At 45.4% G+C, this 57,671-nt stretch carries 40 protein-coding genes (1 of these 40 only partly in view); 18 read left to right on the top strand and 22 right to left on the bottom strand.

Features of this window, described 5'->3' with window-relative positions; genetic code table 11:
• Positions 1 to 170: 170 nt before the first annotated feature.
• The 4 genes from pdhR to lpdA all read left to right on the top strand — a co-directional run bounded on the left by pdhR (position 171) and on the right by lpdA (position 7,271).
• Positions 171 to 932 (top strand): pyruvate dehydrogenase complex transcriptional repressor PdhR, encoded by a 762-nt coding sequence (pdhR, locus tag AB4558_RS07210; protein ID WP_017059443.1) that lies wholly within the window; start codon positions 171 to 173, stop codon positions 930 to 932.
• A gap of 62 nt (positions 933 to 994) precedes the next feature.
• Positions 995 to 3,658 (top strand): pyruvate dehydrogenase (acetyl-transferring), homodimeric type, encoded by a 2,664-nt coding sequence (gene aceE / locus AB4558_RS07205; RefSeq protein WP_017059442.1) that lies wholly within the window; start codon positions 995 to 997, stop codon positions 3,656 to 3,658.
• A 26-nt stretch (positions 3,659 to 3,684) separates the two neighbouring features.
• Positions 3,685 to 5,598 carry a pyruvate dehydrogenase complex dihydrolipoyllysine-residue acetyltransferase gene (aceF, locus tag AB4558_RS07200; protein WP_372083291.1) on the top strand — a complete coding sequence of 638 codons (1,914 nt, stop codon included), beginning with the start codon at positions 3,685 to 3,687 and terminating at the stop codon, positions 5,596 to 5,598.
• A 242-nt stretch (positions 5,599 to 5,840) separates the two neighbouring features.
• Positions 5,841 to 7,271, top strand: coding sequence for a dihydrolipoyl dehydrogenase (gene lpdA / locus AB4558_RS07195; protein WP_017059440.1), 1,431 nt, complete (start codon positions 5,841 to 5,843; stop codon positions 7,269 to 7,271).
• A 203-nt stretch (positions 7,272 to 7,474) separates the two neighbouring features.
• Here lpdA and AB4558_RS07190 read toward each other — a convergent pair whose 3' ends face one another.
• Entirely contained in the window at positions 7,475 to 8,080 is a 606-nt protein-coding gene (locus AB4558_RS07190) for a LuxR/HapR/OpaR family quorum-sensing transcriptional regulator (RefSeq protein ID WP_019824386.1), read from the bottom strand.
• A gap of 337 nt (positions 8,081 to 8,417) precedes the next feature.
• Here AB4558_RS07190 and hpt point away from each other — a divergent pair, with 337 nt between their 5' ends.
• The gene (gene hpt / locus AB4558_RS07185) at positions 8,418 to 8,948 is read left to right on the top strand and encodes a hypoxanthine phosphoribosyltransferase (RefSeq protein ID WP_017059438.1); all 531 of its coding nucleotides are present in this window, start codon (positions 8,418 to 8,420) and stop codon (positions 8,946 to 8,948) included.
• Positions 8,949 to 9,022: 74 nt separating this feature from the next.
• Here the strand turns inward: hpt and can are convergent, their stop codons facing one another.
• Positions 9,023 to 9,691 carry a carbonate dehydratase gene (can, locus tag AB4558_RS07180; RefSeq protein WP_017063246.1) on the bottom strand — a complete coding sequence of 223 codons (669 nt, stop codon included), beginning with the start codon at positions 9,689 to 9,691 and terminating at the stop codon, positions 9,023 to 9,025.
• A 286-nt stretch (positions 9,692 to 9,977) separates the two neighbouring features.
• Here can and AB4558_RS07175 point away from each other — a divergent pair, with 286 nt between their 5' ends.
• The 3 genes from AB4558_RS07175 to AB4558_RS07165 all read left to right on the top strand — a co-directional run bounded on the left by AB4558_RS07175 (position 9,978) and on the right by AB4558_RS07165 (position 13,635).
• Positions 9,978 to 11,609 (top strand): SulP family inorganic anion transporter, encoded by a 1,632-nt coding sequence (locus tag AB4558_RS07175; RefSeq protein WP_017063247.1) that lies wholly within the window; start codon positions 9,978 to 9,980, stop codon positions 11,607 to 11,609.
• A gap of 336 nt (positions 11,610 to 11,945) precedes the next feature.
• Positions 11,946 to 12,863 (top strand): ABC transporter ATP-binding protein, encoded by a 918-nt coding sequence (locus AB4558_RS07170; protein WP_017059435.1) that lies wholly within the window; start codon positions 11,946 to 11,948, stop codon positions 12,861 to 12,863.
• Position 12,864: 1 nt separating this feature from the next.
• Positions 12,865 to 13,635: an ABC transporter permease gene (locus AB4558_RS07165; protein WP_010435987.1), complete on the top strand. Its 771-nt coding sequence runs from the start codon at positions 12,865 to 12,867 to the stop codon at positions 13,633 to 13,635.
• An 86-nt stretch (positions 13,636 to 13,721) separates the two neighbouring features.
• Here AB4558_RS07165 and panC read toward each other — a convergent pair whose 3' ends face one another.
• The 7 genes from panC to sfsA all read right to left on the bottom strand — a co-directional run bounded on the left by panC (position 13,722) and on the right by sfsA (position 19,860).
• Positions 13,722 to 14,612: a pantoate--beta-alanine ligase gene (gene panC / locus AB4558_RS07160; RefSeq protein WP_017059434.1), complete on the bottom strand. Its 891-nt coding sequence runs from the start codon at positions 14,610 to 14,612 to the stop codon at positions 13,722 to 13,724.
• Between the two features lie 8 nt (positions 14,613 to 14,620).
• A complete protein-coding gene (gene panB, locus AB4558_RS07155; protein WP_017059433.1) occupies positions 14,621 to 15,415 on the bottom strand; it encodes a 3-methyl-2-oxobutanoate hydroxymethyltransferase in 795 nt (264 codons plus the stop codon).
• Positions 15,416 to 15,437: 22 nt separating this feature from the next.
• A complete protein-coding gene (gene folK / locus AB4558_RS07150) occupies positions 15,438 to 15,923 on the bottom strand; it encodes a 2-amino-4-hydroxy-6-hydroxymethyldihydropteridine diphosphokinase (RefSeq protein WP_004735459.1) in 486 nt (161 codons plus the stop codon).
• On the bottom strand, positions 15,920 to 17,275 hold the full coding sequence (gene pcnB / locus AB4558_RS07145; RefSeq protein ID WP_017059432.1) for a polynucleotide adenylyltransferase PcnB: 1,356 nt from the start codon (positions 17,273 to 17,275) through the stop codon (positions 15,920 to 15,922). The genes folK and pcnB overlap by 4 nt, the downstream gene beginning before the upstream one ends.
• A gap of 183 nt (positions 17,276 to 17,458) precedes the next feature.
• Positions 17,459 to 18,334, bottom strand: coding sequence for a tRNA glutamyl-Q(34) synthetase GluQRS (gene gluQRS / locus AB4558_RS07140; RefSeq protein ID WP_372072864.1), 876 nt, complete (start codon positions 18,332 to 18,334; stop codon positions 17,459 to 17,461).
• Positions 18,335 to 18,552: 218 nt separating this feature from the next.
• On the bottom strand, positions 18,553 to 18,999 hold the full coding sequence (dksA, locus tag AB4558_RS07135) for an RNA polymerase-binding protein DksA (RefSeq protein ID WP_017059430.1): 447 nt from the start codon (positions 18,997 to 18,999) through the stop codon (positions 18,553 to 18,555).
• 117 nt (positions 19,000 to 19,116) lie between these two features.
• Positions 19,117 to 19,860, bottom strand: coding sequence for a DNA/RNA nuclease SfsA (sfsA, locus tag AB4558_RS07130; RefSeq protein ID WP_372072866.1), 744 nt, complete (start codon positions 19,858 to 19,860; stop codon positions 19,117 to 19,119).
• Between the two features lie 34 nt (positions 19,861 to 19,894).
• Between sfsA and hrpB the strand changes: the two genes are divergently transcribed.
• The 10 genes from hrpB (at position 19,895) to AB4558_RS07080 (ending at position 36,733) form a co-directional block, all read left to right on the top strand.
• On the top strand, positions 19,895 to 22,393 hold the full coding sequence (gene hrpB, locus AB4558_RS07125) for an ATP-dependent helicase HrpB (protein ID WP_372072868.1): 2,499 nt from the start codon (positions 19,895 to 19,897) through the stop codon (positions 22,391 to 22,393).
• Positions 22,393 to 24,792 carry a penicillin-binding protein 1B gene (gene mrcB, locus AB4558_RS07120; RefSeq protein WP_372158440.1) on the top strand — a complete coding sequence of 800 codons (2,400 nt, stop codon included), beginning with the start codon at positions 22,393 to 22,395 and terminating at the stop codon, positions 24,790 to 24,792. Before hrpB ends, mrcB begins: the two co-directional genes overlap by 1 nt.
• 38 nt (positions 24,793 to 24,830) lie before the next feature.
• Positions 24,831 to 27,164: a patatin-like phospholipase family protein gene (locus tag AB4558_RS07115; protein WP_372158435.1), complete on the top strand. Its 2,334-nt coding sequence runs from the start codon at positions 24,831 to 24,833 to the stop codon at positions 27,162 to 27,164.
• Positions 27,165 to 27,436: 272 nt separating this feature from the next.
• Complete coding sequence (acnB, locus tag AB4558_RS07110; RefSeq protein ID WP_017072021.1) at positions 27,437 to 30,025, top strand: bifunctional aconitate hydratase 2/2-methylisocitrate dehydratase; 2,589 nt, start codon at positions 27,437 to 27,439, stop codon at positions 30,023 to 30,025.
• A 298-nt stretch (positions 30,026 to 30,323) separates the two neighbouring features.
• Positions 30,324 to 30,692 carry a YacL family protein gene (locus tag AB4558_RS07105; protein WP_019824378.1) on the top strand — a complete coding sequence of 123 codons (369 nt, stop codon included), beginning with the start codon at positions 30,324 to 30,326 and terminating at the stop codon, positions 30,690 to 30,692.
• A 238-nt stretch (positions 30,693 to 30,930) separates the two neighbouring features.
• Positions 30,931 to 31,269, top strand: a complete 339-nt coding sequence (glnK, locus tag AB4558_RS07100) for a P-II family nitrogen regulator (RefSeq protein ID WP_004738200.1) — start codon at positions 30,931 to 30,933, stop codon at positions 31,267 to 31,269.
• A 27-nt stretch (positions 31,270 to 31,296) separates the two neighbouring features.
• Positions 31,297 to 32,526 (top strand): ammonium transporter, encoded by a 1,230-nt coding sequence (locus AB4558_RS07095; RefSeq protein WP_372103185.1) that lies wholly within the window; start codon positions 31,297 to 31,299, stop codon positions 32,524 to 32,526.
• A gap of 295 nt (positions 32,527 to 32,821) precedes the next feature.
• Positions 32,822 to 33,835: a Fe(3+) ABC transporter substrate-binding protein gene (locus tag AB4558_RS07090; RefSeq protein WP_372158432.1), complete on the top strand. Its 1,014-nt coding sequence runs from the start codon at positions 32,822 to 32,824 to the stop codon at positions 33,833 to 33,835.
• 244 nt (positions 33,836 to 34,079) lie between these two features.
• Positions 34,080 to 35,705 carry an ABC transporter permease gene (locus AB4558_RS07085; RefSeq protein WP_372158429.1) on the top strand — a complete coding sequence of 542 codons (1,626 nt, stop codon included), beginning with the start codon at positions 34,080 to 34,082 and terminating at the stop codon, positions 35,703 to 35,705.
• Positions 35,705 to 36,733: an ABC transporter ATP-binding protein gene (locus AB4558_RS07080; RefSeq protein ID WP_017059417.1), complete on the top strand. Its 1,029-nt coding sequence runs from the start codon at positions 35,705 to 35,707 to the stop codon at positions 36,731 to 36,733. The genes AB4558_RS07085 and AB4558_RS07080 overlap by 1 nt, the downstream gene beginning before the upstream one ends.
• A 152-nt stretch (positions 36,734 to 36,885) precedes the next feature.
• On the opposite strand, the gene AB4558_RS07075 is transcribed toward AB4558_RS07080, so the two are convergent.
• The 13 genes from AB4558_RS07075 to AB4558_RS07015 all read right to left on the bottom strand — a co-directional run.
• Positions 36,886 to 38,298, bottom strand: coding sequence for a phosphoglucomutase/phosphomannomutase family protein (locus tag AB4558_RS07075; RefSeq protein ID WP_372158425.1), 1,413 nt, complete (start codon positions 38,296 to 38,298; stop codon positions 36,886 to 36,888).
• Positions 38,299 to 38,372: 74 nt separating this feature from the next.
• Positions 38,373 to 40,778, bottom strand: coding sequence for a GH36-type glycosyl hydrolase domain-containing protein (locus AB4558_RS07070; RefSeq protein WP_017066806.1), 2,406 nt, complete (start codon positions 40,776 to 40,778; stop codon positions 38,373 to 38,375).
• Between the two features lie 127 nt (positions 40,779 to 40,905).
• Complete coding sequence (locus tag AB4558_RS07065; protein WP_372158423.1) at positions 40,906 to 42,852, bottom strand: beta-N-acetylhexosaminidase; 1,947 nt, start codon at positions 42,850 to 42,852, stop codon at positions 40,906 to 40,908.
• Between the two features lie 12 nt (positions 42,853 to 42,864).
• Positions 42,865 to 43,749, bottom strand: a complete 885-nt coding sequence (locus AB4558_RS07060; RefSeq protein WP_017066804.1) for an N-acetylglucosamine kinase — start codon at positions 43,747 to 43,749, stop codon at positions 42,865 to 42,867.
• A gap of 2 nt (positions 43,750 to 43,751) precedes the next feature.
• Entirely contained in the window at positions 43,752 to 45,473 is a 1,722-nt protein-coding gene (locus tag AB4558_RS07055; RefSeq protein ID WP_372158421.1) for a glycoside hydrolase family 9 protein, read from the bottom strand.
• Between the two features lie 98 nt (positions 45,474 to 45,571).
• Complete coding sequence (locus tag AB4558_RS07050) at positions 45,572 to 46,567, bottom strand: ABC transporter ATP-binding protein (protein WP_017059411.1); 996 nt, start codon at positions 46,565 to 46,567, stop codon at positions 45,572 to 45,574.
• An 87-nt stretch (positions 46,568 to 46,654) separates the two neighbouring features.
• Positions 46,655 to 47,638 (bottom strand): ABC transporter ATP-binding protein, encoded by a 984-nt coding sequence (locus AB4558_RS07045; protein ID WP_017059410.1) that lies wholly within the window; start codon positions 47,636 to 47,638, stop codon positions 46,655 to 46,657.
• A 2-nt stretch (positions 47,639 to 47,640) separates the two neighbouring features.
• Positions 47,641 to 48,666 (bottom strand): ABC transporter permease, encoded by a 1,026-nt coding sequence (locus AB4558_RS07040; RefSeq protein ID WP_017056648.1) that lies wholly within the window; start codon positions 48,664 to 48,666, stop codon positions 47,641 to 47,643.
• A gap of 2 nt (positions 48,667 to 48,668) precedes the next feature.
• The gene (locus AB4558_RS07035) at positions 48,669 to 49,655 is read right to left on the bottom strand and encodes an ABC transporter permease (protein ID WP_017059409.1); all 987 of its coding nucleotides are present in this window, start codon (positions 49,653 to 49,655) and stop codon (positions 48,669 to 48,671) included.
• Between the two features lie 169 nt (positions 49,656 to 49,824).
• The gene (locus AB4558_RS07030) at positions 49,825 to 51,507 is read right to left on the bottom strand and encodes an ABC transporter substrate-binding protein (protein ID WP_017056650.1); all 1,683 of its coding nucleotides are present in this window, start codon (positions 51,505 to 51,507) and stop codon (positions 49,825 to 49,827) included.
• A 711-nt stretch (positions 51,508 to 52,218) separates the two neighbouring features.
• Positions 52,219 to 55,608, bottom strand: a complete 3,390-nt coding sequence (locus AB4558_RS07025) for a response regulator (RefSeq protein WP_055319598.1) — start codon at positions 55,606 to 55,608, stop codon at positions 52,219 to 52,221.
• Positions 55,609 to 55,824: 216 nt separating this feature from the next.
• On the bottom strand, positions 55,825 to 56,847 hold the full coding sequence (gene rsmC / locus AB4558_RS07020) for a 16S rRNA (guanine(1207)-N(2))-methyltransferase RsmC (RefSeq protein ID WP_102433056.1): 1,023 nt from the start codon (positions 56,845 to 56,847) through the stop codon (positions 55,825 to 55,827).
• A gap of 110 nt (positions 56,848 to 56,957) precedes the next feature.
• Positions 56,958 to 57,671, bottom strand: partial view of an AI-2E family transporter gene (locus AB4558_RS07015; RefSeq protein ID WP_052878843.1) — the 3' portion only. 372 nt of this gene lie beyond the right edge of the window; only the last 714 of its 1,086 coding nucleotides appear in the window; the start codon falls outside the window, past its right edge; it ends in the stop codon at positions 56,958 to 56,960.

Here is a 57,671-nt window from a genome sequence, read left to right as displayed (position 1 = left end):
ATTTGGTTGCTGTTTTAAATTTCATTTGTTAAATCATGGTTAATTCACGCTGTATTCTATGATGCAGGTCAATTTTAGGCTGGACAGTGGCGTTTTAATTATGTTAATTTCTGCCCAACTTAAAATTGGTATTACCAATTGTCAGCGAAGAAAAAGAAGAACAACAAACTATGGCTTATCAAAGGATTCGTCAGCCAAAACTCTCCGATGTTATCGAACAAGAGTTAGAAAGGTTGATAGTGGAAGGAACACTGGCTCCAGGGCAGCAGCTGCCGCCTGAGCGCGAACTGGCGAAACAGTTCGATGTGTCTCGTCCTTCGATCCGAGAAGCGATACAACGTTTAGAAGCAAAACGCTTGCTTACTCGCCGTCAAGGTGGAGGTACGTTTGTTAGCGAAAATATCTGGAAAAGCTTTTCAGATCCTTTGCTTAATTTGTTGTCGTCCCATTCTGAAACCCAACTAGACTTGTTGGAATCGCGTCATGCGATGGAAGGGATTTCGGCTTACTTCGCGGCATTGCGTGGAACCGATGAAGACTTTGCTCGTATTCAAGCCTGCCAAGAAAAAATTCACGGCGCGCAAGAAAAGGGTGATATTGAAGCCGAATCTGCAGCGGTGATGGCTTTTCTTATTGCTTTAACAGAGGCAGCGCACAATGTGGTGTTATTGCACATTGTTCGTAGCTTGGCTCCGTTACTCGAACAAAACGTCTTAGAGAATTTAAAGCTGTTGCATCGTCGTAAAGACGTTGTGGAGAAAGTGAGTATACATCGAGCTAACATTGTGGATGCGATCGTTTCAGGGCAGCCAGAACAGGCACGTGAAATGTCACACTCTCATTTAGCTTACATCGAAGAAACATTGCTGGATTTGACGAAGGAAGAGTCGCGCCGCGAACGTTCTCTACGTCGAATTCAACAGGGTAAATAGCCGTAATACTTCGGCTTTTTACGTGTTTAGTAGAATCCAACTAACAAAAAGGATAGATCGCCATGTCTGACATGAAGCATGACGTTGATGCTCTGGAAACTCAAGATTGGTTAGAAGCTCTTGAGTCAGTAGTACGTGAAGAAGGTGTAGAACGTGCACAGTTTTTACTAGAACAAGTTCTAGATAAAGCACGTTTAGATGGTGTTGATATGGCTACAGGCATCAACACAAACTACATCAACACAATTCCAGCAGCACAAGAGCCAGCTTACCCTGGTGACGTAACTCTTGAGCGTCGTATTCGTTCGATTATTCGCTGGAACGCAATCATGATCGTATTGCGTGCTTCTAAGAAAGACCTAGACCTTGGTGGTCACATGGCTTCTTACCAGTCAGCAGCAGCGTTCTACGAAGTATGTTTCAACCACTTCTTCCGTGCTCCAAACGAGACAGACGGTGGCGATCTAGTTTACTACCAAGGTCACATCTCTCCAGGTATCTACTCTCGTGCATTCGTTGAAGGTCGTCTAACTGAAGAACAGCTAGATAACTTCCGTCAAGAAGTTGATGGTAAAGGTATCCCTTCTTACCCGCACCCGAAACTGATGCCTGAGTTCTGGCAGTTCCCGACAGTATCTATGGGTCTTGGCCCTATCTCTGCTATCTACCAAGCGCGCTTCCTTAAGTACCTTGACGGCCGTGGCCTGAAAGAAACTTCAGCGCAACGCGTATACGCGTTCCTAGGTGACGGTGAGATGGATGAGCCAGAATCACGTGGTGCTATCTCTTTCGCTGCGCGTGAGAAGCTAGACAACCTATGTTTCCTAATCAACTGTAACCTACAGCGTCTAGACGGCCCTGTAATGGGTAACGGTAGCATCATCCAAGAACTTGAAGGCCTATTCAAAGGTGCAGGTTGGAACGTTGTTAAAGTTATCTGGGGTAGCAACTGGGATTCTCTACTAGCTAAAGACACTACTGGTAAGCTTCTTCAACTAATGAACGAAACTATCGATGGTGACTACCAAACATTCAAATCTAAAGATGGCGCATACGTACGTGAGCACTTCTTTGGTAAGTACCCAGAAACAGCTGCACTAGTTGCAGACATGACTGATGACGAAATTTTCGCTCTTAAGCGTGGTGGTCACGATTCTTCTAAACTGTTTGCTGCATTCAACAATGCTAAAGAGACAAACGGTAAGCCAACTGTAATCCTAGCTAAGACTGTTAAAGGTTACGGCATGGGTGATGCAGCTGAAGGTAAGAACATTGCACACGGTGTTAAGAAAATGGACATGACTCATGTTCAACACCTACGTGATCGCCTAGGCCTAGAAGACATCCTTTCAGATGAGAAGATCGCTGAACTTCCTTACCTGAAATTGGAAGAAGGTACGCCTGAGTACGAATACATGCACGCTCGTCGTAACGCTCTACACGGTTACACACCTGCACGTCTTCCTAAGTTTACTCAAGAGTTCAAGGTTCCTGAGCTAGACGCATTCGCACCTCTACTAGGTGAACAGAAGCGTGATATCTCTACAACTATGGCTTATGTACGTACGCTAAACATCCTTCTTAAAGATAAGAACATTGGTAAGAACATCGTTCCTATCATCTGTGATGAAGCTCGTACATTCGGTATGGAAGGTCTATTCCGTCAGGTTGGTATCTACAACCCACACGGTCAAGAATACACACCTGAAGATAAAGGCATCGTTTCTTACTACAAAGAAGCAACGTCTGGTCAAGTTCTTCAAGAAGGTATCAACGAACTAGGTTCTATGGCTTCATGGGTTGCTGCTGCAACTTCATACAGCACAAACGATCTACCGATGATCCCGTTCTACATCTACTACTCAATGTTCGGTTTCCAACGTATTGGTGACATGGCATGGCTAGCAGGCGACCAACAAGCTCGTGGCTTCCTACTAGGTGCTACTGCAGGTCGTACAACACTGAACGGTGAAGGTCTACAGCACGAAGATGGTCACTCGCACATCCAAGCGAACACTATCCCGAACTGTATCTCTTACGACCCAACGTTCGCTTACGAGCTAGCGGTAATCATGCAAGACGGTATCCGTCGCATGTACGGTCCTGAGCAAGAGAACGTTTACTACTACCTAACAGTAATGAACGAGAACTACGCAATGCCAGCAATGCCAGAAGGCGCTGAAGAAGGCATCCGTAAGGGTATCTACAAGCTTGAATCTCACGCTGGTGCTAAGGGCAAAGTTCAACTAATGAGCTCTGGTACTATCATGAACGAAGCGCGTAAAGCGGCTGAAATTCTAAGCGAAGAGTACGGCGTAGCATCTGACGTATTCTCTGTAACGTCGTTCAACGAACTAACTCGTGACGGCCAAGCGGTAGAGCGTGACAACATGCTTCACCCAGAAGCTGAAGAGAAAGTACCGTACATCACGACTGTTCTTGGTAAAGAACCTGCAATCGCAGTGACTGACTACATGAAGAACTACGCTGAGCAAGTACGTGCGTACATGCCAACTGAGTCTTACAAAGTACTTGGTACAGATGGTTTCGGCCGCTCTGACAGCCGTGCAAACCTACGTCGTCACTTCGAAGTTAACGCTGGCTACATCGTAGTTGCAGCTCTAACTGAACTGGCTAAACGTGGTGACATCGAGAAATCAGTAGTTGTTGAAGCAATTGCTAAGTTCGATATCGACACTGAAAAAACTAACCCGCAATACGCATAAGACTGGCATTAAGGTAGGTAAATACAATGACAATCGAAATTAATGTACCAGACATCGGTGCTGACGAGGTTGAAGTAACTGAGATTCTTGTAAACGTTGGTGACAAGGTTGAAGAAGAGCAGTCACTGATCACTGTTGAAGGCGACAAAGCTTCAATGGAAGTTCCAGCGTCTCAAGCGGGTATCGTTAAAGAAATCAAAGTAGCTGAAGGCGATTCAGTTTCTACTGGTTCTCTTATCATGATCTTTGAAGAGGCAGGCTCTCCTGCGGAAGGTGCTGCTGCAGCACCGGCTGCGCCAGCAGTTGAAGCGGCGGCACCAGTTGCTGCAGCTCCTGCAGCGGCGGCTGAGCTTAAAGAAGTTCACGTACCAGACATCGGCGGTGATGAAGTTGAAGTAACTGAAATCATGGTTGCTATCGGTGACGCAGTAGAAGAAGAGCAATCTCTTCTTACTGTTGAAGGCGATAAGGCTTCTATGGAAGTTCCTGCACCATTCGCTGGTATCGTTAAAGAAATCAAGATCGCTTCTGGTGATTCAGTTTCTACTGGTTCTCTAGTAATGGTATTCGAAGTGGCTGGTTCAGCACCTGCAGCAGCTCCGGCTCCTGCGGCGGCTGCACCAGTTGCAGCGGCTCCAGCAGCATCAGCTGAAAAAGAAGTAAACGTTCCTGATATCGGTGGTGACGAAGTAGAAGTTACTGAAATCATGGTAGCGGTTGGCGATACAGTAGAAGAAGAGCAATCTCTAATTACTGTTGAAGGCGACAAAGCTTCAATGGAAGTTCCTGCACCATTCGCTGGTACAGTAAAAGAGATCAAGATTGCAGCTGGCGACAAAGTGTCAACTGGCTCTCTAATCATGACTTTCGTCGTGGCCGGCACTCCGGTTGAAGGCGCAGCTCCTGCTCCTGTTGCAGCACCAGCACAAGCAGCAGCTCCAGCGGCGGCACCTGCTCCTAAAGCAGAAGCACCTGCAGCAGCAGCTGGCGACTTCCAAGAGAACGGTGACTACGCGCACGCTTCTCCAGTAGTTCGTCGTCTAGCTCGTGAATTTGGCGTTAACCTTTCTAAGGTTAAAGGTACTGGTCGTAAGAGCCGTATCCTTAAAGAAGACGTTCAGTCTTACGTTAAAGATGCACTTAAGCGTCTTGAGTCTGGTGCAGCTGCATCTGGCAAAGGCGGCGACGGTTCTGCTCTTGGTCTACTACCATGGCCAAAAGTTGACTTCAGCAAGTTCGGCGAAACTGAAGTTCAGAAGCTTTCTAAGATTAAGAAGATCTCTGGTGCTAACCTGCACCGTAACTGGGTAATGATCCCTCACGTTACACAATGGGACAACGCAGACATCACTGAGCTAGAAGCATTCCGTAAAGAACAGAACGCAATCGAAGCGAAGAAAGACACTGGCATGAAGATCACTCCACTTGTGTTCATCATGAAAGCTGTTGCTAAAGCGCTAGAAGCATTCCCAGCGTTTAACTCTTCTCTTTCTGAAGATGGCGAAAGCATCATTCTTAAGAAGTACGTAAACGTGGGTATCGCTGTTGATACACCAAACGGTCTAGTTGTTCCTGTCTTCAAAGACGTGAACAAGAAAGGCATTTACGAGCTATCTGAAGAGCTAATGGCTGTTTCTAAGAAAGCACGTTCTGGTAAGCTAACAGCGGCAGACATGCAAGGCGGTTGTTTCACAATCTCTAGCCTTGGTGGTATTGGCGGCACTGCATTTACTCCAATCGTAAATGCTCCAGAAGTAGGTATCCTAGGTGTATCTAAGTCTGAAATTAAGCCAGTTTGGAATGGTAAAGAGTTCCAACCACGTCTACAGCTTCCACTGTCTCTATCATACGACCACCGTGTGATCGATGGTGCTGAAGGTGCACGCTTCATTACTTTCCTAAACAGCGCACTATCTGACATTCGTCGTCTAGTACTGTAATTGAGAAAGTAATTATTAAGGTGACTTTCGGGTCACCTTAATTCTTTATATAAAGACTATTTTTAGAGAACAGTTTCCTGCATTTCTCATAATCTGATGGGGAATTGTTGTCTAGCTCACAGGCTAACTTAAAGCTACTTTCACACTGTTAACATCTCTGTAAAATGTTTCCTGTTTGAAAGCCCAATAATTTTAAGAACATCTACTCAGCCTGTTAGGGATAATGACTACAAGAGGTCACAATGAGCAAAGAAATTAAAGCCCAAGTTGTTGTACTTGGTTCAGGTCCTGCTGGTTACTCAGCGGCATTCCGTTGTGCGGATTTAGGTCTAGAAACAGTACTAGTTGAACGTTACAGCACTCTTGGTGGTGTATGTCTAAACGTTGGTTGTATTCCATCAAAAGCACTTCTTCACGTTTCTAAAGTAATCGAAGAAGCTAAAGCGATGGCAGAGCACGGCGTTGTATTCGGCGAGCCACAAACGGACATCAACAAGATCCGTATCTGGAAAGAAAAAGTAGTTGATCAACTAACTGGCGGTCTTGGCGGTATGGCTAAGATGCGTAACGTTACTGTTGTTAACGGTTTCGGTAAGTTCACTGGTCCTAACAGCATTCTTGTTGAAGGCGAAGGCGAAGCAACAACTGTTAACTTCGACAACGCAATCATTGCTGCGGGTTCTCGCCCAATCAAACTTCCTTTCATCCCACATGAAGACCCACGTATTTGGGATTCTACGGATGCACTAGAACTAAACGAAGTACCTGAAAAACTGCTTATCATGGGCGGCGGTATCATCGGTCTTGAGATGGGTACGGTTTACCACTCTCTAGGTTCTAAAGTTGAAGTTGTAGAGATGTTCGATCAAGTTATCCCTGCTGCGGATAAAGACATCGTTAAAGTTTTCACTAAGCGCATTAAGAACAAGTTCAAGCTAATGCTTGAAACTAAAGTGACTGCTGTTGAAGCAAAAGAAGACGGTATCTACGTTTCAATGGAAGGCAAAAAAGCACCAGCTGAAGCTGAACGCTACGATGCTGTTCTTGTTGCTATCGGTCGTGTTCCAAACGGTGCACTTATCGACGCTGAAAAAGCGGGTATCGAAGTTGATGAGCGTGGTTTCATCAATGTTGATAAGCAAATGCGTACTAATGTTCCTCACATCCACGCGATCGGTGATGTTGTTGGTCAACCAATGCTTGCTCACAAAGGTGTGCATGAAGGTCACGTAGCTGCTGAAGTTATCTCTGGTAAGAAGCACTACTTCGACCCTAAAGTAATCCCATCAATTGCGTACACTGAGCCAGAAGTTGCTTGGGTAGGTAAGACTGAGAAAGAAGCGAAAGCTGAAGGCATCAATTACGAAGTTGCTACTTTCCCTTGGGCTGCTTCTGGTCGTGCAATCGCTTCTGACTGTGCAGACGGCGTGACTAAGATGATCTTCGATAAAGATACTCATCGCGTAATCGGTGGTGCTGTTGTTGGTACTAACGGTGGTGAACTTCTTGGCGAAATCGGCCTAGCGATCGAAATGGGTTGTGATGCAGAAGATATCGCACTTACTATCCACGCTCACCCAACTCTACACGAGTCTGTTGGTCTAGCTGCGGAAGTATTCGAAGGTTCAATCACTGACCTTCCAAATAAGAAAGCAGTGAAAAAGAAGAAGTAATTCTTTCTTAGTCACTCGCTAATGTTTTTAAAAGCCGCTGATTTGTCAGCGGCTTTTTTATGTCTGAAGTAAGTCGCAGGAACGTTTCACTCCGAGATGCGAGTACGCTGCGCTCCGGGATACGAAGAGCGAGTGCTAAAAACAAAAAAGGATTGACGCAATACGCCAATCCCTAAGTTTTTTTCGAAGACCGAATTTCAAATCTATTTATAAATGCACAGCATGTTCAAATAGCTATCCGTTAAGCTTGAAAGCTCTTCTGGCGTTTCTACACGTTTCGCTTGGATGAATAGCGAGTAGCAAATGCCGTGGAATAGATTGGCTAGATGTTTAGGATCGTGATCGTCACAAACTTCGCCACGTTCAATCGCTTTGCTAAACATGTTTTGTACTAACATTTGGTTAGTGCGGTTCGTTGTTACGAATAGCGGCCATACTTCATCACGAGTCGAAGCGCTCCATTCGAACCACACATTTAACCAATGGCTATCTTGAGCCACTAACGTCACCATTTCAGTCGCAATATTATGTAGGTTTTGTTTTGCGTGAATATCCAGATCGATATTGTCTGAAAGGAAGTTAGAGAATTGGCGTACAACGTGATTTAGTACTTCATCAACCAGATCTTCACGGGTAGGGAAGTAGTTAAATACAGTTGCGACAGACACCTGAGCGATGTCTGCAATATCAGCGTGTCCACCACGACCGATACCGCGGCGAGAGAATACCTCAAGAGCGATTTCCATCAATTGAAGTTTTCTTTTTAAAGGTGAAAGCCTAGTTCTAGGTCTCTTAGATATTGAGTCCATTTTATTTTCCTTGCCAACGAAATTTTTATATTAATGATTTTATTATTATTTAAGCCAAGATGAGTGTAATGGTGCATATGCGAATGGTCAATCCTTTCAGCTTGTTTTATAGACAGTTACATCAAACTTGATACATAAAGCGTGATCAGCATTGATGTGAAAGGAGACGAGTATTGGATAAGGCACCAGCGCACATTTCGTTGAGAATCTGACAGTAAATTCGAACCATAAGGTGGTGTGGGTATTTGAGCAGTGCTAGACTTACGCACAAAATTGAGCGACACAACTGACGAAACTGTCAACATTCGTCGCAATCACCAAATAGAATGAGAGCAGTATGAAGCATACAGTTGAAGTCATGATCTCTGAGCAAGAAGTTCAGGATCGAGTGAACGAACTAGGCAAACAGATCACGGAACACTACAACGGTAGTGAAGATCTAGTTTTAGTTGGCTTATTGCGTGGATCTTTTGTCTTTATGGCAGATCTTGCTCGTGCTATCGATTTAACTCACCAAGTTGATTTCATGACCGCGTCTAGCTACGGCAACGGCATGGAAAGCTCACGTGATGTTCGTATTTTGAAAGACCTTGATGATGATATCCAAGGTAAAGATGTTCTACTTGTAGAAGATATTATCGATACGGGTAACACGCTGACTAAAGTGAAAGAGATTCTAAGCCTACGTGGTCCTAAGTCTATCGAAATTTGTACGCTATTAGACAAGCCTTCTCGCCGTGAAGTGACTGTCGATACAAAATGGATTGGTTTTGAGATCCCAGACGAGTTTGTTGTTGGTGTTGGTATCGACTACGCACAAAAATATCGTCACCTACCGTACATCGGTAAGGTAGTACCTCAAGAGTAATCATTACGCTTGTGGTTTAGAAGTCATTAAAAAGCCCGCTTGATGCGGGCTTTTTGTATATATGACGGAATGGGTTAGCTTTGTTGACTAAGAAGAGGCGTCGTTAAGATCTTGTTTAATGCATCTAAGTGACTGTTCTCTAAAGTATCGTTACTTGAGCAACGTACGCCAAGGTCCTGTAGCTTGCCATCGCCAATACCATAAACCACACCATGGATTTCAACGTCTTGGCCACGCTCCCACGCATTTTGCATAATGGTTGAGTTACCTAGGTTATAAACCTGTTCTGCGACGTTAATTTCGCATAACTTGTCACCCCATTGTTCACGAGGAAGCCCCTCGATTTGCTTGCGGTATTTTAGGTAATTGTCACGGATGTGCAGTAACCAGTTGTTGATAAGACCAAGTTTCGGGTTATCAATCGCCGCGTTAACACCGCCACAACCGTAGTGACCACAGACAATAATGTGTTTCACTTTAAGCACATCTACTGCGTACTGAACAACAGATAGACAGTTTAGGTCTGTATGAACCACTTGGTTGGCCACGTTTCGGTGAACAAACAGTTCTCCAGAATATAAGCCAGTCAGGCGCTCGGCTGGAACTCGGCTATCTGAACAACCTATCCATAGAAAACCAGGGCTTTGACCCTCTTCAAGCGTTGTAAAATACTCAGGTCTTTCAGAGCGAATTTCTTCAGACCATTTGGAATTGTTCTCAAAAAGCTGTTTTATTTCTGGCATCTTGCTTCTTACATCCCTCAATTAAGATGCTTAACTATACACAATGTTACAAATTCAATCTCGTAAAAACTGCGTCAAAATGTACTCATCTGACGTGTTCTAGTACGGAAAATCATAAACTTAGCCCACTATCAATAATCCGGTTATAAGACATGAATAATGTGATTGAATTAACACTTTCTGAACACTTGATACATTTGCTAAAGTGATAAGGTTTGTCATTTCATCATCAGGAAGGTGTGTTTTGTTTGGAAGTCGTTTTACGGATATCAATCTCAAAGGGGATATGTTTGGCGGTGTAACTACAGCCATCATCTCGTTACCTTTAGCATTGGCATTTGGTGTTGCTTCTGGCGCGGGAGCTGAAGCTGGCTTGTGGGGCGCCATTATGGTTGGCCTATTTGCAGCATTGTTTGGCGGTTCGAGTAGTTTGATTTCTGAACCTACCGGCCCGATGACGGTGATCATGACTGCCGTAATGACGAGTATGGTTGCTAAATATCCTGAAACGGGTATGGCAATGACCTTTACTGTCGTGATGATGGCCGGTGCATTCCAGATATTACTTGGTACGTTAAAGCTAGGAAAATACGTCACTTTGATGCCATATAGCGTGATCTCCGGATTCATGTCGGGCATTGGCGTTATTCTGATTATCTTGCAGCTGTCTCCATTGTTAGGGCATGCCGCTCCATCCGGTGGTGTAATGGGCACGCTCTCTGCTTTACCTGATACGCTAGCAAACTTAAAAGTGAGTGAGCTATTTCTAGGTGCTCTGACACTCGGTATTCTTTTTGGCTTCCCCGCTAAGTATCGTAAGTATGTGCCTGCTCAACTGGTCGCGTTAGTGGCTGTAACGCTCTTGTCCGTCATTATTTTTGATACCGACTCTATTCGCCGTATTGGTGAAATCCCAGCTGGTTTACCTTCCCTCGTTATCCCTACGATCAGCGCTGAACAGTTTACTACTATGGTTATCGATGCCTTGGTGCTTGGTACATTAGGTTGTATTGATACGCTTTTGACCGCGGTTATCGGAGATTCATTGACTCGTAAAGAGCATGACTCAGACAAAGAGCTTCGTGGTCAAGGCATTGCCAATATGATCTCTGGCCTGTTTGGTGCACTACCTGGCGCGGGTGCTACTATGGGGACTGTAACCAATATTCAGGTGGGAGCGCGTTCTCCGCTTTCAGGTGTTATTCGAGCTTTAGTACTTGCGCTCGTGGTATTGGTTGCAGGTGGTTTAACAGAACCGATTCCTATGGCAGTGCTGGCTGGTATCGCGATGTATGTTGGTTTCAATATCCTAGATTGGAGCTTTATCCAGCGCGCGCACAAGGTTAGCTATGCCGGCATGGGCGTGATGTACGGCGTGATGCTATTGACTGTGTTTGTTGACTTGATTATTGCCGTTGGACTGGGTGTGTTTATCTCGAATATTCTGATTATTGAAAGATTAAGCCGAGAGCAAGCCAGACAAGTTAAGGCGATCAGTGATGGTGATGATGAAGACGATATCCCATTGACTGATAGCGAACGTCAGTTACTCGATAGTGCCAATGGTAAGGTGCTATTCTTCTACCTATCAGGGCCGATGATATTCAGCGTTTCAAAGGCGATTTCACGTCAGCACTCAAGTATCTCTGACTATGAAGCGATGATTCTAGACCTGACAGATGTACCTATGATTGATGTCACTGTTGGCCTAGCGCTAGAGAATGCGATTAAAGATGCATTGGATGCGCAGTGTGAGGTGTATCTGCTGTGTCCTAATGAGAATACTCGTCAACAACTAGAGAAGTTCCACGTGATTGACCTAGTACCTGAATCCAACACTTATCGATTCAGATATGAAGCCCTGACGGCAGCAACAAGCTATGTCGACAGAGATGAGCATCAATTTGAGTCAGTTTAATTTTTCAGTAATAAGCTGATATGAATGACCTGATATGAATAAGCCATAGACGCTCACTTCAAGACTGATCATTAATGCCGTTAAGTGAATCACTTAGCGGCATTTTTATATTTATTGAACGTTGATTTAGTCTTCACCTAGCCAAGACGCTTATTTGTTTTCGAAAGAAACTCTCACACGATATTTGTATTAATCGTCAATCAACGATAAACTTGTTTGCAAAATGGCCGAGTTAACAAGTTTGGGTTAGTTTTCTGCTAGCTCGTTTTAAGCATTACTCTCTTCCTCAAGCTCGGTCGTCTACATCTTATCTATAGCAAATGGCAGTCTATCTCTATGTATGCATTAGAAATTGAGCAATTAAGAAAAACTTATGCTGGGGGCTTCGAGGCTCTTAAGGGCGTTAGTTTACAAGTAGAAAAAGGCGACTTTTACGCACTACTTGGTCCCAATGGTGCGGGTAAATCAACCACCATTGGTGTTATCTCTTCACTGGTAAATAAAACGTCAGGCAAGGTTAAAGTGTTCGGCTACGACATTGATACCGATCTGGAATTGGCGAAGCAGAACTTAGGCCTTGTGCCTCAAGAGTTTAACTTTAACCCGTTTGAAACCGTTGAACAGATCGTGCTGCAACAAGCGGGTTATTACGGCGTGCCAAAAGCATTAGCGAAAGAGCGAGCGAAAAAGTACCTATCTCAACTCGATCTGTGGGAAAAGCGTGGCGAACGCGCGCGTAACTTGTCTGGTGGTATGAAGCGTCGTTTGATGATCGCGCGTGCATTGATGCATGAACCTCATTTGTTGATCCTTGATGAACCGACAGCAGGCGTTGATATTGAACTACGTCGTTCAATGTGGGAATTCCTAAAAGAGATCAATGAGAAGCAGGGCATTACCATTATCTTGACCACGCACTACCTAGAAGAAGCAGAAATGCTGTGTCGCAACATTGGTATCATCAATCGCGGTGAGCTGATTGAGAACACAACAATGAAAGCGCTGTTGGGCAAATTGAGTGCTGAGACCTTTATTCTGGATCTGGAAGAGGGCACGACTGAACCTAAGCTTGAAGGCGTGAATAGCCAAGTGATGGTCAATGGCTCGCTAGAAATCGAAATCGACAAGAACCTAGGTTTGAATACCATCTTTGCTCAATTGAGCGAGCAACAGGTTAAAGTCCTCTCTATGCGTAACAAAGCAAACCGTCTAGAAGAGCTATTTGTGAGTATCGTCCGTGAGGGGAGTAAATAATATGTACAGCCTATATTGGACCGCTTTCTGCAGTTTGTTGACCAAAGAGATCAATCGCTTTACTCGTATCTGGGTGCAGACTCTGGTGCCGCCAGCGATTACCATGACGCTTTACTTCATCATCTTCGGTAACCTGATTGGTGCGCGTATTGGTGAAATGAACGGCTTTAGCTACATGGAATACATTGTTCCCGGTCTGATCATGATGTCGGTGATCACCAACTCATATTCCAACGTTGCTTCATCGTTCTTTAGTGCCAAGTTCCAGAAGAACATTGAAGAGCTGCTTGTAGCGCCTGTTCCTAACTACGTGATTATCGCCGGCTTCGTAATGGGTGGTGTGGTTCGTGGATTGTTAGTGGGTACCATAGTAACCTTCGTGTCGTTGTTCTTTGTCGACTTACAAGTTGACCATTGGGGCGTGATCATTGCGACGGTATTTTTAACGTCGGTAGTATTCGCTTTGGGTGGCTTGATTAACGCGGTATTCGCACGCACGTTTGATGATATCTCTATTATCCCAACCTTTATCTTAACGCCGCTGACGTACCTTGGTGGTGTGTTCTACTCGATCAGTCTATTGCCTGAATTCTGGCAAGGTGTATCGAAGTTGAACCCTATCGTGTACATGGTTAACGCGTTCAGATATGGCTTCTTGGGTGTGTCTGATGTGGGGATCGTGACGTCGTTTGGCGTACTAGGTGTGTTTATCGTGCTGTTGTATGGCATTGCACACTACCTAGTGACAAAGGGTATTGGCTTACGTAGCTAACCTTTGGTTCATCTAAGTAACAGGTAAAGAAAAAGGTCGATATAACATCGACCTTTTTTTTGTTTTGCGTTAAGAGCAGAAGCCGACTATTCAGTCGTTTCTTCTTTCACTTCTTCTTTGGTTTCCGTTACCAAATCGAGAACTTGGTTATCGATAAGACGCGTCTTACCTAGGAAAGCCGACATTAGAATCACTGCTTGAGTTGATTCTGAAGTGATCGCTTGCAGAGTTTTAGCATCACAAATGAAGATTTCGTCAGGTTGAAGATCTGCAGCGCGTAGCTGGTCAGTAGCATCTTCAATCACTGATGCGTAATCATCGCGACCACCACGAATAGCGCTGCTGATCCAGCGCATAGTACGCGCTAAAACGGGCGCTCGTTGGCGCTCGTCAATCGTTAGGTTGCTATTGCGAGAGCTCATTGCCAAACCATCCATTTCACGAACGGTCGCAACGCCGACAACTTCAATGTCTAATGCTAAATCAGTGGTCATCTGGCGAATAACAGCAAGTTGCTGAAAGTCTTTCTCGCCGAAGCATGCAAAGTCTGGCTGAACGATATTAAACAGTTTAGTGACAATGGTTGATACACCACGGAAGTGACCTGGACGAGAGGCACCTTCAAGCATGTGAGATATGCCAGGGACCTCAACAAACGTCTGCTTGTCTAATCCATCTGGGTACATCACCTCTGGCGTTGGTGTAAATACTAGCTCAACCCCTTCACCTGTTAGTTTGCTTAAATCTGCTTCTAACGTTCGAGGGTAGTTGTTTAGGTCGTCTGCACGGTCAAACTGCATTGGGTTTACAAAGATGCTTACCACAACGATGTCGGCCAGTTCACGAGCTTTCTTTACCAGAGTCAGGTGACCTTCATGCAGGTTTCCCATTGTCGGTACAAAAGCAACCGTACGTCCATCACGCTTAAACTGTTTAATCTGCTCACGAAGAGCCGCTATTTCAGCAAAAGTTTGCATACTTACTCCTAAGCGATTGTATGAGCTTCATCAGGGAAGCGCGCGCTCTCTACTTCTTCTTTGTATAGAGCTACTGCCTTACGCATATCACCTGTTTCTGCTAGGAAGTTCTTAGAGAACTTCGGCATGTAGTTCGCAGAAATACCGAACATGTCATGCATAACCAAGATCTGACCATCGGTAACATTACCTGCGCCGATACCGATAACCGGTACGTCACAAGCTTCTGTAATTCGTTTTGCCAATGAAGCTGGCACACATTCAAGTAGAACGATTTGAGCGCCTGCGTTTTGCAGTGCTAACGCGTCAGCAACCATTTTGTCGGCTTGCTCGTCGTCACGACCTTGAATCTTGTAACCACCAAAGATGTTCACAGATTGAGGCGTTAAGCCTAAGTGCGCACATACTGGTACTGCGCGTTCTGTTAGCATTTTCACAGTATCAACCAACCAGCTTCCGCCTTCGATTTTTACCATGTTCGCGCCAGCACGCATCAAGGTAGCTGCGCTCTCACAAGCTTGTTCTGGCGTTGCGTAGCTCATGAAAGGCATGTCAGCCATAAGAAGACAGTTCGGGCTACCAGCACGCACTGAGCGAGTATGGTAAGCAATGTCTTCAACAGTTACTGGTAATGTATCGTTATGGCCTTGTAAAACCATACCCAGTGAATCACCGACAAGCAGAACTGGCATTTCTTGGCTTTCGAATAATTGAGCAAAGCTCGCATCATAAGCTGTCGAAGTCGCGAATTTACGGCCTTCACGTTTGCATTTGATCAGGTCGTTAATGGTTACTTTTTTCATTGGTTTTCCTTAATGCGCTTGGCTATTGTTGCCAAACATTGAGCCCGTTCTTATCTACTATTTTCAGTAGTTCTGTCAGCTCAGTCCCATCAGGGAGTTGTAAACTTGGTGCGATTTCAGCAAGCGGGTAGAGTACAAACTCTCGTTCTTTCATTCCATAATGAGGAACGATTAAGCGCTCTGAATCGATCACCTCATTGCCGTATAGCACAATGTCGAGATCCAAGGTTCTTGGTCCCCAACGTTCGTCTTTACGGACGCGCCCTTGCTCTAGTTCGATCTTTTGAGTGCAATCAAGCAGTTCAATTGGCGTTAATTCGGTTTGGATAGCGACTACCGCGTTGATGTAGTCTGGTTGATTTTGCGGTCCCATTGGAGTGCTACTATATAGCTGAGAGGTCGCAATAAACGTTGATCGCGGTAGGCTTTTTAGCGTTTCGATAGCCAAATTTGCTTGGCTAACTGGGTCGGCAAGGTTGCTGCCGACTGCAATGTAAGCAGTTATCATTCTGATTGCTTACTCTTTTTGTTTCGGTAAGTCTTACGGCGACGATGGCCTGACTTTGATGGTGCTGCAACGTCGTTAGCCATTGCTTGACGCATGTTACGACCTGCAGTCTGATAACGCTCCCACCATTTTGCTAACTCTTTGGTTTCGCCACCTTCAATCTCACCACGCATTTCTAGGAAATCGTAGCCTGCACGGAATTTGTTTAATTCCATTAGACGAACAGCGCGTTTACCGTTGCGACGAGGCAGTCGAAGTTGCAGTTGCCAAACTTCGCGAATGGTTGCTGTGTGACGACGAGGAATCGCAATAGACTTTACTTGCTGATCTAGAATGATGTTACTCGCTTCCATGATCGCATCGTAGTGTGCCATACCCTGTTCAGCGACAAGTTTGTCTGCCAGCTTGTTCATTGGGTACCAAAGCATAGCTGCGAACATGAATGCTGGGTTTACTCGCTTACCATCTTCGATGCGAAGGTCGGTTGAATCGAGAACCAAATCAAGCATCTGCTCTGTGTGTGAGTCGTAATCTTCGGTGAAGTGCTCCGCTACCGCTGGGAACATCTGTTGGAATAGATTGTACTCGCGCATCAAGTGGTAGGTTTCTAAACCGTGACCTGATTGCAGTAATTTCAGAGACTCTTCGTAAAGGCGCGCTGCTGGGATATCTCTTAGAAGGTGAGCTAACTCTTCAATCGGGTCAGCCGTGTCTTCTTCGATGTCGAAATCCAGTTTAGCGGCGAAGCGCATTGCACGTAGCATACGTACTGGGTCTTCGCGGTAACGCGTTTCTGGATCGCCAATCAGGCGGATCAGTTTATCTTCTAAATCTTCTACACCACCCGCGTAATCGTGGATGCTGTAGTCTGCAATGTTGTAGTACATCGCGTTGATTGTGAAATCACGACGCTCTGCATCTTCATCAACACTGCCGTACACGTTATCGCGAAGTAGCATGCCTTCTTTCGATTGTGCAGAAACGTTCTTCGATGGTTCTTGGTGGTGACCACGGAAAGTTGCCACTTCAATGATGTCGCGACCAAACATGATATGTGCCAAGCGGAAACGGCGACCGATAAGACGACAGTTTCTGAAGAGGTGTTTGATTTGCTCTGGCGTTGCGTTGGTCGCAATATCAAAATCTTTTGGCTGAGAGCCTAATAAGATATCGCGCACACCACCACCGACTAGAAATGCGTCAAAACCCGCACCATTCAGGCGATATAGCACTTTTAGTGCGTTGTCGCTGATCTGCTTGCGTGAAATATTGTGCTCTTGACGAGTATAAATATTCAGAGCTAATTCGTGGAATCCGCGTTGTTCGCTTGGGGTATTGTCGTTTGTATTCATTAGTTTAGAACAAAGTAGGTATCGCCAACTTTGTTTTTCTCTTAGTCCAAAGTGGTAGTGCAGAGTTTAATTGCGGCTAATAATAGCTTAGCGCGAGCCATTTGAGAACATCGTCTGCTTAACCACAGTGGTTGGTTATGGCATTTTTATGTGTCGTTTTTGCTATTTGCAGTGAGTTTCGAGCTAATTACAGTGCTCTTTTTGTAAACTATCAGGTAACTGACTGACGTTCCATTGTTGGCAGCCCCACAATAAAATCTCATCCATTGAAGCCTCATAAAGGGCCGTCGGGATATCAAAACCTAAGAATCGCATCGCGTTGAGTAACGTTGGTTTTGGGTTGTCTAGATCTATCGCGGTGGCATGGTTCTGTTTTGACAGTTTATTCCCCAAGCCATCGGTTGCCAATGGTAAGTGCAAGTAGCTCACTGTTTTTTGCTTGAGCGTCTTATACAAACTGATTTGTCGACCGGTGGGTTCTATCAGATCTGCGCCTCTTACGACTTCTGTTACTCCTTGTTCGATGTCATCAAGGACAACGGCCAAGTTATAGGCAAACAATCCATCTCTGCGTTTAATAATAAAATCTTCTACAGCTAGTGCTTTAGGGATTTGAATGGTGCCGTGGCGAACATCATCAAAGGACTCTACTGGAAAGTCCATGCACAAGCGCACCGCCTGTTCACCTAAATCGATTAGGCCTACATCTCGACAGTGACCATTGTAAAAGCCGCCCAAAGCCTTTATCTGCTTGCGGGTGCATTGGCAGTAGTAGGCTTGATTGTCAGCAACCCATTGATCGATTTGAGCTTGATACAAGTCATGACGTTGGCTTTGATAGACGACTTCACCATCCCAAAATAGATGGTAAGCCTCAAGCGTCTTAAGAATGAGGTCTGCAGCGCCGGCCATTTCTCTTGGTGGGTCGAGGTCTTCCATACGAACTAACCATTTTCCTTGGTTAGATTTCGCTTGAAAGTAGCTACCAAGAGCAGCAACAAGTGAGCCAAAATGAAGAGGACCTGACGGTGATGGTGCAAAGCGCCCGATATAATTCATGAGTGAACAACCTAATCTAAATGGTACCGCAGTAGCCGATTCTTAAGACGTTTGACAAGAGCTTTAATGCCTAGAACTAAGCTTCAATCTATAGAACAAGGTTTGATGTATAGAACTAAGGCTTAAAGCTGCTATTTACTATCAAGCGTGTGAAATACTTCGCTTGGATAACAAACAAAAAAGGGAGCCAAGGCTCCCTTTCTTTACATCTGCAAGAATTAACCTTGCATCTGTTTTTCTTTGATCTCTGCAAGTGTTTTACAGTCAATACAAAGATCAGCAGTTGGACGAGCTTCAAGGCGACGAATGCCAATCTCGATACCGCAAGAATCACAGAAGCCGAAATCGTCTTCTTCGATCTTGTCTAATGTCTTCTCAATTTTTTTGATAAGACGACGTTCACGGTCACGGTTACGTAACTCTAAGCTGAATTCTTCTTCTTGAGAAGCACGGTCAACTGGGTCTGGGAAATTCGCTGCTTCGTCCTGCATGTGGTGCACAGTACGATCAACTTCTTCCCTGAGCTGGTTGCGCCAAGCTGCTAAAATTTTTGTAAAATGTTCCGTTTGCTCAAGTGACATGTACTCTTCACCTGGCTTCTCTTGGTACGGTTCAACACCTGCGATGGCTAGGATGCCTAGCGCTTTTTTCTTAGATTCTGGCATACAGCATCTCCTATTTACACCTAGTCAACTGCAAAGCAGCTAATTTTAAGGCGGGTATCTATAGCAGAAAGAACGAATGGTGGCAAATACTCTTATTCAAACTTGCAATCAATGTGATTAGTTCAGCATCTTTGCTTCGCTATTGATAAATTCAACAGCTTGTTTTAGTTGTATTTGAGTACTGCTGAGCTCTGCTTTATAGCAAAGCACTTCAACTCCAGCGTCTTGTGCTTGTTTTAGTAATAACGAATATTTGGCGTCTATATGGTGTGCCGCAGACACTTTTTCAATACCTGAATGTAAAACAGTGAATAAAAGTACGGCTCTATTTCCAGATTCGACCATTTCTGTGAGTTCACGCAGATGTTTTTGGCCTCTGGTTGTGACCGCATCAGGGAAAAAACCTTGCCCTTTAGTTGACGTTTCTTGCTCGTCGAGCAAAGTGACGCTTTTCACTTCGATATAGCAAGGCGGCTTTTCGTTATCTTCAAGCAGAATATCAATGCGACTATTCTCACTGCCATATTTCACTTCGGTTCGTAACGCGTTATAACCTAAGAGTTCAACTATAGTCCCATTTTCAATTGCTTCCACTGCTAGCTGGTTTGCCCGCGCAGTATTTACACAAATACGATGACCTTTGTCTGTTTCTGAGATCTCCCAGCTGTTTGGGTACTTTCTCTTTGCATTATCGGAGGTTGAGTACCACACCGTATTGCCAGGAGTCGCACATCCTGTCATCGCTCCAGTGTTAGCGCAGTGGATAGTGCGCTCGCTACCGTCTGGAAGTTGGATGTCAGTGAGAAAGCGTTTATAGCGTTTAATAAGAGTCGCTGGCTCTAATGGAGGATTGAAGTGCATATTACTTATTTAGACAGGTAGGTTTTTATGTACAATGTTGCCAACATTACACCACAAGGTTCTCCCATTGCCACAACTGCCCATAGAAGCTGTGATGCCAGATCTGCTCGCTGGCGTAGAAACACACACTCAACTTATTCTAAAGGCCGATCCCGGTGCGGGTAAGTCAACATTCTTCCCTTTACAGTTAGTTAAGACCAACGCCGTTCAAGGCAAAATCATCATGCTTGAACCGAGGCGTTTGGCTGCAAGGAATATTGCTACTTACTTAGCGAGCCAATTGGGAGAAAAGGTGGGAGAGAGCATTGGCTTTAGAGTTCGTGGTGAATCTAAAAGCAGCAGTGCGACTCGCTTAGAGATTGTTACTGAAGGGATCATGACAAGAATGATCCAAACCGACCCTGAATTAACTGGGGTTGATATGGTGATCTTTGATGAATTTCACGAGCGCAGTATTCACGCCGATACCGCATTGGCGTTTAGCTTAGAGATCCAAGAGGCGTTGCGTGACGATCTGAAAGTGGTAGTGATGTCGGCAACTTTAGATCAACAAGCTCTGCAAACTTTGCTGCCGAATGCCAAATACGTTGAATCACAAGGTCGCACCTTTCCGGTCGATTTCCGTTATCAGCCTCTTAGTGCAAATGAATATCTAGCCCCTAAAATGGCTAACGTGATTCGCTCTCTGATGGAGAAAGAGTCAGGCTCACTTCTGGCCTTTTTGCCGGGCGTTTCTGCGATTAAGCAGGTGGAATCTCAACTAGAACAATTCGCCAATGATATCGATGTGTGTCCTCTGTATGGGCAACTCAGCTTTTCTCAACAGCAGAAAGCGATCGCGCCATCAGAGAAAGGGCGTCGAAAGGTGGTGTTAGCGACCAATATTGCTGAGACTTCTTTGACGATTGAAGGTATTCGATTGGTGGTTGATTCCGGGCTTGAACGTGTGGCGAAGTTCGATCTGAAAACCGGTATTACTAAGCTTGAGCAAGTGAAAATCTCGCAATCTTCAGCTGAACAACGAGCGGGCCGTGCGGGACGAATTGAAGAGGGCTTGTGCGTTCGTTTGTACAGCGAAACGCAGCTGATGCAGCAACCAGCTATACCAGAACCTGAAATTCTTCATTCTGATTTGTCTTCGCTGGTGTCTGAATTGACGCAATGGGGCGCTGCGAGTGCTGATGAACTGCAATGGTTAGACGTTCCACCCAAAGCTTCTATCGGGCAAGCCAAGCAACTCTTACAGACTCTTGAATTGTTAGACGATAATGGTCAATTTACGGCATTAGGAAAACAGGTCCAACGTTTAGGTCTAGAGCCTCGTATTGCCAGCATGTTGGTTAAAGCGCAGCAAGGTAGTCCTGCTCTGTTGAATGTCGCGATTGTTGCTGCTGCTTTGCTGGAAGAGCCGGAGCGCAATGTGACGGATATTCAACACTCTTTGCATCGACTTAAGCAAAGAAAACATTCCAAAAATAGCGTTGTGATGCAGCGAGCGAAAAGTCTCGCGAGCAAACTCAATCATCACTTAGATTTGTCACAAGCTGACGAATCATTGCTACCATTAGTGCTTTGTTTTGCCTTCCCAGACCGGATTGCACAAGTGAGAAGCGCGACCAGCAGTGCTTTCCTTTTGGCGAATGGCCACGGTGCTGAGGTTCGTGATGATGATCCACTGGCGAACAATAACTATATCGTAGTGATTGATTTGATGCGCAGCACAGGGCGAGCCAGTCAGATTTTCTTAGCCACCGCGGTTGATATCGCACAGTTAGAAGCTGAATTTCCAAAACTGTTTGTGCGTTCCGATTACGCCGATTGGGATGAGAAACGTGGCCGTTTAGTTGCTGAGCAGCGTGTATCTCTGGGCAAGTTGATTATCAGCACCAAAGCTTTACCTGATCCCGATGCGAATCAGGCGAGCCAAGCGCTGCTCAATTATGTCGCTCGATGCGGGCTGGATCGCTTAAATTGGACAGCTTCGGCTAAGCAGTTGGTTGAGCGTGTGCGCTGTGCAGCACTTTGGATGCCTGAGCATGATTGGCCAGCGATGGACGATGCGAGTTTGATTGAACACCTTGATGAGTGGCTATCTCCCTATCTGAATGGCATTAAGTCGGCAAAAGGGCTGGCTAGTGTTTCGATTGAGCAAGCATTGTCGGCTTATCTTGGCTGGCCTTTGAATCAAGAAATCGACCAATGGCTGCCAACACACTATCTGATGCCAACAGGCAGCAAGAAGGCCATTCGTTATCAATATCAATCTGAACCAGTGATCTCAGTGCGAATGCAGGAAGTCTTTGGCGAACAAGACTCGCCATTGATCGCGCAAGGGCGTAAAAAAGTAGTGCTTGAGCTACTTTCTCCAGCACAGCGACCACTGCAAATTACTCAAGATTTAGCCGGCTTTTGGGCTGGTGCGTACAAAGAAGTACAAAAAGAGATGAAGGGCCGTTACCCAAAACATCCTTGGCCGGATGACCCTGCTAACCATGTAGCAACCACTAAAACCAAACGACAGTTGAATCGATGATGATGACCAAAATGTTAACGCCAAAAAAGGCACCACCTAAAAAAGCGCCAGCAAAGAAGTCACCAGCGACCAAAGCCAAGCCAAGAAAACCAAGAGCGGCTGCGAAAAAGACCAAACCTAAGGCTAAGAAATCTGGCAAAAGAGGTTGGTTGAAGATCCTATGGGGCATTTCTTGGAAAGCGGGCTTAGCGCTTGCGGCATTGCTGTTGTTCGTCGGTATTTATCTTGATTCTGTGGTCAAACAGCGCTTTGAAGGTCAGCTGTTTGATTTGCCAACCGTGGTTTATGCGCGAGTGCTAGACCTGTCTCCGGGAACTCCGGTGAGTTTGGTTCAGGTTAAGAATGAGCTCGATGTACTTAATTACCGTAAGGTGAACGCGCCTCGTCACCCAGGCGAATACTCTTCTTCTTCGACCAAGATTGAAATGATTCGTCGTCCGTTCGAGTTTGTTGATGGACCGGAAGCGGATCGTCATGTGATGCTGCACTTCAATGGTAACGAATTAACTCGCATTCAGTCGCTGGAGAAGAAAGGCGACATGGGCTACCTGCGTGTTGAACCGAAAATGCTTGGCATGCTTGAGAAAAGTAACGATGAGCAGCGCCTGTTCTTAAAACGCAATCAGTTCCCAGAAGTGATGGTTGATGCCTTACTGGCAACCGAAGACCGAAACTTCTATCAACACGATGGTGTGTCGCCACTGGCCATCGCTCGTGCAATGGTCGTTAACGTCAAAGCTGGGCGAACGGTACAAGGTGGTAGTACGCTGACACAACAGTTGGCAAAAAACCTGTTCTTGTCCAGTGAACGTACATTGTGGCGTAAGGTTCGTGAAGCCTACATTGCACTTATCTTAGACCATCGTTACAGCAAAGACCGTATCCTAGAGGCTTACTTAAATGAGGTTTATCTTGGACAGAATGGTGGGCAAGCGATTCATGGCTTCGGTTTAGCGTCTCGTTTGTATTTTGGTCAACCTATTCAAGAGCTGCGCATCGATCAGCTAGCACTGCTGGTGGGTATGGTGAAAGGACCGTCGTATTACAATCCGGTTCGCTATCCTGAGCGTGCTAAGACTCGACGCGATCTGGTTCTTCGCTTATTGATGCAACAAGACATCTTAACTCCGCGACAATACGAAGAGGCGGCGAGTCGTGATTTGGATATTCAAGACAACCCACGCATTGCTAGCCGTCAGCCCGCTTATTTCCAACAAGTAAACATTGAGCTTAAGAAGTATGTCGGCGATCGATTTGAGGCGAAAAAAGGGATTCGAGTCTTTACCTCTCTGGATCCGGTATCTCAAGACAAGTTAGAGAAGTCGATTGCTCGTAAGGTGCCTGATTTATCGAAAACCGCAGGTAATAAGCTGGAAGCAGCAGCTATTGCCGTGGATAGAAATACCGGTGAAATCCGGGCGATGGTCGGTGGTAAGCGTACTGGCTACGATGGCTTTAACCGTGCCTTGAACGCGAGTCGCCCAATTGGTTCTTTGGTCAAGCCTGCAATTTACTTAACCGCACTAGAGCAGCCTCAGAAGTACACGTTGGCGACAACATTGAAAGACACGCCACTGAGCTTGAAAGGCAGTAAAGGTAGCGTGTGGAGCCCGAGAAACTTCGATCGTAAGTTCCGTGGCGATGTGCCTTTGTATGTGGCGCTTTCTAAGTCTTACAACGTACCTACTGTTCGTTTAGGCATGCAATTAGGCATTGATAGTGTCTCGGGTACGATTGGAAAACTGGGGGTCGATAAAAATGAGATTCGCCCAGTGCCGTCGATGTTTTTGGGTTCGTTCTCACTGACTCCGTTCCAAGTTGCGCAGATGTATCAAACCATTACCAATTCTGGGCGTATAGCACCTTTGTCTGCGCTTCGCTCAGTTGTTGATAACGATGGCGAGGTTCTGTATCAGTCGATCCCTCGTGTATCACAAAGCGTTGACCAGCAAGCCGCTTGGCTTACAACCTATGCAATGAAACGTGGCGTGTCTGAAGGTACGGGGCGTTTCCTACAAGGTCAGTTTGCATGGGCAGGGTTAGCTGGTAAAACTGGCACTAGTAATGACAGCCGAGACAGTTGGTTCGTGGGCGTAGATGGCCGTGAAGTGACGACCATCTGGCTAGGACGTGATGATAATAAGCCGACTAAGCTTACTGGTTCGAGTGGTGCGTTACGTGTTTATGCCGATTATCTCAAACAGAGAACACCCGAGCAGTTATTACTGCCTTGGCCGACAGGAATTGTCACCGCTAACTTTACTCGAACTTCTGAAGGGGCTTTAGAGTTTGATTGTGATGGTGCAGTTAAACTGCCACTTTGGGATGAGGGTGGAAACATTAAAAAGGGCTGTGAAAGTCAACCAAAACAGTGGCTAAAGAAGCTTTTTCAGTGGTAAAGTCGTAACAAGAAAGAATGACAAGGACAGTTAACATAATGATTTCTCGTTGGTTAGTGAGTGGCTTAGGTGTTGTCGGTACTGTGATCAGTTTTCAGCTGTTTGCATCCACCGCGACACAGATTGATCAATCTCAGCAGGCTGAACAAGCTCATAAAAGGCCAACCGTTGCTGTCGTTCTTGCTGGTGGTGGGGCAAAAGGTGCAGCTCACATTGGTGTGCTTAAAGCTCTAGAAGAGATGCAAATCCCGGTTGATTACATTACCGGTACCAGTATGGGCTCATACGTTGGTGGTCTTTATGCGACAGGGATGAGCGCAGACGAGATCGAGAGCTTTATTTATACGGTTGATTGGAATCGCGGTTATCGTGATCGCGTTAACCGTAGTGATCGCCGCGTACGTGACAAAGAATATGAAGACCGCTACCAACTGAACACCGATCTCGGCTTAGGTTGGGGCGAAATCAAAGCAAGGAAAGGGGTGGTGCAAGGCCAGAATATGTTGCGTATTCTGCGTGAGACCACGGGTAATCTATCCTCATTCGATTCTTTCGACCATCTTGCTATCCCATACCGTTCAGTCGCAACTGACATTATCGAACTTGAAGAGGTGGTCATCGATCATGGCCACCTTGTTGATGCCATGATGGCGAGTATGTCAGTACCCGGCGCGCTTCCCCCTTATTCCTTAGATGGTCGAATGCTGGTTGATGGTGGTGTCACCAATAACATGCCCGTCGACGTTGCCAGAGCGATGGGCGCGGACATTGTCATTGCGGTGGATATCAGTACCAACTACAAAGGCAAAGATGATTTCACGAATTTTCTAGCCGCAGCTGACCAACTCTCTAATTATCTTGTTCAACGCAGCACCCAAGAGCAAGCTGAAACTTTAACAGACGATGATGTCTTCCTGCGCCCAGATGTTGGGGAAATGGAGACGACAGAATTTGATAAAATGCCATCGGCTTTCCTCGCGGGCTATGAAGCTGCTAAGCAGCATACTGATGAACTTTCTAAGCTATCGCTCTCAAATGCCGATTATCAGCATTATATCGAGGACAAACAAAAAGCGCGCAGACAGCTAAAACACGGCGATAAGACCGTCGTTGACCGAGTTGTTATCAATAACAATACCCACTATTCCGATAAGCTGATCGAAAACCGTTTAAACCTTGATTCAGGTGAGATTCTGAAGACCAGTGAAATTGAATCTAAAGTACAAGACCTCTATGCGCTAGATAGATTCGAGTTGGTGACTTATGAATTTGACACGGTAGATGGCGAGGAGCAACTGCTGGTCGATGTGAACGAAAAATCTTGGGGGCCAAACTACCTCAACTTTCGATTCTTTCTTGAAGATGATTTCTCTACTACAAGCCAATACTCGCTCGGTGTCTCAGCCAACTTTACTGATATTAATAAGCATGGTGCAGAGCTAAGAACCAATATCGAGATGGGAACGGACAAGCGAATTGAAGCGGAACTTTACTCGCCATTCTTTTCGAGTCAAAAGCTGTTTACTTCGGCATCGGTTGTTTACAGCAAAGAGAACAGAAACCTACCCGCAGATATTGATGATATTGAAGAACCGACACTGGACGTAACGAAAGATTATCTCCCTATGACGTATAGTGAATATGTCGGTGAATTGGCATTAGGCTATCAACCAACCTTGTGGCAGGAGCTGACATTTGGTGTTCGTTATACAGATGGGGATGTTGAGGTTTCTTCGTTACCTTCATTGGGCAGTGGTGGCTACAAGCGTATTGGTGGCTTCATGGGTTACCGACTGGATACTTTGGATAATTTCAGCTTACCGACCAAGGGTTACTTTGTCGATTTAGAGTACCTCGTTTCTCATGATGATTTTGATAATGACAGCTCTCTTGGTGAATCGGATTTAACGTCTGAGAGTGATACGGTTTATGAGTTTTCGGCCAATTTCATGGCAGCAAAGAGTATTGAGAAGCATACTTTAGTCGCAAAGCTGGATTACGGTATTGTAGAGAGCAAAAATTCGATTTTCCCTATTGATCCCAAAGAGCTTGGTGGCTTCTTAAACCTGTCAGGTATTCCAAGGAATAGTATGATTGGTCAGAACTTGGCTTACACCAGCCTTATTTATCGTTATAAGTGGTTTGAAAATGACTTCGGCCTTTTTAAATCACCATTCTACGTGGGCGCATCCATTGAGCATGGTGGTGTTTGGTCGAACAATGATTTGAGTATTGATGAAGCGCCAATGTACACCGCGGGTTCTGTTTTCGCGGGTGTTGATTCTCCAATCGGGCCGATCATTTTAGCTTATGGCCGAACCGAAGATAATTTCGATTCGGTGTATCTGATTGTAGGTACGTCCTACAAATAATCATGCGCAGAGTCGCCATTTAAGTGCGTAATTAGGCAAAAATAGTGGGACTTTCGTCTTAACTTGCTATGTTGGTCAAAATGATAAGATTTTAATTTAACGTTAAATTTGCTATTCTACCGCCCACAGTTTGGCCTCTATGACGCCGCTCATCAATACAAATTGAATGACAAAAATGGCAATGGAGAGCCAAGTTTCCAAGGATGTTCACTTCTTTATTTTACTAACAATTATGAAGGGAAGAAGTGAACCGCAATGAGAGGAAAAAAGTCGTGCTTGAAGCCTACCGTAAACACGTCGAAGAACGTGCTGCCGAAGGAGTTGTTCCAAAACCACTAGATGCTGAGCAGGTAGCTGGCCTAGTTGAACTTCTGAAGAATCCACCTCAAGGTGAAGAAGAAATCATTCTTGACCTACTAGAAAATCGCATTCCACCGGGTGTAGATGAAGCTGCTTACGTAAAAGCTGGCTTCCTTACGGCTATCACTAAAGGTGAAGTAGCTTCGCCACTAGTAAGCAAAGCAAAAGCTGCAGAACTGCTTGGTACCATGCAAGGCGGTTACAACATCGAATCACTAGTATCTCTACTAGACGATGCTGAGCTTGCTCCAATCGCTGTTAAAGCGCTATCTCATACTCTACTGATGTTCGATGCGTTCTATGACGTAGAAGAGAAAGCGAAAGCTGGCAATGCTGCTGCACAACAAGTACTTCAATCTTGGGCTGATGCTGAATGGTTTACAGCGAAAGATAAAGTAGCAGAAAAAATCACAGTAAAAGTATTTAAAGTCACTGGTGAAACGAACACCGATGACCTATCTCCAGCGCCTGATGCATGGTCACGTCCTGACATCCCAGTACACGCGAAAGCGATGCTGAAGATGGAACGTGATGGCATTACTCCTGATGAACAGGGTAGCGTTGGTCCAATCAAACAAATTGAAGAAATGCAAAAAGATGGCATTCCACTGGCTTACGTTGGTGATGTTGTTGGTACAGGTTCTTCACGTAAATCGGCAACAAACTCAGTACTTTGGTTCATGGGTGAAGATATCCCATTCGTACCAAACAAGCGTACTGGCGGTGTTTGTCTTGGTGGTAAAATTGCACCAATCTTCTACAACACAATGGAAGATTCAGGCGCACTACCCATTGAACTGAACGTACAAGACATGAACATGGGCGATATCATTGATATCTACCCGTACGAAGGTGTTGTTCACAAGAACGGTTCTGTGATTTCAAACTTTGAGCTAAGCAAAGTACTTCTTGATGAAGTGCGTGCTGGTGGCCGTATTCCACTGATCATCGGTCGTGGTCTAACGGGTCGTGCTCGTGACGCTCTAGGTCTAGCTGAAACGGATCTGTTTGCTAAACCAATCGATCCATCTGCATCTGATAAAGGCTACACGCTAGCTCAGAAGATGGTTGGTAAAGCATGTGGCGTTGAAGGTGTTCGTGCTGGTCAGTACTGTGAACCTAAAATGACGACAGTCGGTTCTCAAGATACGACCGGTCCTATGACTCGTGATGAGCTTAAAGATCTGGCGTGTCTTGGTTTCTCTGCAGACCTTGTAATGCAGTCTTTCTGTCACACATCGGCATACCCTAAACCAGTCGATGTAAACACTCACCATACGCTACCTGATTTCATCATGAATCGTGCGGGTGTTTCACTTCGTCCGGGTGATGGCGTTATCCACTCATGGCTAAACCGTATGCTTCTTCCTGATACTGTAGGTACAGGTGGTGACTCGCATACTCGTTTCCCTCTAGGTATTTCATTCCCTGCGGGTTCTGGCTTGGTAGCATTTGCTGCAGCAACAGGCGTTATGCCTCTTGATATGCCTGAATCTATCTTGGTTCGCTTTAAAGGTGAAATGCAACCGGGTATCACGCTACGTGACCTAGTACATGCCATTCCTCTTTACGGCATCAAGCAAGGCCTACTAACGGTAGAGAAAGCCGGTAAGATCAACGAATTCTCTGGTCGTGTACTAGAAATTGAAGGTGTTGAGCACTTATCTGTTGAGCAAGCATTTGAGCTTTCTGATGCATCTGCTGAGCGTTCTGCTGCAGGTTGTACCGTTAAGCTTTCTGAAGAGTCTATCTCTGAGTACTTGAACTCGAACATCGTGATGCTGAAGTGGATGATCGCTGAAGGTTACGGTGATGTTCGTACGATTGAGCGTCGTATTACAGCAATGGAAGAGTGGCTAGAGAACCCTGAGTTGCTATCTGCTGATTCAGATGCGGAATACGCGCACGTTATCGAGATTGATCTTGCTGACATCGATCAACCAATCCTATGTGCACCAAACGATCCAGATGATGCTCGTCTTCTTTCGGACGTTCAAGGTACTGAGATTCAAGAAGTGTTCATCGGTTCTTGTATGACGAACATCGGTCACTTCCGTGCTGCAGGTAAGATGCTAGAAGAGTTTAACGGCTCGCTAAATACTCGCCTATGGGTGGCTCCGCCAACGAAGATGGATAAAGACCAACTGACAGAAGAAGGCTACTACGGCATCTTCGGTCGTGCTGGGGTACGTATCGAAACTCCTGGCTGTTCACTATGTATGGGTAACCAAGCTCGTGTTGCTGATGCTTCGACGGTTATGTCGACGTCAACGCGTAATTTCCCGAACCGCTTAGGTAATGGCGCGAACGTTTATCTGGCTTCTGCTGAGCTTTCTGCTGTTGGCGCGATTCTAGGTCGCATCCCAACGAAAGAAGAGTACTTAGAGTACGCTGAGAAGATTAATGCAACCGCTGCTGATACATACCGTTACCTGAACTTCCATAAAATGGGTCAGTACACGGAAAAAGCAGACACGGTTATCTTCCAAGAACCAGCTTAGTTCCTCGTTATATTTGTAGCTGCAGCGTTGTTGACTGCGTACGTTCACCGGAGCGCCGGCCGCCCTAATTACATAGAGCTTCTATGCTCATAGGGATGAACGAACTTGTCGCCTAACTGCAACTCCAACTATTTAGAGGAACCCAAATGATAGAACGTCTACTTCGGTAGGCGTTTTTTTATGTCTGAATACTGGACGACGAGCGACTCGATCTCTTGATGACTTCGCTATATACTCTCGCCTCATTTTTGCCACAACCCTTTTATTGAGTCTCTTTTTATTAGAGCTTTGGAGCCTTATGGAATTCGAATTTACTAGAAACACTCTAATGGGTGAATACTATGTGAAATGCAGCATGGGCCATGAGATTGTTGGCCGTTGGCTTCAAGAAGAGATTGGTAAAGATAAGCAGAAGCTAGATCATGTGATGGCGTTGATTGAGCAATCTCGACAGGACCTGAGCAATGAAGTGACGTTGCTTGGCAAGGAGATTAGCCTTGCGATCAATGAAGATGAAGTTACGATTCAAGAAAACGTGTTAGCGCATGAGCAAGAGATGGAAGAGGGCAGTGAATTCGACTTCTATAACTGTGAAAGCCAAGCAAGCTGCGGAATCGATGATTTCGAACTGCTCATCGAACGCTGGATGGATTTTTTAGGTTACTAGCCCTAACACCTATTTGTTAGTCACTCAGAGCTTTGAAGGCTCCGTTGCCCAAAACTGGAGCAACAATAGTGCAACGCATTAAGATAGTGAAAAGGCCGCACCATATTGGTGCGGCCTTTTTCGTTATTACGACCTTATTATCTTCATCTCATTTAAAATCAACTACTTAACTTTTTGGCACGCTACTTGGATTGTAATAAGAGAATTAACGGATTAAGTAAGAATTTAAGGAACGAATATGAAATTAATAAATGCCATTGTTAAGCCATTCAAATTAGACGATGTACGCGAAGCGCTCTCTGATGTGGGTATTGAAGGTATGACTGTTTCTGAAGTGAAAGGCTTTGGTCGTCAGAAGGGACACACTGAATTGTATCGTGGTGCAGAGTACCAAGTGGATTTCCTACCAAAGGTGAAGCTAGAGATTGCTACCCAAGCTGAGAATGTTGACCGAGTTGTTGAAGCGATTAGCCAAGCGGCACACACCGGAAAAATCGGCGACGGCAAAATTTTTGTGTATGACCTAAGCCAAGCCGTACGAATTCGTACTGGTGAAATGGATGCTGAAGCACTTTAAAGAATTACAAGGACTGGAGACTTTAATATGGAACTTACAACAACAGTAACGGAACTACGTTACGCACTAGACACTTTTTTCTTCCTCATTTCAGGTGCGTTGGTAATGTGGATGGCAGCAGGCTTCGCGATGTTAGAAGCTGGCCTAGTTCGTTCAAAGAACACCACAGAAATTTTAACTAAGAACATCTGTTTGTACGCAATTGCTTGTACAGCTTTCTTAGTGGTTGGTTACAACATCATGTATGTCGACAACGGTGAAGGCGGTTGGTTGCCATCATTTGGTACTCTAATTGGTACACAAGGTGAAGGCGCAGATCACTCTCTAGAATCAGACTTCTTCTTCCAGGTAGTATTCGTTGCAACAGCAATGTCTGTAGTATCTGGTGCGGTTGCTGAGCGTATGAAGCTTTGGTCATTCCTAATCTTCTCTGTAGTACTAACAGCGTTCATTTACCCTGTTGAAGGTTATTGGACTTGGGGCGGTGGTTTCCTATCAGAAGCGGGTTTCAGTGACTTCGCAGGTTCAGGTATCGTACACATGGCTGGTGCAGCAGCAGCGTTAGCTGGTGTTCTACTACTCGGTGCTCGTAAAGGTAAATACGGTAAGAACGGTGAAATCTACCCGATTCCTGGTTCAAACATGCCACTTGCAACGCTAGGTACATTTATCCTTTGGTTCGGTTGGTTCGGTTTCAACGGCGGTTCTCAACTGATGGTTTCGGATTTTGAGAACGCAACAGCAGTAGGTCAAATCTTCCTTAACACCAACGCAGCAGCAGCAGCAGGCGCAATTGCAGCACTACTAGTATGTAAAACAACTTGGGGTAAAGCAGACCTAACAATGATTCTTAACGGCGCGTTAGCTGGCCTAGTAGCAATCACTGCAGACCCTCTATCACCATCACCTCTATTTGCTGTAGCGATTGGTTCGGTATCTGGTGCATTGGTTGTATTCAGCATCATCGCTCTAGACAAAGTTAAGATTGATGATCCAGTAGGTGCTATCTCTGTACACGGTGTATGTGGTTTCTTCGGTCTAATGGCTGTGCCACTAAGCAACGCTGATGCAACGTTTGGTGCTCAGCTAATGGGTGCAGCAGTCATCTTTGCATGGGTATTCGGTGCTAGCCTAGCAGTATGGGCGGTGCTTAAAGCAACAATCGGTATCCGAGTAACGGAAGATGAAGAACTTGAAGGTATGGACATGCACGATTGTGGTGTCGGCGCTTACCCTGAGTTTGTATCAGTAAAATAATCAACAGTCGTCGCCTAATCTGAATGGGTTAGGTTGGACAAAGAAAGCCCCGCAACTCTTGTTGCGGGGCTTTGTTGTATTTACGGTTGCACAATATATAAACACGAACGTTGAAGTTAGGCTCATTGTTTAAGGGGAACGACAAGACACAAAGTTGAAATGGTTTGTTACAAAAGTGAGAGTTTGAATGGTCTGAGTAGACGGATTTTTTGTTGGTCGTCATTGTAATTATGTTAATGATGAATATAATAACGCAACTGATAGACATTATCATTTCGATATAAAGGATTTTACAATGAAGAAACTGCTAACACTTTCAGCTCTAGCGTGTGGTGTAATTGCCCCGATAGCAATGGCTGCGGAAGAAGTAAACGTATACTCTTACCGTCAACCTTTCCTTGTTGAGCCAATGTTCAAAGAGTTCACAAAAGAGACTGGTATTAAAGTAAACGTTAAGTTTGCTAAAAAAGGTTTAGCAGAGAAGTTAGCTCAAGAGGGTGAATACAGCCCAGCTGACGTTGTCTTAACTGTAGATATCAGCCGTCTATCTGAATTAACTAAACAAGGTCTAGTTCAATCTGTAGAGAGCGATGTACTTGAAAAGAACATCCCAGCTCAATACCAAGATACAGATAACGAGTGGTTCGCTCTAACAACTCGTACACGTAGCGTTTATTCTTCACGTGACCGTGTTGGTCGTCTAGGTGAAGAGTTCACTTACGAAGATCTAACTAAGCCTGAATTTAAAGGCAAAATCTGTACTCGTAGTGGTAAGCACCCATACAATGTTTCTCTAGTATCTTCGATGATTGCTCACAAAGGTGAAGCTGAAACGAAAGAATGGCTAGAAGGCGTAAAAGCAAACCTAGCACGTAAGCCTCAAGGTAACGACCGCGCGCAAGTTAAAGCGATTAAAGAAGGTCTATGTGATGTTGCTCTTGGTAACAGCTACTACCTAGGTAAGATGGTTAATGATAAAGAGCAAAAAGCTTGGGCTGACTCTGTTTACATTAACTTCCCTAACCAAGAGACTACAGGTACTCACGTAAACATCTCTGGTATGGCAATGGCTAAATACTCTCCAAATGAAGAGAATGCCGTTAAGCTGATGGAATTCCTATCTGGTGACACAGCACAAAGCATGTACGCAGAAGTGAACTACGAATACCCAGTGAAAGCAGACGTTAAACCTTCTGAGCTTGTTGCTTCATGGGGCGAGTTCAAAGCGGATACTATTTCTCTAGACGAAATTGCAAACCACCACGCGGCTGCAATCAAGCTATTAGACGAAGTTAAGTTCGATCTATAATTTATTACGGTAGGCTTCGGCCTAAGTAAAATGACAACCTCAAGTCGCCATTTTGGCTACTTGGGGTTGTTTGTTATTGGAAAATCACTTTTTGATACAAAGCACCCCGTTGATCCCTTGAGTTATTAGCATCTCACCTTGAAGTCATTAGAGTATATGGGTATAAATAACCCCACCATTAAAAGGATATGAGATGTATTTGCAAATGCATTTGTGTTTCATTAAGCCTCGTTGTAGTTAGGCGATGAAAGAAAAGAATTATTTATGGAACACCAGTAGCGGCATTATTGCTGTATTACTGGTCTTACCGATCTTAGCGATTTTTACGACGGCTGTTGGAGAAACAGATGAGCTATTTTCTCATCTGATGTCCACAGTGATGCCTACCTATGCCTACAATACGGTGGTTTTAGTCATAGGAACCATGTTCCTGTCTTTAGTTTTTGGTATTCCGTCGGCTTGGGTTATGGCAATGTGCCGTATTCCGGGAGAGCGTGTTTTGCAGTGGGCACTCGTCCTGCCATTAGCAATGCCAGGCTATATTGTTGGCTATATCTTTACCGATTGGTTCGACTTTGCCGGCCCTGTTCAGGTTCTACTGCGAGATCTTACTGGGTGGGGACCCAGTGAGTATTGGTTCCCAGATATTAGAACCTTATCCGGCGCTATTATTGTTCTGTCTCTCGTTCTCTATCCTTATGTTTATTTGCTGTGCCGCGCGGCATTTATGGAGCAAAACGTCTCCTTATTACAATCTGCTCGTTTGCTAAAATGCTCGCCTTGGGAAAGCTTCCGTCGTATCTCCTTACCACTTGTTCGTCCATCAATGGCGGTCGGTTTATCGCTTGTTGCTATGGAGACCATCGGTGACTTTGGTACCGTGAGTTACTTTGCGGTAAATACTTTAACGACTGCGGTTTATGATGCTTGGCTAGGCTACTCAAGCTTAACGGCAGCTGCGAAAATATCGGCAATCATGCTGGTTATCGTGATCCTATTATTGAGCTCAGAGCGATACAGTCGCCGTAAGCAGAAGCTATTCCAGAACCAGTTCAGCAGCCGCGAAGATTTTCGTTACAACCTCTCTGGTTGGAAAAAATGGCTGGCACTATTCTGGTGCTGGGGACTAGTTTGCGTTGCGTTCTTATTCCCTCTTGGCCAACTCATTATTTACGCCTACAAATATTTTGCTCAAAGCTGGACCCCTGAATTCAGAGAATATGCTATCAACAGCCTTTACGTTTCGGTAGCTGCTGCGATTATTGGCGTGATTATCGCGATGATTGTGAACTTTAATCAACGTGTCAGCCCGAGTAAGAAAAATCAGGCTTACATGCGTATTGCTTCGATGGGCTATGCTGTTCCAGGCACTGTGTTGGCGATTGGTGTGATGGTGCCTGTGTTGTTCATGGATCACTTAGTCAATGATATTGCCAAAGTGATGGAGTGGGGACGTCCGGGGCTGATTTTCTCTGGTTCCATGTTTGCGCTTATCTTTGCAATGGTGGTGCGTTTTTCTGCAGTGGCGATTGGCAGTATTGAAAGTAGCTTGAGTAAAGTATCTCCTTCATTGGATATGGCTTCTAAAACCATGGGCTGCAATACCAACCAGATGTTACGTCGTGTTCATTTACCTTTGATTAAACGTGGCGCATTGATCGCTGGCTTACTGGTGTTTATCGAATCAATGAAAGAGTTGAATGCGGCATTGCTGCTGCGTCCTTTCAACTTCGAGACATTGGCGACTTATGTTTATAACTATGCCTCAGATGAGCACCTAGAATTGGCGGCGATGCCTGCTGTATTATTGGTGTTGGTGGGTTTAATTCCTCTGATCATCGTAAACCGTTCCTTGGAGCAGAAAAACTAATGAGTTGTGCATTATCAATTAAAGATCTGACTTGTAAGTATGAGTCGCAAACCATTTTGGAAGCGCTCTCGTTAGAAGTTGAGCATGGTGAAATTGTTTGTCTTCTTGGTGCGAGTGGCTGCGGTAAAACGACCTTACTGAAGGCGATTGCGGGCTTACTTCCATTGAGTAGCGGTGTGATGAGTTTGAACTGTCAAACCATTGATGATGGCGAGAATTGGTTGCCACCAGAGCAGCGTAACATTGGTATGATTTTCCAAGATTACGCCCTGTTTCCGCACCTGACGGTAAACCAGAATGTCGGCTTTGGCTTGAAAGACCTTTCTGAGCAGCAAAAGAAAGACAAAGTTCAAGAGATGCTGGAGTTGGTTCACTTAGATGAGTACGGTGACCGCTACCCACACCAGCTTTCAGGTGGTCAACAACAGCGTGTCGCTATTGCTCGTTCTTTGGCGTACAAGCCAGACTTGCTACTGTTAGATGAACCATTCTCAAACATCGATACTCAGGTTCGTCATGAGCTGATTTCTCAGATTCGCAAGATTTTTAAGAAGCAGGGTGTTACAGCTATCTTCGTAACTCACAGCCGTGAAGAAGCGTTCGCATTTGCAGATAAAATGGCAGTAATGAACCATGGTGTGATTGAGCAGTATGGTTCGGCATCTGAGTTGTATTTCCATCCATCAAGTAAGTTTGTTGCAGACTTTTTGGGTGGCGGTAGCTACCTCAATGCACAGCGTATTTCGGAGCATGAATTTGAAACCAGTTTGGGTATGGTTGAAGCCAAACCGCAAACGGAGATTGAGTTCGGCAATACATGTGAGCTTCTGCTAAGGCCCCAGCATATCCAAGCAAGTTACGAGCAAGATAGTGCTATTTCGGTGCTAGAACAGCAATTTATGGGTGATCACTGTCGTTATGTAATCGAAGCGCATGGTCAGAAGTTATTAGCAACCTCGTCAGAAGCACTTGAAGTTGGTATGCCGGTCAACGTAAAAGTGGATACCAAAGGCGTATTGGCTTTCTAATTAGGTACAACTCATAGTACCGATAATTCGTGATGAACCATAAAAAAGCCCAGCACTTTAATCGAAAGTACTGGGCAAAAGTTCTTCATCTATAGGGGTTAACAAGGCAGTGATTTGTTAAGTCCCATACAAGACTGCTGCGCTCTATAAGCCTATAGAGAGAGGAAGTCTTTCACTTTTTGAAGAACATGTTCTGCAGTGTCTTTATCTTCCATTTCAGCGAAGATTCGTAGCAATGGCTCAGTTCCTGAGAAACGAGCAATCACCCAGCCGCCATTCTTGAAGTACACCTTGGCACCATCTTCATAGCTGACTCTTTCAATTTTGTATTCAAATTCAGGCAGTTGCTTCTCGACGTAGATCTTAGTGTAGAGCGCTTCTTTCTCTGAAGGTTTAAACTTATAATCGCCTTCTGCGGTGTAGGCATAGCCATATTTAGAGTAAATCTCATCAAGTAATTCAGACAACTTCTTGCCTGTCACACTGATCATCTCAACCAGTAAGCTTGAAGCAAATACGCCATCCTTACCTTTGATGTGACCACGAATGGTTAAACCACCTGAACTTTCGCCACCAATCAGAGAGTCATCGGCCTCCATTTGTGAGCTGATATGCTTAAAGCCTACAGGAACCTCAAAGCTCTTCTCACCATGATCTGCCGCCACTTTATCCAGTAGGTGTGTGGTTGCGATGTTACGAACGACAGAGCCCTTCCAGCCTTTGTATTCCAGCAAGTAGTAGTAAAGTAGGAGTAGCACTTCGTTAGGGTGAATGAAGTGACCTTTCTCATCGATGATTCCCAAACGGTCAGCATCGCCATCAGTACCAATACCAATGTCATAGCCTTCTGCTGCAACTAAGTGCTTCAAGCGATACAGCGTTGCAGCATTTGGCGACGGCATTAAGCCACCAAAATCTGGGTTTTTGCCATCGTTGATGACGTCGACATCACAGCGACCGTTAATCAGCACGGTTTGCAGAGCATTTTTTGCAACGCCAAACATTGGGTCAATCAGTACACGTAGATTCGCTTTCTTGATCGAATCGATATCGATGAAGTTGATGATTGAATCAACAAAGTCGTTCATCGGGTTGATGATCTCGATTTCTTTGTCGTTTAATGCTTGCTCGAAATCGACACGAATAATATCTTCGTTGGTCAGTGTTGCGATTTGCTGTTCGATCTTCTCTGTGATGATCTCATCAGCATCACGGCCACCTTCAATGAATACCTTGATGCCATTGTAATCGGCTGGGTTGTGAGAGGCGGTAATACACGCCGAGTAGGTGCATCCCATCTCTTTTGCTTGGAACATCACGATAGGTGTTGGAACAAACTTATCGATGAAGCTTACTTTGATGTTGTTCGCCGCAAGTACTTCTGCAAACCAACATGCGGCTTTATCGGAAAGGAAACGACGGTCATAGCCGATCACAAACCCATTCTTGGCTGCATCTTCGTTGTTGATGATGTTAGCGAGTGCTTGCGCTACCAAACGGACGTTTTCTCTAGTGAACTCCTCACCAATGAAAGCGCGCCAGCCACCTGTACCAAATTTAATCATTAGAAAATCCTTTTAGTCTCATTGTCTCAAGCCTGTAAAGACTTGAGACAAGAGCTGTTCGTTAAATTGCGTGACTAGCCTAGAACAACGACAACATCGTTCACGCTGCCTTCTGCTTGTACTGGGATAGCGCCTTCAACTGATTCACCATTGATAGTAATAGAGGCAACGCCTTTGCTTACTGCATTCGGGTTTTGCACTGTGATGTTGTAAGTTGCGCCACGCCATTGACGAGTAACCTCGAATTCTGGCCAATCAGTCGGGATACAAGGATCAACCGTTAAGCCTTCAAAGCCTGTACGAACACCAAGAATGAAGTTGGTTACCGCGAAGTAAGCCCAACCAGAGGTACCGGTTAACCAAGGGTGGTTTGCACGGCCGTGGTCTTGGTGATCTTTACCCATGATGAACTGCACGTACGAGTATGGTTCTGCGTAACGCGTTTCAATCATGTCGTTTTGGTTGTATGGGTTCAGTGCGTCATAGAATTTCATCGCACGGTCACCACGGCCTAGTTTCGCTTCTGCTACCCAGGCCCATGGGTTAGGGTGAGAGAAGATTGCGCCGTTCTCTTTTACGCCTTGGTAAACGCGAGTTACGAAACCGATATCATCGTTTGGTGTTGCAAATGAAGGAGAGTTTAGGTGTAGGCCGTATTCTGAGAAAAGGTTCTCATCAACAGCGTCCATCGCTTTCTCACCGCGTTCTTGAGATACAGCACCAGATAGAACGGCTAGCGTGTTTGACTCAAGGTGTACACGACCTTCAGCTTGTTGAGCGGTACCGATCTTGTCGCCATTTTTAGTTAGACCACGGATGTACCAGCCGCCTTCGTCATCCCAAAGGTGCGTTTCACACGCTTCGCGAACGTTAGCTGCCATTTCAGTGTATTTCGCAACATCAGCATCGTTATTACGGAACTTAGCAAGATCTAGGAATTCTTGTAGCGCCCAGAAGTGTAGGAATGAAACCATTGAAGATTCACCACCACCTAGGTTCAAACAGTCATTCCAGTCAGCTCGAAGACCTTTACAGATACCCGTTTGACCCACGTATTCAGCAGAGAAGTTCAGTGCCGCTTTCATGTGTTCATAAACTGTCGCCTCGCCACCGTCTGCGTATGGAATCACTTCATCGAAGAAGTCGTGCTCACCGGTTTCCATTACGTATTTGATAATGGTCGGAACGATCCATAGGTGGTCATCAGAACATGTGTCTTCAATGCCGTGGATCTTGTCGTCATCTGACGGTGTTGGAACAACTGTTGGTGATTTTGATGGCTCAACGTCGGCTTTCTCTGGATCGAACCAGTCAGGATCGAACAAGTGTAGACCGTAGCCCGCTTTCACTTGGCCGCGAAGCAGGTCGATAATACGTTTCTTGGTCATTTGTGGGTTGGCATGGGGTACTGAAATAGCATCTTGAGCCGTATCACGGTAACCAAGACCAGTACGACCGCCAACTTCGATGAATGATGCAAAGCGTGACCAAACCACACAGGTTTCCGCTTGGTATAGCGTCCACGTGTTGATCATTGTGTCTAAGCCTTCGTTTGGCGACTTAACTTGGAATTTGTTGCAACGCTCGTCCCAGTGATCTTTGATGCCTTGGAAAGCGGCGTCTACGTTTGCTGTGTCTTGGTACTTCTCACGTAGGCGTTCACCGTTGCCTTTACCGATACCGAGTACATACGCAAAGCGAACTTCTTCACCGGGTTGAATCGTAAATTGCTTGTGCAGAGAACCACAATGGTTGTAACAAGTTTGAGCGCTGTTAGAACACTTACCGTTTTCAACCGCAATTGGATTTGCTTCATCACGGTACATACCAAGGAAGTTGTCACGTTGGCCATCGTAGCTGTCTGGTGAGAAAGTTGAAGCTAGGTAGTAGAAGCCTTCAAAGTCGTTAGTGTTGTAGTACAGGTCGTATTCCAGAACACCTTCTTGGTAAGACGTGCCCGCAGAGTACAAAGACATCTGATGGTTTTGATTGTCTGATTGAATATGGCTGAAAGAGAACTCAACAAATGAGAAAGTGCTGATAGTACGTGGCTTGTCAGTGTTGTTCTTTAATACAACGTCCCAAACTTCTGCATCTTCACCCTTAGGTACGAATAGCGTCTTGGTTGCGGTAATGCCGCTGTATTCACATTTGAATTTTGAGTATGACAGGCCGTGACGAACTTCGTAGTTCGCTTCATCTAGGCTCTTTGCCACTGGTTGCCAAGAGATAGACCAGTAATCACCCGTCTCATCATCACGCAGGTACACATAGTGTCCTGGGCGGTCAAAGGTGCCGTTTGGACGGAACTTAGTAACACGGTTGTATTCCGGAGAATTATAGAACGAGTAACCGCCCGCATTGTGCGAAATCACGGTACAAAACTTTTCAGTACCTAGGTAGTTTGTCCAAGGTGCTGGTACATCAGGGCGAGTGATGACGTATTCGCGATTGTCGTTATCGAAATAGCCGTATTTCATTGTCATTTCCTTTTTAACAAACTGCATCTATGCAGCTAATTTTTAAATAGTGATGCTGAGTCGTATCTAACTGAGCACCTTAATTTGAGTCAGCAACCACTCGATATGAGTGTCGCTTTGGTTTGTTTTATTGAGCTTTCCAAGGGTTGCGATAATCAACATTGAGTTTGTCGAGTAATGGCAGATGCCCCTTTAGGCGAGATAGGTAATCTAGCCAGTTTCGGTTGTTTTTATGTGTCCAACATCCTTCAGCTAAAGCGCTAATTCTTGGGAATACCATGTAATCCATACGCTTTTGGTTGGTGACGATCTCACACCATAGAGCACACTGAATTCCGCGGATCCGCTTACGAATTGGGTCGGTGTCGGATATCTCAGCAAGTGCTTCGTAGGTATAAGCTTGTTCTAATGGGATAACGGCAGCCCAATCTACGCCCGGTTCTTCCGGTGCATAATCTTGGGTCATGTCGAGATAGGTAAACTGTGCAGGTTGCAACACCACATCAAAGCCTTGGCGAGCGCAATTGACAGCCGCTTCTTCACTGAGCCATGAGTAGATGATGGTCTCTTTACTCACTTTGTCGCCGTGCTGTGCTTCTTCCCAGCCGACCATGCGTTTGCCGAGTTGCTTAAGCTTGTTTTCGGCATAGCGGAATAGGTGACCTTGTAGGTCTTTGCTGTCTTGGTACTGGTGTTCTTTCATCAACGCTTGAGCAGCAGGGCTGTTGCTCCACACTCCCGGTGGCACTTCGTCTGCACCCATGTGAATTAATTCGCTCGGGAACAGCTCTGCGACTTCTTCAATAACTGCATCTAGAAATTGGTAAGTGCCTGGTAAACCTGGGTTTAGGACGTTGTCGTTGTAGTGCTGAATGCTTTTGTATTGAGTAGTGTCAGCTTGCTCTACCAACATGTCAGGCAGTGATTTGATTGCGGCACGGCAGTGTCCCGGAATATCGATCTCTGGGATCACCGTGATGCTGCGTTGCTCTGCATATTCAATGACTTCACGAATTTGTTGTTGCGTGTAGAAGCCGCCGTAGTTTTCCGCAATGTGGGTATATTGCGGCTCTAGTGCATGATCAGGGCCACGCCAAGCGCCAATTTCTGTTAGCTGTGGCAGGCTCTTTATCTCAATTCTCCAACCTTCATCGTCAGTTAGGTGCCAATGAAATACGTTGAACTTGTAGTGCGCCAGTTGATTGATTAAACGCTTCACTTGCTCTACTGAGTGGAAGTGACGAGCGCAGTCTAACATCATGCCGCGGTACTTAAAGCGCGGTTGGTCGGCTATCTTGCAACATGGTAGAGAGAAGTTCTCTGCGTCCAGTTGTTGAACTAGTTGAATCAAGCTTGCCACAGCGTGTGTAAAGCCCGACTGGCTGCCTGATTCAGCAATAATCTGTTGTGCAGTGATGGTCAGTTTGTATTCGGCTTCATCTAACGTCGGGTTGCTGCGAAATAGAATGTTGCCGCTTTCGTCTTTTGAAAGTTCAGCTGAAAGCGCGGTCGAAAGAGACAGCTCAAAGGTCGAGAGCAACTCTTGCTGGAACCAAGAGACTGCCTTATCAGCAAGATGAGATTGAACCTCAATTCTGCAGTCGTTATTTAGCGCGAAGTTACCTTGCTGAAATTCGATCTGATTAGGCTGAGGAATCAATGCAATCTCAGCAGCGTTAACTTCAGGTATTTGATTGCGTTCACGGTATGGCGAAGCCAGTACTATGGGTGATATCGCGACAGGCAGTACCGATGTTTCTCCATCATTATGTGACTGGATAAAGGCATCGTTAAGGCCATCAGAATAGAAGCGGAATGGTGCGCTTTGAAGACTGAATTCAAGGTAGTAATGGTTGTTGGCCTTTAACACTGACGAACTTGGTGTGAATGAGCAAAAGCTGCCAACTTGAGTCAGCTCTCCTTGCGATAAACTCTCTGGAAGGATGAAACGATCAAATGCAAAGTGCAGAGACCAATCTTTTACGTCGAGGTCACTTAAGTTATGTACCGTAAGGCCAAATCGGCAGTTATTTTTTTGTTCAGAAAGAACAGCTAAGTCGATGCGATAATTCATATAACTTCCCTGCTAAGCCTGTTGATACAAGTTGTGTTGTGGTTTTCCGGCAAACATCAATGCGCCTTCAATAGCGTCGAATTGAGGTTTAACGATCCATTGTTGTACTGGTGGTGATAGCCAGTTGAGAATACGCTCAGCGATACTTCCCATTAAGCACACCTTGTCAGCGCCTTTTCGATGCAGTGCTAAGACAAACATTTCGATATCAGCCGCGGTTTGCTTGAGCATATCGATAGCCAGTTCGTCACCTTCGTTAGCGAGTTGAAAAATAACTGGTGAGAATTGACCGTAATCCTTTGGAATAGCACCTTTTGACCATTCGACAATGGCATCCACATCATTATTAAAGTGATTCATCACATGTAGAGTCAGCGGGGTTTTGTTGCGAATACCGTCTTCTGCAAGCAAGACTTGTTGAATCAAACGTAAGCCCATGACTGCGCCGCCGCCTTGATCTGAAATCGGAAATTCACGACCGCCAACCACATATTGCTCACCGTCTTTTAGGAAGATACCGCAAGAACCCGTACCACCGATCATGATTGCGCCGTCTTGGCCATTGTGAGCACCAATGCAAGCGCCATAAGCGTCGGTATTTAGTGTCATGCTTGCGAAAGGGTGTGGTTGAGCCATGAAGTCGAACCATGCTGATTTTTGCTCAGCGCCAGCCAGCGCTAGGCCAACATGCATATTTGAAAAATGGTCTGAGTTGAGTTGCCCTTGTTGTGCCGCTTTTGTGATGGCATCAATAATTGAGCTCATCGCAACATCAACACCCAAAAGGATGTTGCCACTGCCACTTTTCGCTTCACCAATCAGTTTGCCTTGAGCGTCACGAATACGAGCACGACAAGAAGTACCACCACCATCAATACCGACGTAGTAAAGAGTCATTATTATTGCTCCTTACGCTGAGCTAAGAAGTTGAACTGTGCAGCGGTTGCTAATAAGAACCACGCACCATGAGGGATCCATTGCTCACCCCAGCGCCAGTTTTGAAGCATGTCATCTTTTTGTGCTGGTGGATTGAACGCAATGTCTTGTTCATCTTCAAAACCAGCTGTGATGCCATTACAGATACCGCCTTTCGCATTGAAGAACCCAAGCTGAGGTAGGTAGTCTGGGTTGTTATGGCCATGACCATCGAGCATGCACATGTGGTATGGGTTGAGGCCCAAGATCCAATCAAGGCTATTTTGTGAAAGCTGGATTAAGCGCTCTTGAAGTTCGCTATCTTTAATGTGCGGTTGAACTAGGTAAGCCATGGTTGCGAGTGAGCCAAGGCGTGCGTTCTCGCCTTGCCACCAGTAACCGGTTTCGTTCTGTTGAGCGACGAAGAAGGCATCACGTTTATCACCATCGACAGATTTAACGTATTGTCTTGGATAGCCAAATGGGTTGGTGACTTTGTCGGTGATGTTGATTTCGAACTGACAAGCTTGTTCAACAACTGTGCGCGCCTGTTCTTTTAATTCAGCATCGGTTTCGTTGTCGATGTATTCACATAGTGCAATCACAGGAAGACCGGCTTCAGCTGCGTGAAAGTATGGACGAGAGCCATCAGAGTTTGCCGACCAGAAGTGCTCAAATGAATCATCGGATTGCTGACGAGAGATTAAACGAGTCGCCCAAGTTCTTGCTTCTGATAGGTATTGCTGGTCTTGTGTTACGCGATACAGCTCATTGGCTGCGAGTAGGGCGCAATACTCATCGATGATGTTCTCTTCACCATCGTTTAGATACTGGAGGTTGTACTCTTTTAGATGCCAGTAACCCTTAACCGCCATTTCAAGGTATGTGTGGCTCGAGTATCTGCCAGAGATTTCAAGCTCAGAAGCTGCGGCTAATGCTGCGATAGCAACACCTGCACCTTGTCGGTAGCCCGCTTGTAAGTCCGTTGATTTATGACCTTCTTGAGTCGCATAAGCGCAGATATCGCGTTGGTTGATATCTTTGCTCCATTTGTCGAATACCGTCATATAGAAGTATCCGTCAGCGTCTTGCATACGCACTAAGAAGTCGGCACCGAACAGAGCCTCTTCCGTTAGACGAGTCATGGAGAATTTCGGGAAGTCTGGGTTATGGCTAGTCAAGCGTACGCTTTTTAGCATGTTCCAAACGACCATCGGAATTTGTTGTGGGTTTAGGTAGTTACCATAAGACAGGTGGCTAAAATATTTACTGACATCACCTGATGCGTCATACCATCCACCGTGGACATCGACGTATCGGTCGGTACCTAGAATTTGTGCTTGTCGATCTTTTTTGTCGAAAATACCGCCACAGCGTTGTGACTTAAAGTAATGAAGCACATCAGAAAACGTGTGGTTCATTAATAGGTTGCTACCAATCTCAAATACTTCTGAACGCAGGTTGTCAAAACGTAGGTAGTAGCGACCAGATTCAGTGACTGAACTGAAATCAATAGTGAAGAATTGCCCTTGATGCCAGTTTGCTACGCGGCCTTGTTTTACAACATCAAAGTTGCCCACAGTAATATGGTTGTCAGCACACACCAAAAGTGCAGACGTACTCGATAAACGAGTCTTTTTTGTTTGTAAGATCGCTTGCTTGGGAGCCGAAGATTCGTAGCCAATATGGTTGGTCAATAACAGCATCAATATTCTCCAAAGGTCCTAGTTTCTTTTGGCTAGGTACCTGAATTAGTTTGGATATAAATAGTTAGGGCCCGCAGACCCTAACTCAGTTTTAATGTTTAGCTTTCGTGTAGGTAACAACGAACAAAGTGGTTATCGGCTAATTGGGTCACACCCGGCAGTTGCTCTTTACACTTGTCCATTGCGTGAGTACAACGGCCAGCAAAAGGGCAACCAGCTGATACTGGAGTCCACAGAGGAATCTCCCCTTTATTGCCAGCAAGTTGTTCGTGGATCGATTTCTTAGGATCTGGAACAGCAGAAACAAGCAATTGGGTGTATGGGTGCTGAGGGTTAGCAATTACGTCATCGGTATCGCCCCATTCCACCATGTGTCCTACGTACATCACTGAAAGATCTTCAGCGATATAACGAGCAGTTGCGATATCGTGAGTGATGTAAAGCAGAGACATTTGCTTCTCAAACTTCATCTCTTCCATCAGGTTCAAAACACCGGCACGAATCGATACATCAAGCATTGATGTTGGTTCATCGGCTAATACAACTTCGGCACCTACCGCGATGTTGCGGGCTAGGTTGACACGTTGACGCTGACCACCAGACAGTTGGTGAGGGTACTTTTTCGCCGTCTCTTTTGGCGGAATGAGACCTACTTGCTCTAAAAGATCGTAAACGCGTTCTTCTAGCTCTTTCTTATTGCCCGGAGATACTTTCTTGTGGATCAACAGTGGTCGAGCAATGTGGTGGAAGATATTGTGCGTTGGGTTCAATGAACCAAACGGGTCTTGCCATACCATCTGCACGCCTTCACGGTAGTGCATAAGATCTTTTCTGCTTGAGATCTCTTGGATATCACGACCTTTGTATTCGATCGTGCCGCCTGAAGGTGCGTACATTTTTGCGATCATTTTTGCGGTTGTTGATTTGCCTGAACCAGACTCACCAACCACTGCTAGGCCACGGCTTTTGTACATCTTGAATGACACGTCGTTAATCGCACGCATCATTGGGGTTTGAATGGTGGTACTGCTTATTGGGAAGTCTTTTACGACATTCTTGCCTTCTACCAATAATTGACCGAAATCTTTGCTCATAATTGTCTCCAGAATCCTTATTCGCTTTGCTTGTTTTTAGGCGGTCGAGCCGCCTTGTTCGTTATTCACGCTGAGTCAGCGTGCAAGCTATAGCTTCCTTTGTACTATTGGGTCACCGTACAGGTGGCAGTTAGACAAATGTCCCGGGTCGATAGAACGCAGCTTGGTTGGCACCTTGGTACACTTTTCATGTACACGGTCACAACGAGCTTGGAAACGACACCCTTCAGGGATCTCTAACAGGTTCAGAGGGTTACCCGGAATACCTGCTAACTTTGTCTTTGGCCCTGTCAGTGGAGGGAAAGAATTTCCCAGCCCTTTGGTGTAAGGGTGGTAAGGGTTTTCTAGAATATCTTGAGAGTTAGCCACTTCGATTAGCTCACCTGAGTACATGATGCCGATGCGGTCAGAGAACTCGACCATCAATGACAAGTCATGGGTGATGAACAGAATTGAGAAGCCAAATTCTTCTTTTAGTGCATAGATCTTTTGTAGGATTTCGCGTTGCACAACCACATCAAGTGCGGTTGTCGGCTCATCCATAATGATCAGCTTTGGATTCAGTGCTAACGCGATAGCGATAACTAAGCGCTGACGCATGCCGCCAGAGAATTGGTGAGGGTAATCACTCAATCGGCTCGGGTGAATATCTACGATTTCAAGTAGACCTTCAGCACGTTGTTTAGCTTGCTCACGAGTCATGTTGGTGTGACGCATGATTACGTCACAGAACTGCTCTTCCATCGGTAGTACTGGGTTGAGTGCGTTCATCGCGCTCTGGAATACCATCGACATCTCACTCCAACGGAACGACTGCATACGGTCATCACTGTATTCAAGGATGTTCTCACCGTTGAAGATAACCTCACCACCACTGATGTAAGCGGGCGGCTTATGAAGACGCATAAGAGAGAAAGCGACCGTTGATTTACCACAGCCAGATTCACCAGCTAGGCCGAAGACTTCACCTGGAGCGATGTCGAAACTTACGTTGTTACACGCACGAACATCGCCAGACTCTGTGATGTAATCCACGCATAAGTTGCGGATAGAAATTAGTGGTTCAGACATGATTATTTATCTCCGCTCCAAAGTGCATTTTGTGGTGGTAGTTCTGGTTCACGTTCTTCTTTGTCTTGAGCTGCTAGTTTCTTCCAACGCTTCATGCCTTTGTGAGAACGCAGTTGCGGGTTAGCAATTTCATCGACCGCGAAGTTAAGTAGAGCAAGACCAGTTACAAGTAGTGTCAATGCGATACAAGGAGCCAACAGTTCCCACCAAGCGCCAATCAGCATTGATGAAGAGGTTTGAACGTTGTAAAGCATGATGCCCCAGCTGATTGTGTTCGGGTCACCAAGACCTAGGAACGAGATGGTTGCTTCCATCATGATTGCGTACATCACCGAACCGATGAAGCTTGCGCCAACGATAGAGATAAGGTTTGGCAGAATCTCTACGAAGATGATGCGGAATGAAGATTCACCCAAAACTTCAGCGGCTTTTACAAACTCTTTTTCACGCAGTGCTAAGGTTTGGGAGCGAACAACACGGGCACCCCAAGCCCAAGACATAAAGCCGATAACCAAGGTTATGGTGAGTGGCCCTGCCTCACCGATAAAGGCTGCTACTACGAACAGTAATGGGTATTGAGGGATTACCAGCATGATGTTCATTGCGGCTGTTAGAACGTCATCGACACGGCCACCGAAGTAACCTGCAGAAACACCAATAACAGTTGCGAGTAAACATACGGTTAGACCCGCACCAAAACCTACAGCAAGAGATACGCGTGCGCCGTATACCACTTGAGACCAAACGTCACGACCCATACGAGTTGTACCTAGTACGTGGTCTGCCTTTTTAGACATGATCAATGTACGACGGTCGTCTGCTAGATTTTGAGCAACCCAGCCATCAGGGTTAGTTTGTGCAGACTTCACCACGAAACCAGGATATTCGTGTGGGTTACCTGTACGCTTGTCTGGTACATGTTTGGTGATTAATGGAGCTGCAATCGCGCCAAGAATAAAAATACTTAGGATGATGACGCCTGTTAGGGCCATCGGGTTACGCCAAATGAGTTTTAAAAAGTCTTTCATGATTATTTACCACCCTTACGAAGACGAGGGTCAAGAACAACGTAAAGCATGTCTGCAACTAGGTTAAAGAACAGCATGAATAGCGTCATGATAAGCAGCTGACCTTGCAGTACTTGGTAGTCACGAGCGTTAATTGCGTTGAAAAGTACGCTGCCAAGACCTGGGTAGTTAAAGATGATTTCGATAATTAACTGACCGCCGATTGCCATACCTAGCGACATTGACAGGGCTGTCACACTAGGTAGCATCGCGTTACGAGCTGCGTAGTTGAATACCACTCGGTTTTCGCTCAGGCCTTTGCCTTTCGCCATGGTGATGTAGTCTTCGGCTAATAGGTTGATCATGTTGTTACGCATGTTTACTAGGAAGCCACCAATTTGAACAACAGAAGCACAGAACAGTGGTAAGAAGGCGTGGTAAGCGACATCTTTAATGAATGCCCAGCTTGTCCAATCAGGTATAGTACCAGCGGTGTAGGCATACCCTGTTGGGAACCACTTCAAGCCAATTGCAAAGGTAAATAGTGCAATCATCGCGATAACAACTTGAGGAACGGCTTGTAGAATCAGCATCCCTGGCGTTACGAAGGCATCGTACTTACTGCCGCGTTTCCACGCTGCGAAAATACCTAGGATTGAACCAATCGAGAAAGAAAGAATAACTGCGGTGCCGGCTAAGAAAAGCGACCAACCGAATGCTCCACCCAACAGTGTGTTTACAGAAAGTGGGTAGAATTGAATTGATGTACCAAGTTCCCAGCTAAGAATGTTCTTCATGTACGCCACGTATTGAACTAAGTAGCCACCATCAACGAAGCCTAATAGTTCTTTCATTGCAGCAATACGCTCTGGAGTAACTTGTACAGAAGCGTTCGCAAACATCATGGTAACTGGGTCACCAGGCATTGCTCTTGGAATAATAAAGTTTAACGTCGCAGCAACTAATAGCGCGACAAAATAAAATGACAAACGTCTTAAAAAATAACCCATAACTCACACCTTACTCACCCAGATTGTTTCCCTGTTTCTGGATTCAGGTCGCTCCTAGCGAAATTTGGAACGAAAAATCCCCTGACGACTAGCGCCATACTTTCAATTGAGAGTGTGGGGATTTTTATAAGCGGCGTAAGAGGTTACGCCGCAAGGATTGAACGATTACTTATTTAACTGGTTTTAGGTCCAGTACATGAAGTAGACGCTCTGGAATACCAGCCCAAATGTTTGGACGGCCTTTTGGATTTTCTTCGTTCCACCAACCAGTGAAGCGAGTTGTGTTGTATTGGTACATGTAAGCACCAGACATCACAGGGATTGTCACTTGGTCTGCAGCGATGATTTGCTGGATACCGTGTGCAATGTCTAGCTGCTCGTTCTTATCAGCTGTTTTGTAGAAGCTGTTTAGAAGACCATCTAGCTTGTCGTTTTTGTAGAAGTGCATTGCGAAACGAGGCATACCATCACCAGATTGTAGTGATGAGTTGTAAGCACTGTTCCAGTACGTGTATGGATCCGCACCGTGGAAGTAGTTTGTGTATGCTACGTCGTATGTACCTTCAAGCATTGCTTGGTTGTAAACAGAGAAGTCAGGTGTACGAGCTTTTGCTTTAATACCGATTTCGTTTAGCTGTTCTACCGCTAGTTGAACTGTGTTGTTGAAGTCAGTCCAGCCGTTTGGCGATTGAATCATTAGTTCGAAAGACTTGCCTGATGGAGTGTCAACAAAACCATCTTTGTTTACATCTTTGAAGCCAGCGTCAGCAAGAAGCTTCTTCGCGCCTTCAGCGTTGTAAGTGTTGAAGCCTTTGTACTTGTCATGAGTTTTTTCATCAGACCAAGCTTCAAACGCGTAGCCAAGACCCGATGCGAAATCGTTTACAGTACCGCCACCGTAGAATGCGATGTCGATGATAGTTTGACGGTCAAGAGCCATAGAGAAAGCACGACGGAAGTCAACGTTGCTCAATGCTTCATGCTTCGCAGCATCAGGGTGCTTGAAGTTAACGATGAATGCCTGTGTACCTGCTGGCGGGTACCAGTAGTGGTGTTTAGGGCTAGCTGCTGCGTATGTACGATCGATATCTGGAACGAAAGAAGACGTCCAGTCCATTTCACTGTTTACAACTTTACCTAGGAATTGGTCGTTGTTCGCAATTTGTGGAACACGTAGACAGTCAACATCTAGGTTGTCTGCATCCCAGTAGTTCGGGTTTGCACACTGGATGTATAGCTGCGCTGTAAACGTATCGATTTCTGTAAATGGACCAGAACCTACCGGGTTCTCATTGGTAAACGTTGATGGATCTTTAACGTCTTTCCAGATGTGCTTAGGTACTACAGGTACTTTAGCAATCTCGTAAGGTACGTTTGAGTTTGCTTCTGTTAGTGTGAACTTAACTTGGTTGTCGTTCAGTTTTTCTACAGAAGTTACCCAAGAGTTGATACCAGATTGGTCAAGCTCTGGCTTCTCTTTTACAAGGTTGAAAGAAAAAACAACATCATCAGCAGAGAAAGTTTCTCCGTCTGACCATTTAACACCCTTACGAATGTCGAAAACAACGCTCATCAGATCATCTGACATCTTGAAGTTTTCAGCTAGACGGAACACTGGAGTGTTACCGTGCATTTCGTTAAATACTACTAGCGGCTCATACATGAAGTCAGTTGTAGTATGTAGGTTAGTAGCACCAAGGTACGGGTTAAAGTTACGTACGAATGTAGTGTACTCTTTCGGGTGAACGGTCAGTTCACTGCGTTCTGCAGCGGTTGCTACTGATGCAAAACCTGTTGTAGCAGTTGCAATAATTGCTGTTGCTATTGCTGTTTTTTTTATATTGGCAAGCATAGCTGTTCCTTACTATTTGCTTTCATTTCACTAATGGATTGAATGTTATCTGTCGCTAAATTGTTTAGTAGATACACACTCTGGTTAAAGGCCTACCTCTTCTTCGTTGCTCCAGATTCATCGTTGATTCTGAGAAGTGGTAAGAGTGGCCTGTAGGCCTTTGGCAGGAGTAAGAAAACACCTTATCGATGAATTAATCAAACTCGTTTCCCGTCAAAAACGTTAAAAACACACAACCCCACGTCATTAACGTCAAAATAGGTTGCTTTGGTGGTTTTTCGTACGCAATTGTTAAAGTGATGTGACTCGCATTTGGTTTTGAGGTTCTTGCAGGTTGTAAGTGGCCACTAACTTTAAAGGCTTTTTATTATAATGCCTTACCCTACGTTGGTATAATTGTAGATCTCGGTCACTTGCCAGTTTTACGTTAAATTTCCCTAGAAAATTAAATCTGCCGTTCTGTTGTGACTCGCTTCTCAAACTGCAACAAAGAGTCAGATAACGGTCAGATATGATTGAGAATAGAACGAAAAGTACTGACGGTTACCAGCACGTACTGTGCGTAATTGGCGTGAATTCCTCCTTGTTTAAAGACGTGAAAAAAGTGCATTGCAAGCGTTGGGATTCTACTTTTTGTGTTTATGAGGCGTACAAAAAAGCCCACGCTAGGTGGGCTCCATTATTCAAAGTATCGTGATGTTGGTTCAGGGTTTAACTGGTCAGTAGTTTCTGCAGTTTATCCCTTAGCATCTCAATATGGGTTCTTTCTGGCGTCTGTTCTTTACAGTGTTCCAGTATGAATTCGATTGAGCTCAGTACCGTTCGCCAGCGAGGCGTTTTCGGTAGGGTTTCGACGCGTAGGTATTTGTCTAGCGTTCGAGTTTGCAACGTACTGCGGTCTAAGTAGACGCGCCACAAGCCACTCTTCTCGGCGAAAGCAAACTTGGTTTCCCCAGTCACCGATTCCCAGTAGATGATGGCATTCGTCATCGCATCGACCAGTACTTCACGCATCAACTCTTGTTTGTTTTTACCTTCACCGGTTGCCTTGTCAGCCAGACGAGTAAATTCTCCGCCAAGCTCTTTCAGCTGTTGTAACTTATCTTTGTCGCCTTCAAAGGCATAACTAGAGAGAGCCTCAACCGCCGTTTCAAGGTTATTGATTCGGTTTGAGTTAACACCACCACCGACATTAAAGATATACATGGTGTCGAGCCCTGAGCCTTCAGGTAGCTTAAGGATGTCACTCGGTATGCGCTGACGTGTGTCATCTATATAGATATCAATGTCACCGCAGTAGTGGGCTTGCTCCACTTTAAGGTATTTAGGCGCAATGATCTCGTCGGCCATAGAGCGCTTAAGTTGTTCCTGTCCGCGTCTGAATAGTTTTGCCGCCGCTTCGTTGGCAAAGCGAATACGTTGGTCATCACGAATACAGATGATGGCTTCAGGTGCCGATTCTAGTTGCTCTAATAAGCGCCCTTGAGTTTCTAACAAGTTAGCTTCAACCATAGCTCTGTGTTTGAGCTCGAGTTGCAGTTGATCGTTTTCAAGGCGTCTCTGTTCGGCTTTACTTGCTGATAGATGCGCTGTAATTCGAGCCGCCAGTTCTTGTTTGTTGAACGGTTTAGACAAGTAGTCATTGGCACCTGCTTCGAAACCTCGAACACGGTCTTCTGCCTGGTTGAGTGCCGTTAGCATGATGATTGGCAATTGAGCATGGTCATATTGCTTTCTCAGAGCTTCACAAACCTGATAGCCGCTCATACCTGGCATCATGATATCGAGCAGAAGCAGCTCTGGCTTCTCTTTTTCAATCAGTTCAATGGTTTCCGGACCGTCACATGCAGTACGTACTCGATAACCTTCTAACTTCAAGAAGCTGTCTAATACTCGCAGGTTAACCGGCTCATCATCGGCGATAACCAGTAACGGGCCATCTGGGTTTTCACTGATAACACTGTTTTCTTGTTGGCTGTTATCTATTAAATCGGGCGCTTGGAAGTGCGAGTAATGACCAGATTCGTTGTAACTGTCCAGTTCATCTTGAGTAGCTAAGGGCAGGGTAAAGCTAAACGTAGTGCCAAGCATTGGTTGGCTACTTACGTACAGTGAACCGCCCATTAGCTCGATCAACTGACGACTGATCGATAATCCAAGCCCTGCACCTTGGCGGTAGTTACTCGCATCTTGGCCTGCTTGAATCAATGGTTCAAAGATGTGCTCAAGGTACTCGGCCGGTATACCTTGGCCTGTATCGACAACTTGTACACGAATGTTGTCATCGATAACGCTGGCAGAGATAACAATCTTACCTTCAGAGGTGTACTTGATGGCATTGCCAACTAAGTTATACATCACTTGCTCAAGTCGTTGAGGATCCGATGAGACTAGCCCTAAATCACTTGGGACTTGGTTAATGATGCGGATCGGTTTGTTGCCCAATAGATGATGAGATAACTCTAGGACCAAGCTGGTGGCTGCAGATAAATCAACAGCTGATTTCTTAATGTCTAAGCTGCCATAGCGCATCTTGTGATAATCAAGCAGATCATCAACCAAGGTTGCTAATCGCTGACCGCTATTGATGATGATATCCAACTGATACTTCTGGTTAGCAGGGATGGGGCCATTCGCTCCGGATATCAGCGCTTCAGCAATACCCACCATGCCATGCAGTGGTGTTCTCAATTCGTGTGAAGTAGTAGCTAGGAACTCATCTTTAAGTTTGTTCGCCAGTTGCAACTCTTCGTTTTGCTTTTGAATTGTCTTAAGGTTGTCTTCAAGTTCATCGTTTTGGTTTTTGATGAGCTGCATTTTTTCACGAATCGAGCGCTGCATTCTCTCGAAGCTCACCGCGAGCCGGCCTATTTCATCTTTGCGCTCGGTATTGATCATGGTTTCATCGAGATCACCCGCAGATACTTTCTCGGCAGCCCACGTCAGTTTGAGTAGTGGGGATGTGATGAAGTTAGACAGATAGTGCGATGCAACGACTACCAGAATGATCGCCGTTAGCATCACGATCACGAAGATCTTTTCTAACTGATGAATACGAGCAAACGCCTCTTTCTCTGGCAGCTCTACGACAAGAGCCCATGTTGCGTATTTCAGCTCAATTGGTGTATATGCTGCGATGATCGCTTGATCTAGGGTGTTGTCGAAGGTGCCAACCGCTGTTTCGCCAGCCAATGCTTTATCGACAACATCTAAGCTCAAGTTGATAGATTCTTGTGAATGAGCAAGGCTACGCGGCAGGTGATCATCACCTACAAGCAGCGTTTGAATATTCGAACTCTTGTTGAGATCCGCAATCAGCTTAGTAATGCCGTTGATAGGTAATCTAAACATCGCGTAACTGTGTAGGTAGCCTTGTTGAACAATAGGTGCTCCTAACCATGCGGTCTGTTTGCCATTCTCGTCTTTAAAGTCAGAAACGATAACAGGCGTGTAATCCTCATTAGACTTACGGCGATCGGTGACATCTTTAGCGAGCCGTTGAAAGGTAACGCCTAGGTTTGAATCTTTGTATTTACCTGTCAGCAAGTTAGTGCCGTAATCGTCATTTTTAAAGACGGAGTAAGCAACGTTACCGTTAATATCAACCAATAGAATATCGTCAAAATCGGAGCGTTTAAGCAACTCTAGGTAAGCGTTATGGTAGCGCTTGTGCAGTAGGCGGTAACGCTCACTGCCAATGAAGCTACTGGATTCAGGAAGAATCGATGTTTTGATTTGATCGCCCGATCCTTGAATGTAGCGTTGCTGCGCATTACTGCGTGCTTCGTCAATATCTAACCCTAGACGTTGGAATGCATTGATCAAACCATAGAATCGGCCGCCACTGGCATTGGCTAGTTCAGAGCGAACAAAGCCCATCACTTGGGATTCTTGAGCTTGTAGGTAGTCGACAATCTGTTGCTGCTTAGTATCACGGACTGAAACAAGGTGTGAGGTGCTTTGTTCCTGAAGGTCCTGACTGTGCGATTGAAGGAAAAAGATCGCGATAAGTGTCACTGGGGTAATACTGAGGACAAGAAATGCCAGCATTAGGGTATTTTGAAGGCGCTTAAACTTCTGCTTACGATAAAATCTAAACATAAATTGGGTACTACTTTCCTTTGATGTACTGCTAAAAGGGGCGAAAACAAGTACAGAGAATAGAATTAATGGTTTCCAATTTAACGAAATTAACGAGTTTTTTTACTTTGACAAGTAAGTGGTATTTAAAGCGTGTGCAAAAGCTCACTTTTATAGAGTTTTGATAAAAATATGAACAGACAGCGCAGATAATGACCCTGCGCTGTGCTAGAGATGCTACTTACTTGCGTGGTAGATCGCGAATTTGGTGGTCTTATTTAGAGTCGCGCATTTTCCAAACGCTTGCTCAATAATTGGGATGTATTTTAAGAAACTGTTTGCGACAATAATCATCTCACCAGAGCGCTTCAAATGCGTAGGGGCCTGAGCTAGTAAGGTCTCAGTCGCGCTATAGCTAGTGTCTAAACCTGAATGGAATGGTGGGTTACTGATGATGAATTGGTAGTCTTGTGCTGTATCAGAATAGACATCTGACGCGAAGACTTTACCAGTTAAACCATTCGCTTCCAGTGTGGCTTGGCTTGATGCTACGGCAAATGCACTGATGTCGCACATTTCTAGCTCAATATCTGGGTTACGAGATGCCATAACCGCACCTAACACGCCTGCACCACAACCAAAATCCAGTACCTTGCCTTTTAGTTTTGGCAGAGTATCCAACAGAAGTTGGCTACCGACATCGAATTGACCGTGACTGAAGACGCCAGGAAGGCTTTTTACCGTCAGAGGTTGTTCATCAATGTTAACCGTGTAGGTCTTAAACCAGTCTTGCAGGTTGAACGCTTGTGGTTGCTCGAAGCATTGACCCCAGTAGAAAGAGCAGCGACGTGCTGAATCGTATTTAACGACTTTGCCGTAAGGCGCAAACATCTTCTCGATGCTTTTCACGCCTGAGCGGTTCTCACCAACCACGACGATTTCGGTATCTTTGCCTAGCTTAGCAAATAACATCGCCAACAGAAATTCCGCTTCCGCTTTGGCTTTCGGCCAGTAGAGCATCACTAAGTCAGCTTTGGTCTCTTCGGTAAACTCAGCACCGTAAAAACGTTGGATGCTGCTATAACCTTCAAGCTGACGGTAGTAGCTGTAATTAGAGGTGAACACAGAGACAGATTCACAATGCTTGGCTAATTCAACAGGGAATAAGTCTTCAGCCTCACCGGCAACTAAAACATGTTTGCCTTCAAAGTAGGCAAGTTGGCGCTCAGCAATCTGGCTTGGGGCAATATAAGCTGACATAGGACACTCTATTGAATCGTTAGCAAAAAATGAGGGCGGATTTTCGCATAATCCGCCCAAAGCTTGAAGTGTTTAATACTCGTTCGGCAAGTAAGTGATTGAAGAGCACTTTAACTCTTGTCTTGCTGATTTAAAAAGTCCTTAAACTCTTCATCGTAGATGTTGAATAGGACGATAGTAATCGCAAAAATCAGCGGGCCGTAGATAAGACCAATTAGGCCAAACAGTTGAATACCCCCCAGCAGTGAGAAGAAAATCATTAGGGTGTTCATGCCTGCGCTGCCTTGCATTAGAAGCGGACGCAGAAGGTTGTCAATTGATCCAACAATTGCCACGCAGTAAACCGTTAGGAAAATTGCCCATGTGGTATCACCAGTTAGGAACAAGTAGGTCGCCGCGGGGATCCAGATTAGTGCTGTTCCCACAACAGGGATGAATGAGGCAAAGCCCATCATAGTGCCCCAGAATAGGCCTGGGAAACCTGCAATCCACATACCTAAACCGCCGGCAAAACCTTGCGCGATTGCTGTTAAGAATGAGCCCATTACTGCTGATTTCGATACTTGTTCTATCTCTGTTAGAAGCTTGTCTTCTTGGCTACGAGATAGCGGAAGAATATGACGAACCACACTTATGATTTTGTCGTGATCTCTTAATAAGAAGAACAGAACAAACAACATCAAGAAGAAGTCCATTAAGAAATTGGTCGCGTCACCTAAGATTTTCGCACTGATACCAACTAGCTTAGAACCAAAGCTGGTCGCAAACTCACCGACTTTTTGTGCGATGGCTTGTGGTTCGATATTGTCGAAAGGCAGGTAGTT

The organism is Vibrio sp. 10N.222.51.C5 (genome assembly GCF_041474575.1).
In the GTDB taxonomy this organism is placed as follows: domain Bacteria; phylum Pseudomonadota; class Gammaproteobacteria; order Enterobacterales; family Vibrionaceae; genus Vibrio; species Vibrio crassostreae_C.
Note: the sequence above shows the minus strand (reverse complement) of the source record. Positions and strands in the feature narration are given on the sequence as shown.

What these genes read in the sequence shown, in the direction of transcription:
- AB4558_RS07165 (WP_010435987.1), top strand. Translation starts at nt 12,865, where the DNA reads ATGTACAGCCTATATTGGACCGCTTTCTGCAGTTTGTTGACCAAAGAG.
- AB4558_RS07105 (WP_019824378.1), top strand. Translation starts at nt 30,324, where the DNA reads ATGGAATTCGAATTTACTAGAAACACTCTAATGGGTGAATACTATGTG.
- AB4558_RS07065 (WP_372158423.1), bottom strand. Translation starts at nt 42,852, where the DNA reads ATGAATTATCGCATCGACTTAGCTGTTCTTTCTGAACAAAAAAATAAC.
- aceF (WP_372083291.1), top strand. Translation starts at nt 3,685, where the DNA reads ATGACAATCGAAATTAATGTACCAGACATCGGTGCTGACGAGGTTGAA.
- mrcB (WP_372158440.1), top strand. Translation starts at nt 22,393, where the DNA reads ATGATGACCAAAATGTTAACGCCAAAAAAGGCACCACCTAAAAAAGCG.
- AB4558_RS07025 (WP_055319598.1), bottom strand. Translation starts at nt 55,608, where the DNA reads ATGTTTAGATTTTATCGTAAGCAGAAGTTTAAGCGCCTTCAAAATACC.
- glnK (WP_004738200.1), top strand. Translation starts at nt 30,931, where the DNA reads ATGAAATTAATAAATGCCATTGTTAAGCCATTCAAATTAGACGATGTA.
- AB4558_RS07055 (WP_372158421.1), bottom strand. Translation starts at nt 45,473, where the DNA reads ATGCTGTTATTGACCAACCATATTGGCTACGAATCTTCGGCTCCCAAG.
- AB4558_RS07075 (WP_372158425.1), bottom strand. Translation starts at nt 38,298, where the DNA reads ATGATTAAATTTGGTACAGGTGGCTGGCGCGCTTTCATTGGTGAGGAG.
- AB4558_RS07040 (WP_017056648.1), bottom strand. Translation starts at nt 48,666, where the DNA reads ATGAAAGACTTTTTAAAACTCATTTGGCGTAACCCGATGGCCCTAACA.
- AB4558_RS07050 (WP_017059411.1), bottom strand. Translation starts at nt 46,567, where the DNA reads ATGAGCAAAGATTTCGGTCAATTATTGGTAGAAGGCAAGAATGTCGTA.
- AB4558_RS07045 (WP_017059410.1), bottom strand. Translation starts at nt 47,638, where the DNA reads ATGTCTGAACCACTAATTTCTATCCGCAACTTATGCGTGGATTACATC.
- can (WP_017063246.1), bottom strand. Translation starts at nt 9,691, where the DNA reads ATGCCAGAAATAAAACAGCTTTTTGAGAACAATTCCAAATGGTCTGAA.
- AB4558_RS07080 (WP_017059417.1), top strand. Translation starts at nt 35,705, where the DNA reads ATGAGTTGTGCATTATCAATTAAAGATCTGACTTGTAAGTATGAGTCG.
- AB4558_RS07095 (WP_372103185.1), top strand. Translation starts at nt 31,297, where the DNA reads ATGGAACTTACAACAACAGTAACGGAACTACGTTACGCACTAGACACT.
- aceE (WP_017059442.1), top strand. Translation starts at nt 995, where the DNA reads ATGTCTGACATGAAGCATGACGTTGATGCTCTGGAAACTCAAGATTGG.
- rsmC (WP_102433056.1), bottom strand. Translation starts at nt 56,847, where the DNA reads ATGTCAGCTTATATTGCCCCAAGCCAGATTGCTGAGCGCCAACTTGCC.
- AB4558_RS07070 (WP_017066806.1), bottom strand. Translation starts at nt 40,778, where the DNA reads ATGAAATACGGCTATTTCGATAACGACAATCGCGAATACGTCATCACT.
- AB4558_RS07175 (WP_017063247.1), top strand. Translation starts at nt 9,978, where the DNA reads ATGTTTGGCGGTGTAACTACAGCCATCATCTCGTTACCTTTAGCATTG.
- panC (WP_017059434.1), bottom strand. Translation starts at nt 14,612, where the DNA reads ATGCAAACTTTTGCTGAAATAGCGGCTCTTCGTGAGCAGATTAAACAG.
- AB4558_RS07085 (WP_372158429.1), top strand. Translation starts at nt 34,080, where the DNA reads ATGAAAGAAAAGAATTATTTATGGAACACCAGTAGCGGCATTATTGCT.
- AB4558_RS07060 (WP_017066804.1), bottom strand. Translation starts at nt 43,749, where the DNA reads ATGACTCTTTACTACGTCGGTATTGATGGTGGTGGTACTTCTTGTCGT.
- folK (WP_004735459.1), bottom strand. Translation starts at nt 15,923, where the DNA reads ATGATAACTGCTTACATTGCAGTCGGCAGCAACCTTGCCGACCCAGTT.
- pdhR (WP_017059443.1), top strand. Translation starts at nt 171, where the DNA reads ATGGCTTATCAAAGGATTCGTCAGCCAAAACTCTCCGATGTTATCGAA.
- dksA (WP_017059430.1), bottom strand. Translation starts at nt 18,999, where the DNA reads ATGCCAGAATCTAAGAAAAAAGCGCTAGGCATCCTAGCCATCGCAGGT.
- AB4558_RS07115 (WP_372158435.1), top strand. Translation starts at nt 24,831, where the DNA reads ATGATTTCTCGTTGGTTAGTGAGTGGCTTAGGTGTTGTCGGTACTGTG.
- hpt (WP_017059438.1), top strand. Translation starts at nt 8,418, where the DNA reads ATGAAGCATACAGTTGAAGTCATGATCTCTGAGCAAGAAGTTCAGGAT.
- lpdA (WP_017059440.1), top strand. Translation starts at nt 5,841, where the DNA reads ATGAGCAAAGAAATTAAAGCCCAAGTTGTTGTACTTGGTTCAGGTCCT.
- sfsA (WP_372072866.1), bottom strand. Translation starts at nt 19,860, where the DNA reads ATGCACTTCAATCCTCCATTAGAGCCAGCGACTCTTATTAAACGCTAT.
- hrpB (WP_372072868.1), top strand. Translation starts at nt 19,895, where the DNA reads ATGTTGCCAACATTACACCACAAGGTTCTCCCATTGCCACAACTGCCC.
- AB4558_RS07030 (WP_017056650.1), bottom strand. Translation starts at nt 51,507, where the DNA reads ATGCTTGCCAATATAAAAAAAACAGCAATAGCAACAGCAATTATTGCA.
- pcnB (WP_017059432.1), bottom strand. Translation starts at nt 17,275, where the DNA reads ATGAATACAAACGACAATACCCCAAGCGAACAACGCGGATTCCACGAA.
- AB4558_RS07035 (WP_017059409.1), bottom strand. Translation starts at nt 49,655, where the DNA reads ATGGGTTATTTTTTAAGACGTTTGTCATTTTATTTTGTCGCGCTATTA.
- AB4558_RS07170 (WP_017059435.1), top strand. Translation starts at nt 11,946, where the DNA reads ATGTATGCATTAGAAATTGAGCAATTAAGAAAAACTTATGCTGGGGGC.
- AB4558_RS07090 (WP_372158432.1), top strand. Translation starts at nt 32,822, where the DNA reads ATGAAGAAACTGCTAACACTTTCAGCTCTAGCGTGTGGTGTAATTGCC.
- AB4558_RS07190 (WP_019824386.1), bottom strand. Translation starts at nt 8,080, where the DNA reads ATGGACTCAATATCTAAGAGACCTAGAACTAGGCTTTCACCTTTAAAA.
- gluQRS (WP_372072864.1), bottom strand. Translation starts at nt 18,334, where the DNA reads ATGAATTATATCGGGCGCTTTGCACCATCACCGTCAGGTCCTCTTCAT.
- panB (WP_017059433.1), bottom strand. Translation starts at nt 15,415, where the DNA reads ATGAAAAAAGTAACCATTAACGACCTGATCAAATGCAAACGTGAAGGC.